This window comes from Streptomyces sp. NPDC048659, assembly GCF_040650575.1.
In the GTDB taxonomy this organism is placed as follows: Bacteria; Actinomycetota; Actinomycetes; order Streptomycetales; family Streptomycetaceae; genus Streptomyces.
Genome location: NZ_JBEZHM010000037.1, coordinates 1 through 54,490, shown reverse-complemented (window position 1 = coordinate 54,490; position 54,490 = coordinate 1). Strand labels below are relative to the sequence as shown.

The window sequence follows — 54,490 nt, the reverse complement described above, 5'->3', positions numbered from 1 at the left end:
CCTTCGTCCTGGAGAAGCCATGCCCGACAGCAAGAACATCAACAACCCCATCGGCCAGGGCGGCGGCCAGCGCAAGCGGCAGTCGCGGGCCGAGCGGGACGCCAACGGGCCGCACCGCAACTTCGACCGCCGGACCGCCGCGGAGAAGAAGGCCGAGCTGGTGCGCAAGATGCGGGAGAAGACGGGCGGGGGCAAGGGGGCCGAGGGTTCCACGGGGGCCGCAGATGCTGCCGGGGCCGCCAACGGTGGCGATGGCGGCGATGCCGGTGACAGCGCGCAGGGCTGAGGTACGGGCGGGCCGCCCGGGCCCGGCGCGCGGGCGGGGTCAGTCCGCGTCCGCCCGCCAGGAGTAGCGCAGCTTCCGCTTCGGGGTCGCGCCCAGGCGGTCGTAGAAGCGGATCGCGCCCTCGTTCCACTCCGGCGTCTGCCATTCGACCCGCGCCAGGCCCAGCGTCCGGGCCTCCGTGGCCACCGCCTCCATCAGGAGGGGGCCCAGGCCGTGGCCCCGGGCCGCTTCGGTGAGGTAGAGGCAGTCCATGTGGAGGTACTCCGCCGCGTCCCACGTGGAGAGTTCGGGGGCGCAGGTCGCGTAGCCCGCGAGGGTCGTGTCGGGGAGTTCGGCGACCAGGCAGCGCAGGCGGGGCGCGGGGGTGCCGAAGAGGAGGCAGTGGAGGCGGTCGGCCAGGCCCGGGGCGGGCGGCGCCGCCTGCTCGTACGCGGCGTGTTCGGCGGCCAGTTCGGCGACGCGCGCCAGGTCCTCCTGGCGGGCGTGCCGGACGCGTGCCGGGTCGCGGGCGAGGTCTGAGGCAGCGGCAGCAGCCGAAGCAGGCTCCGAGGCAGCGGCAGCGGCAGCGGCAGCGGCAGCGGCAGCGGCAGCGGCCGGAACGGTTGTCATGCCGACATCATGCACGGTCCCGCCGTCCCGCCCGCGCGCAGCCAGCTCCGGTACGGGGCGGCGCCCAGGGCGGCCTCCCGGTAGGCGGCGGCCAGTTCGGCGTACGGCCGGTCGAGCGGCACGCCCGGGGCCGCGTACAGCAGCAGGCGGACGCCCAGCGGGTCGCCGCGCAGCGGGCGGACGGCCATGTCCGCGCGCGGGCCCGAGGTCGGCTGGCAGGGCGCGACGGCCTCGCCGAGCGCGATCAGCGAGGCGGCCGTGTGGTAGTCCGCGTGCAGCAGCGGCGGGTCGAGGCCCGCCGCGCGCAGCACCCGGTGCAGACCGTCCCATTCGCCGTCGACGGCCGGGTCGACCGCCCACCGGTCGTGGGCCAGGTCGGCGAGCTCCACCACCTCCCGGCCGGCCGCCGGGTGGTCGGGGGCCATGGAGATGAACTGGGGCTCGCGTTCGACCAGCACGCGGCCCCGCAGCCCGGACGGCACCCGCAGCGGGCAGCCCTCCACCTCGTGGACGAAGGCCAGGTCGAGCCGCCCGGCCGCGACCGTGCCCAGCAGCGCGTGCGCCGAGACGTCCACGCGCAGGGCGATGTCGCCGCCCGGCCGGTACGCGCGCAGCCTCCGCAGCCAGCCGGGCAGCGCGCGGCTCGCGGTGGAGCCGACGCGGAGCGCGGGCCCCTCGGTGCGCGCCGCGGCGGCACGGGTCTCGCTGATCAGCGCGCTCATGCCGTCGACGAGCGGCCGGGCCCGGCCGAGCACCGTGCGGCCCAGCGGGGTCGGGTGACAGCCGGTGCGGGTGCGGGAGAAGAGCTCGCCGCCCAGGGCGTTCTCGATGCGCCGCAGCTGGGTGGTCAGCGAGGGCTGGCTCACGCCCAGCCGACGCGCCGCCTTGTGCAGACTCCCGGCCTCCGCGATGGCGCAGAGCGCCCGCAGGTGCCTGACCTCCAGCTCCATGGAGCCGAGGTTAGGGCGGCACCCGGCCACGGCACCAGACGGCGTATCTAGCATCAACTACCGTCAATTGGTAGGGATTTGACAGAACGGTGATGCGTCGAGGCTATCGGCTGCTGACATCATCCCCAGGCGCCCCGGCTCCCCCGACACTCTCCTCAACCCCACAGGAGGAGCCCCCCATGCGACACCCGAAGGTCCTCACCACCCTGCTGACCACCGCTCTCGGTGCCGGCCTCACCCTCTCCCTCGGCGCCGCGCCCGCCACGGCGGTCGCGGCGCCCGCTCCGGGCGCCGGCGTCGTCGGCTACACCGCTTACGCGGGTTCGAGCGCGGAGGCCAAGGCCAACCAGGCGTTCTTCGACGCCGTCGTGAAGTCCGTGGCGAAGAAGCGGGCCGCCGCGCCTGGTGCCGCCGCCGTGACCGTGGTCTACAGCGCCGCCAACGCTCCCAGCTTCCGGACCCAGATATCCCGTTCCGCGCAGATCTGGAACAGCTCCGTCGTCAACGTACGTCTGGTGGAGGGGTCCAACCCCGACTTCAGCTACTACGAGGGCAACGACTCCCGCGGCTCGTACGCGAGCACCGACGGGCACGGCAGCGGCTACATCTTCCTCGACTACCGGCAGAACCAGCAGTACAACTCCACCCGCGTCACCGCCCACGAGACCGGGCACGTGCTCGGCCTGCCCGACCGCTACAGCGGCCCGTGCAGCGAGCTGATGTCCGGCGGCGGGCCCGGCACGTCCTGCCAGAACGCCAACCCGAACGCCACGGAGCGCGCCCGCGTCGACCAGCTGTGGCGGTACGGGCTGGCCTCGGCGTTCAAGACCCCCTGAGCGCCCGCCCCACTGAGCCCCTGACTCTCTGACTCTCTGATCTCTCCGACACCGGGCCCGGGGCCGCGGCGGCCGAGTGCCGTCGCGGCCCCGGGCCCGGGAAGGTCGGGGAAGGCCCGGACAGGTCCGGAGAGGTCCGGGAAAGTCAGACTGCGGCCCGCAGCAGCCTCCGGCCGAACTCCGTGCCGGGCGGCAGCTGGCGGGCCACCCGCGCGAGGGCCTCCTCGAAGTCGGCCCCGGCGAGGCCGGATTCGTAGGCCGCGCCCGCGTAGTGCAGCGTCAGGCCGAGGTCGGCCCGCTCGCCGAGCGTCAACAGGCAGCTGAGCGTGGCCTGCCGGGTCGCGCCGTCCGCGACCACGGGGAGCGGGAGGTCCCACTCCAGCACGCATCCGCCGAGGGCCTGCCCGCCCTCGTCCGCGGCCCGCAGCGCGGCGAAGCTCGCGCCCGTGTACTCGATTCCCCTGATCCGGGTGGCCACATGGCCCCCGTCGGCCGCGATCACGATCGCTTCCGCCCCGAGGCGGTCCCGGTACCAACCGGTCCAGACTTCTGTCGACTCCGATGACATGCGCGGACTGTAGCGGTATGACCGGCTCCGGCGCTCGGCCGGTCACCCTGTGGCCGGACTTCTCCCGGTCTCGCCGCTCTCGCCGTTCTTGCCGGTCAGATGCGCGCTCGCGGCTTCCGCTCCGACCACTCGGCGCCCGGCCGCCTGCCTTCAGGGGGCGTCGCCGGGCGGCTCGTACCGCTCGCAGCGCGGGTTCCGGCACGGCCCCACCGCCCACTCGGGCACCCAGGCGCCCAGCACCTTGTGCCGCCGGGCATGGACCTCACGCGGCTCCCCGCAGGCCGCGCAGCGCCGCTCGGCCCGGGGGTCCCGCGTGGTGTGCGGTGCCGCCTCGGTCATGTCTCCAGCGTAGGACGACCAGCCCGGCACCGCTTCCCGCCGTCACCGCTTCCTGGCGTACGCGCGCACGACGACCCCGTTGCCGAAGCTCCGTACGTCCTGGAGCTCGAAGTCGCGGACGCCGAAGCCGGTGGCGAACATCGGCATTCCGGAGCCGTAGACCTGCGGGTACGACTTGATGACGAGCTCGTCGATCTCGTCGGCCAGCTCCCCCGCGACCTGCGCGCCGCCGCAGAGCCAGATGCCGAGCCCGCCGTCCTCGGCCTTGAGCGCGCGGACGCGGCCGACGAGGTCGCCGGCGACCAGCTCGACGTTCGGATCGGGCGACTCCGCGAGCGAGCGGCTCGCGACGATCTCCCGCAGATGGGCGTACGGGCTGGTCACACCCGCGTCCAGGGCCAGGCGGTACGAGCCGAGGCCCTGGATGACGGTGTCGAAGCGCTTGTTGGGCACGCCCGCGAGCCCGAAGGCGTCGCGGAACGCGGTGGGGATCGTGTCCGGGTACTCGGCGTTCATGAAGGCGGCGTACTCCTCGTCCATGAACTGGAACATGGTCGAGGCGTCGCCGTGGGGGTCGCCGATGAAGCCGTCGAGGGTGCAGGCGACGTAGTACGTGAGCTTGCGCAAGCCGGGGTCTCTTTCCTCAGGGAGCATGGCCGGTCTGACCACTTCGCCCATAGTGCTTTACCCGTAGTGGTTACGCAAGCCCTTTCGTACGGCCTTTCGTACGGCCTTTCTCCTCGCCCGTCCCCGTCAGCGGTTCCTGCGGGTCACGAACTCCGCGAGCGCCAGCAGGTCGCCCGCCGCCGACAGGTCCGGCACCGCCCGGGACAGCTGCTCCACCGCGCGGGCCATCCGCTCGGCCGCCTGCGCCTGCGCCCAGTCCCGGGCCCCGGCCCGCTCGACCGCGTCCGCCGCCGCCCGCACCGCCGCGGGGTCCAGCACCGGGCGCGCGTACAGCTCGGCCAGCTCCTCGCCCGCCGGGGTGCCGGAGCCGAGCGCGGCCACGACGGGCAGCGACTTCTTGCGGGCGACGAGGTCGGCCCCGGCGGGCTTGCCCGTGCGCCCCGGGTCGCCCCAGATGCCGATGAGGTCGTCGATCAGCTGGAAGGCGAGCCCGGCCTCGCGGCCGAACGCGTCCATCGCCGCGACCTCCTCCTCGCCCGCCCCCGCGTACAGCGCGCCCACCGCGCAGGCGCAGCCGAGCAGGGCGCCGGTCTTGGCGGTGGCCATCGCCACCACCTCGTCCAGGCCCACCTCGCGCGGCCCGCGCCGCTCGAAGGCGCAGTCGGCCTGCTGTCCCGCGCAGAGCTCGATGACGCAGGCGGCGAGCCGGGCCGCGGCGGCGGTCGAGGCCGGGTGCGGGTCCTCGGCGAGCAGCCGCAGCGCCAGCGCGGACATCGCGTCGCCCGCCATGAGCGCGTCGGGGATGCCGAACACCGTCCAGGCCGTGGGGCGGTGCCGGCGGGTCGGGTCCTCGTCGACGATGTCGTCGTGGAGCAGCGTGAAGTTGTGCGCGAGCTCCACCGCGGCGGCGGCCTTCACCGCCGGGGCGGGGTCCGCGCCGAACGCGCGGGTCGCCGCGAGCACCAGGGCCGGGCGGATCGCCTTGCCCCCGGCGCCCTCCGCGGGGGTCCCGTCGGCGTGCTCCCAGCCGAAGTGGTACATCGCCACCCGCCGTATCGAGCCGGGCAACGACTCGACGGTGCTGCGTAGTTGGGGGTCGACGACGCTGCGCGTCCGGTCCAGGAGCAGCACGGCACCCTGTCCCCCGGTCGTGGTGTCGGCACTGATCGTGGTCATGGTCCTCGTCGTCGCTTTCTCCGCCGAACCGGCTAACCCGGCCGGGTCGGCCGCCTCGGCTGTCTCGTCTGCTGTCTCGTCGGCCGTGCCCTCGGCCGTCCGGTGGGCCGTGTCCGGCTCCGTCGTCCCGGTGGCTCTCCGAGCCGTCCTGGTCCTCATCGCGTCCTCGCCGCGCCCGCCGCTCAGTGCCGGCGGCCGATCTCCACGTTCTCCAGCACGCCCAGGGCGTCGGGAACGAGGACGGCGGCCGAGTAGTAGGCGGTGACCAGGTAGGACACGATCGCCTGGGCGTCGATGCCCATGAAGCGGGTGGAGAGCCCCGGCTGGATCTCGTCCGGCAGGCCGGTCTGGTGCAGGCCGATCACGCCCTGGTCGGACTCGCCCGTACGCATGCAGAGGATCGAGGTCGTGCGCTCGGGCGAGACCGGGATCTTGTCGCACGGGAGGATCGGCACCCCGCGCCAGGCCGGCGTCCGGGTGCCCGCCACGTCGACGCTGTCGGGCACCAGGCCCCGGCGGTTGAGCTCGCGGCCGAAGGCGGCGATGGCCTGCGGGTGGGCGAGGAAGAGCTTGGCGTCGCGGCTGCGGGAGAGCAGCTCGTCCAGGTCGTCCGGGCTCGGGGCGCCGTCGTGGGGCTGGATCCGCTGCCCGTAGTCGCAGTTGGCGAGGAGGCCGAACTCCCGGTTATTGACCAGCTCGTGCTCCTGGCGCTCGCGCAGCGCCTCGACCGTGAGCCGCAGCTGCTGCTCGGTCTGGTCCATCGGGTGGTTGTAGAGGTCGGCCACGCGCGAGTGCACCCGCAGGACGGTCTGGGCGACGCTCAGCTCGTACTCGCGCGGGGCGGCCTCGTAGTCCACGTAGGTGTGCGGCAGGACGGCCTCGCCGACGTGGCCCGCGGAGAGGTCGATGGCGGCCTCGCCGAAGGAGTTGGTGCGCTGCTCGGGCAGGGCGGTGACCCCCGCGAGCTGCGCGGCGAGCGAGCCGGCCCGCTCGGCGAGGGCGAGCACGTCGGCGCGGGTGAGCTCCAGGACCGTGCAGGCGGTGGCCGCGCGGGCGGTCCACTCCCAGGCCGCCTCGCCGTCGACGAGGGCGTCCTCGCCGAGGTACGAGCCGTCGGCGAGGACGCCGAGCACGGTCTCGTCCCCGTACGGCCCGGCGCCGATCCGCTCGACCCTGCCGTGCGCGAGGAGGAGCACCCGGTCGGCGGGCTCGCCGCGCGCGGCGAGGACCTCGCCCGCCGCGAGCTCCCGCTGCCGGCAGCGGGCGGCCAGCTCGGCGAGGACGTCCGGGTCCTCGTAACCGCGCAGGGCGGGGAGCTCGCCGAGCTCGGCCGGGATGACGGCGACCCGCCCCCCGGTCTGCACGAAGGTGACGCGGCCGTCGCCCACGGAGTAACTGAGCCTCCGGTTCACCCGGTAGGTGCCGCCCTTGACCTCCACCCACGGCAGCGTGCGCAGCAGCCAGCGGGAGGAGATCTCCTCCATCTGCGGGGCCGACTTGGTGGTGGACGCGAGGTTCCGCGCGGCGGCCGTGCCGAGACTCTGCTGCGGCGGCGTCTGCTCCGCGCGGGCCTCGTCCTCAACCGAACCAACGGACATGGAACTCCCTCTCGTATGACAGATCTGCGAGAGGAAGCCTTTCAGCACGGAGAGTGCCACCGCCATTACACAAAAGAGTGGGACTCGGCGAGCCTCAAACGGGCATGGGACGCGATTTCCACTCGAACAGTGCACGCCGGTGGGCGCTGTTTCGCGCCCCTTCACTCCCCCGTGTCCGGATCTGCTCGCACACGGTCCGAACGGATGGCAGCGGAGGGCGTCGCTCCGGTACCCCGGAACGACCGGTGATCCCCCTGTGATCGCCCTGCTGGAAGGAGCCGGTCATGTCCTCACCCATGTCCGCCAACCGCTTCCTCGACGCGCTGCGCGGCGAGGGCCTCGATGTCGTCGAGGTCGGCGACTGGCGCACCCACAACCGCAACCAGAAGGGCCCCTGGGGCCCCGTGTACGGCGTGATGATCCACCACACCGTCACCCGGGGCACCGACAACACCGTCCGCATCTGCCGGGACGGCTACGAGTCCCTGCCGGGGCCGCTCTGCCACGGCGTCATCGCCAAGGACGGCAGCGTCCACCTGGTCGGCTACGGCCGGGCCAACCACGCCGGTCTCGGCGACGCCGAGGTGCTGCGCGCGGTCATCGCCGAGAAGGGCCTGCCGCCGGACCGGGAGGCCACCACCGACGGCAACCGGCACTTCTACGGCTTCGAGTGCGAGAACCTCGGCGACGGCGTGGACCCGTGGCCCAAGGTCCAGCTCGACGCCATCGCCAAGGCCGCGGCGGCGGTCTGCCGGGTGCACGGCTGGACCCAGCGCTCGGTGATCGGGCACCTGGAGTGGCAGCCGGGCAAGGTCGATCCGCGCGGCTTCACGATGGCGTCCATGCGCGAGCGGATCGCCGAGCAGCTGCGCTGACCCGCGCGGGGCCTCAGGCGGCGTCCCCCGCGCGGGGGACGCCGCCCGCCCGGGCGACCGCCCGTCCCCGGAGGGCCGCCCCTCCTGGGAGAGCCGCCCGTCCGGGAGAATGACCGGGTGAACGCGCCCGACCTCGCCCGCCTGCGCCCCCGGCTCCCTTCCCCCCTGGAGCCGGTCGAGGACGAGCGCTTCACCCGGCACGGCCTGCGGCTGCTGCTCAAGCGCGACGACCTGATCCACCCCGACCTGCCCGGCAACAAGTGGCGCAAGCTGGCGCCCAACCTGCGCGCGGCGGCCGGGCGCCCCGTGCTCACCTTCGGCGGGGCCTACTCCAACCACCTGCGCGCGACGGCCGCCGCGGGCCGCCTGCTCGGCTTCCGCACCATCGGCGTCGTGCGCGGCGACGAGCTGGCCGGCCGGCCGCTGAACCCCTCGCTCGCGCGGTGCGCGGCGGACGGGATGCGGCTGCTGTTCGTCGACCGCGCCACGTACCGCGCCAAGCACGAGCCCGCCGTCCTCGGCCGGATCCTGGGCGAGGCGCCCGAGGACGTGTACGTCGTCCCCGAGGGCGGCAGCAACGCGCGCGCGGCCGAGGGCTGCTCCGGGCTCGGGCGCGAGCTGGCGGGCTGGGCCGACGTGGCCGCCGTCGCCTGCGGGACGGGCGGCACCCTGGCCGGGCTGGCCGCCGGGTTCCCGGGCCCCGTCCTCGGCGTCCCGGTGCTCAGGGGCGGCTTCCTCGGCGACGAGGTCAGGGCCCTCCAGGAGGCCGCTTTCGGCGGCCCGCGCGGGGAGTGGCGGCTGGACGAGCGCTTCCATTGCGGCGGTTACGCCCGTACCACCCCGGAGCTCGACGCCTTCGCGGCCGATTTCGGGGCGCGGCATGGACTCGCCATCGAGCGGCTGTATGTGGCCAAAATGCTCCATGGGCTCGTGACGCTCGCCGAGGAGGGCGCCTTCGCCCCCGGCACCCGGATCGCGGCCGTGGTCACGGGTGCCCCGGAGCCTCAGTCGGACTCCTCCCGGTAGGCCGCGGCCTCCTCCAGGTCGAGCCGGCGCAGCAGGGTGCGCATCATCTCGTCGTCGATCCGGCGCGCGTCGCGCAGTTGTACGAAGACCTCGCGTTCGGCGTCGATCATCTCGCGGGCCAGCCGCCGGTACGTTTCGTCGGCGGTCTCGCCGGTGACCTCGTTGACGGCGCCGAGCCGCTCCCAGACGGCGTTGCGGCGGCGCTCCAGGACGGTGCGGAGCCGGTCGGCGAGCGGCGGCGGGAGGGCGTTGCGCTCGTCGGCGAGCAGTGCGTCGAGGCGGGCCTCGGCGGCCCCCGACGCCTCGCTCTGGGCCTGCGCCTCGGCGAGGGTCTCCTGGTAGCGGTCGCGGCCGGGCAGCTTCAGGGCCCGGATGAGCGGCGGCAGGGTGAGGCCCTGGACCACGAGGGTGCCGATGACGGTGGTGAAGGTGAGGAAGAGGACCAGGTTGCGGGCCGGGAACTCGGTCCCGTCGACGACGACGGGGATGGAGAAGGCGATGGCGAGCGAGACGACCCCGCGCATCCCGGCCCAGCCGACGACCAGCGGCGCCCGCCAGTCCACCTCGGGTTCGCGCGCGCGGATGCGCGCGGAGAGACGGCGGGGCAGGAAGGTGGCGGGGTAGACCCAGACGAAGCGGACGACGACCACGGCCACGAAGACCCCGGCCGCGTACCAGGCCGCCTCCCCGATCCCGTACCGGCCGAGGCCCTGGACGACGTACGGGAGCTGGAGGCCGATCAGCGCGAAGACGGCGGACTCCAGGACGAAGGCCACCATCTTCCAGACCGCCTCCTCCTGGAGCCGGGTGGCGAAGTCGACCTGCCAGTTCTTGTGCCCGAGGAAGAGGCCGACGACCACGACGGCGAGCACGCCGGAGGCGCCGACCTCCTCGGCGGCGGCGTAGGCGACGAAGGGGATGAGCAGCGAGAGGGTGTTCTGGAGCAGCGCCTCGCGCAGATGGGTGCGGAGCCAGTGGATGGGCACCATGAGGATCAGGCCGACGCCGATGCCGCCGAGCGAGGCGAGGGCGAACTCGCCGAGGCCGCCGGCCCAGCTGATGCCCTCCCCCACGGCGGCGGCGAGCGCCACCTTGTACGCGGTGATGGCGGTGGCGTCGTTCACCAGGGACTCGCCCTGGAGGATGGTCGTGATCCTGTTCGGCAGGCCGAGCTTGCGGGCGATGGCGGTGGCGGCGACGGCGTCCGGCGGGGCGACGACCGCGCCGAGCACGAGCGCCGCCGTCAGCGGCAGGTCGGGCACGAGGACGTACGCGAGCCAGCCGACCGCGACCGTCGCGAAGAGCACGTAGCCGACGGAGAGCAGGGCGACGGGCCGGATGTTGGCGCGCAGGTCGAGGTACGAGGAGTCGACGGCGGCCGTGTAGAGCAGCGGGGGCAGGATCAGCGGCAGCACGATGTGCGGGTCGAGGGTGTAGTCCGGCACGCCCGGCAGATAGGCGGCGATCAGGCCGACGGTCACCAGGAGCAGCGGCGCGGGGACCGGGGTGCGGCGGGCGAAGCCCGCCACCGCGGCGCTCGCCGCGACCAGTCCCACCAGCTGAAGTGCGTCCATGCCCGTCCCGTCCGTAACGTCCGTGGGCTTGCGTCACTCCCGCTACGCGAGTCCCGGCACAACGTAACCTGGCCATCATGAGCGAGTGCCCGCACGTTGCCGAAATGCCGCGCCCCGAACCGGCGCCGCTGAACGACACCTGTCCGGAGTGCCTGGCCGACGGCACCCACCCCGTCCAGCTGCGGCTCTGTCTCAGCTGCGGGCACGTGGGCTGCTGCGACTCCTCGCTGGGGCGGCACGCGACGGCGCACTTCACGGCGACGGGTCATCCGGTGATGCGGACCTTCGAGCCGAACGAGCGCTGGCGCTGGTGCTTCGTGGACGGTTCGATCGTCTGACGGCTGGGTACGTCACCCCTCCGCGGGTTCTCCGCGGCCGCCGGGCGGGGGCCGGTCCTCAGGGCCCCCGGCGACACGGCGGGACGGATCGCGATAGCGTCTCGGCGGATCGCGCAACCCACTGCGTTCCGCCCGGTTCGGGGGGTTCTTCCCCGGACCCCGAAAGAGCTTGTGCCACCTTGGAGGTGAGGGTGTCCCAGATCGCAGGCGAGCCCGGGACCCAGGACTTCGTGGAAGTCCGGCTGCCCGCTGCGGGTGCCTACCTGTCCGTGCTGCGTACGGCCACGGCCGGTCTCGCGGCGCGTTTGGACTTCACCCTCGACGAGATCGAGGACTTGCGCATCGCCGTCGACGAGGCGTGCGCGATCCTGCTCCAGCAGGCCGTGCCGGGATCGGTGCTGAGCTGCGTCTTCCGGCTGGTCGACGACTCGCTCGACGTCACGGTGTCGGCCCCGACGACGGACGGCCGGGCCCCCGAGCGGGACACCTTCGCGTGGACGGTGCTGTCGGCACTGGCCGGCAAGGTGGAGTCGTCCGTGGCGGCCGACCGTACGGTCTCCATCAGCCTGTACAAACAGCGCGGCGCGGGGCCAGGCCCGGCGTGAGGCGCGGGGACGCGACGGCCGGCATCCCTGAGCAGCAGGCACGGCCGCATCCGGACGCCGAGGCCGGGTCGGCCCCGGTCGGGACGGGAGTCGAGGTCGCTACGGATCACGCGGAGCAGGCGGACCAGATGAGCGAGCAGGACCAGCACAACGAGGTTCCGGGTACCCCAGGGGCCTCAGGGCCCCCAGGGGCCCCTAAGGGCGAAGAGGCCGCGGAGGCTCCGGGGGCCGCCGGGGCGTCCGGTGAGACCGCCGGGCCCCCCGCCGATGCCGCGGGCGAGGCCCCCGAGCCCGCCCCGGCCGCCCCGGCCGCCCACGACCCGCACGACCGCAGTGGCGCGCGGGCGCTCTTCATCGAGCTGCGGGCGCTGCCGGAGGGGTCGGCGGAGAAGGCCGCGCTGCGCGACCGGCTGGTGCGGATGCACCTGCCGCTGGTGGAGCACCTGGCCCGCCGCTTCCGCAACCGGGGCGAGCCGCTCGACGACCTGACCCAGGTGGCGACGATCGGCCTGATCAAGTCGGTGGACCGGTTCGACCCTGACCGGGGCGTGGAGTTCTCCACGTACGCGACCCCCACGGTGGTCGGCGAGATCAAGCGCCACTTCCGGGACAAGGGCTGGGCGGTCCGGGTCCCCCGGCGCCTCCAGGAGCTGCGGCTCTCGCTGACCACGGCGACGGCGGAGCTCTCGCAGCAGCACGGACGGTCACCGACCGTGCACGAGCTGGCGGAGCGGCTGGGGATCTCGGAGGAGGAGGTCCTGGAGGGCCTGGAGTCGGCGAACGCCTACTCGACGCTCTCCCTGGACGTGCCGGACACCGACGACGAGTCCCCCGCGGTCGCGGACACGCTGGGCGCGGAGGACGAGGCGCTGGAGGGGGTCGAGTACCGGGAGTCGCTCAAGCCGCTCCTGGAGGACCTGCCGCCGCGCGAGAAGCGGATCCTGCTGCTGCGCTTCTTCGGGAACATGACCCAGTCGCAGATCGCGCAGGAGGTCGGGATCTCGCAGATGCACGTCTCCCGGCTGCTCGCGCGCACGCTGGCGCAGCTGCGGGAGAAGCTGCTCGTGGAGGAGTAGGCCCCCGGGACTACCGGGGCGCGTCCTGGCCCTGGCCGGGGCGCCGGATGCCGAGTGCCTCGGTCGTGGACGGGCTCGCCAGCAGGACGAGCCCGGTCACGGCGAGCACTGCGAGGGCGATGCCGGCCGGGATCATGACGCTGTTCGCCTGGAGCAGCTGCCAGGCGACCGGCAGGGCGAGGATCTGGGTGATGACCGCGGGGCCGCGGGCCCAGGAGCGGCGCAGCCACAGGCCGCGGGCGGCGGCGAGCGGGATCAGGCCGAGGGCGACCAGGGTCGCGGCGCCCATGACGGCCGAGGTCAGGTCGTCGGGCCCGTCGCCGAGGACGGTCACCAGCATGTAGAGGCCGCCGGCCAGGAGGGCGAGGCCCTCGACGCCGGCCACCGCGGCGGCGGCCGTGAGGCGCCCGGGCCGCGGGCTCCGCTCCGTACTGCTGCTCATGTCTGCACCCTCGGCGCTGTCGGCACTGCTCATGTCCTGCAGGGTAGCCGGGGCGGCCGGGGAGCCGGGGGCACGGGCCGGGCTGGGCCCCGGTACCGCCGGGTAGGTACCCTGGCGACCATGCGCGCGCTTCTCGTGGTCAACCCGGCAGCCACCACCACCAGTGCCCGCACCCGTGACGTGTTGATCCACGCGCTGGCCAGCGAGATGAAGCTGGACGCGATCACCACCGAGTACCGCGGGCACGCCCGTGACCTGGGCCGCAGGGCCGCCGACTCGGACGACATCGACCTGGTCGTGGCGCTGGGCGGCGACGGCACGGTGAACGAGGTGGTCAACGGGCTGCTGCACGCGGGGCCCGATCCGGACCGGCTGCCGGGGCTCGCGGTGGTGCCGGGCGGCTCGACCAACGTGTTCGCCCGCGCGCTGGGGCTGCCGAACGACGCCGTGGAGGCGACCGGGGCGCTGCTCGACGCGCTGCGTGAGCGGCGGGCACGGACGGTGAGCCTGGGGCTGGCGTCCGGGACGCCGGGCACGGAGGACGAGGCCGTTCCGGAACGGTGGTTCACGTTCTGTGCCGGCTTCGGATTCGACGCGAGCGTGATCGGCCGGGTCGAACAGCAGCGGGAGCGCGGAAAGCGTTCGACGCACGCGCTCTATCTGCGCCAGGTGGTGCGCCAGTTCCTGGGCGAGCAGAACCGGCGGCACGGGACGATCACGCTGGAGCGCCCGGGTGAGGATCCTGTGGAGGATCTGGTCCTCTCCATAATCTGCAACACCTCCCCCTGGACCTACCTGGGGAATCGCCCGGTGTACGCGTCCCCGGAGGCGTCCTTCGAAACGGCGCTGGACGTGCTCGGACTGAGCCGGCTCTCGGCTCCTTCGGTGGCCCGCTATGCCACTCAGCTGCTCACTTCGACCCCCGAAAAGGGGCCGCACGGCAAGCACGCGAGAACCCTGCACGACCTGACCGACTTCACCTTGCATTCGAAGGTGCCCCTGCCCCTTCAGATGGACGGCGACCATCTGGGGCTGCGTACGAGCGTGACGTTCACAGGCGTACGCCGTGCACTGCGTGTGATTGTGTGACCGGAAGGGTCGAAAGTCCTTCTACTCGAACGTTTAGGCTGCCATCCACCCCCTAGAAGTACGGCTGTGACGGAGCCGACACCGAGGAATCAAAAAAAACTTTCCAGAAGGGGTTGTATCCGCTGCCGAGGTTTGCGAGTCTCTTCTTGGCGATCGGGACGGCCCGCAACACCGGCCTCCACTGAGAGCCAGAACCCCTCCTCAAACTCTGGACCACACCAGTTCACCTGGCAGTCGGCCCTTCCCTTGCGGGGGGATTCGTGAAAGCGTTCACATTCACAAGCAACTTGCACGTAATAACCAAGAGAGGTAGCAGCCATGGACTGGCGTCACAACGCCGTTTGTCGTGAGGAAGACCCCGAGCTGTTCTTCCCCATCGGCAACACCGGTCCTGCGCTGCTGCAGATCGAGGAAGCCAAGGCCGTCTGCCGCCGCTGCCCCGTCATGGAGCAGTGCCTGCAGTGGGCGCTCGAGTCCGGCCAGGACTCCGGCGTCTGGGGTGGCCTCAGCGAGGACGAGCGCCGCGCGATGAAGCGCCGCGCCGCCCGCAACCGGGCGCGCAACGCCAGCGCCTGAGCCACCTGTGACAGCCTGAGGCACGCGGCGCGTACATCGTGTACGCATTCACCGCCCCCGAGCCGCAGCGCGCAGCAGTAGTAACCCACAGCATTCGAGCCCCGGACCGAGTTCCTTTCGGTCCGGGGCTCGCTGCTGTGCGCGGTGCGGGCGCGGCCGGGGCCGAGGCCCAGGAGGGCCCCAACCCCCGCCGTACGGGGGCTACTTCTGCGGCTGCACGGGGATGTCGAGGACGACCCGGGTGCCGCGCTCGTCGCCCGGCTGCATGTCGAAGGCGCCGCCGAGCTCGCCCTCGACCAGGGTCCGTACGATCTGGAGCCCCAGGTTGCCCGCGCGCTGCGGGTCGAAGCCCTCGGGCAGTCCGCGCCCGTCGTCCTTGACCGTGATCAGCAGCCGGGCGTCCGCGCGGGGTTCGCCGCGGACGGCGGTGACCTCGACCGTGCCCCGCTCCCCCGGCGCGAAGGCGTGCTCCAGGGCGTTCTGCAGGATCTCGGTGAGGACCATGGAGAGCGGCGTGGCGACCTCGGCGTCCAGGATGCCGAAGCGCCCGTTGCGCCGGCAGGTGACCTTGCCCGGGGAGATCTCGGCGACCATCGCGATCACGCGGTCCGCGATCTCGTCGAACTCGACCCGCTCGTCCAGGTTCTGGGACAGCGTCTCATGGACGATGGCGATCGAACCGACGCGCCGCACGGCCTCGTTGAGGGCCTCGCGCCCGCCCTCGGAGTCCATCCGGCGGGCCTGGAGGCGCAACAGGGCGGCCACCGTCTGGAGGTTGTTCTTCACCCGGTGGTGGATCTCCCGGATGGTGGCGTCCTTGGTGATCAACTCGCGCTCGCGGCGGCGCAGTTCGGTGACGTCCCGGAGCAGCACCAGCGAACCGATGCGGGTGCCCTTGGGCTTGAGCGGGATCGCGCGGAGCTGGATCACGCCGCCGTTGCCCTCGACCTCGAACTCGCGCGGGGCGTAGCCGGAGGCCATCGTGGCCAGGGCCTCGTCGACCGGGCCTCGGGAGGGGGCCAGTTCGGCGGTGATCTGGCCGAGGTGCTGGCCGGTGAGGTCGGCGGCGAGGCCGAGCCGGTGGTACGCGGAGAGGGCGTTGGGCGAGGCGTACTGCACGATGCCGTCGGCGTCGAGCCGCATCAGCCCGTCGCCCGCGCGGGGCGAGGAGTCCATGTCCACCTGCTCGCCGGGGAACGGGAAGGTGCCCGCGGCGATCATCTGGGCCAGGTCGGAGGCGGACTGGAGGTAGGTGAGCTCCAGGCGCGAGGGGGTCCGGACGGTGAGCAGGTTGGTGTTGCGGGCGATGACGCCGAGGACGCGGCCCTCGCGGCGCACGGGGATGGACTCGACCCGGACCGGGACCTCCTCGCGCCACTCCGGGTCGCCCTCGCGGACGATCCGGCCCTCGTCGAGGGCGGCGTCCAGGAGCGGGCGCCGGCCGCGCGGGACCAGATGGCCGACCATGTCGTCCTGGTAGGACGTGGGGCCCGTGTTGGGCCGCATCTGGGCGACGGAGACGTACCGGGTGCCGTCCAGGGTGGGGACCCACAGGACGAGGTCGGCGAAGGAGAGGTCGGAGAGCAGCTGCCACTCCGACACCAGCGTGTGGAGCCAGTCGAGGTCGGACTCGCTCAGGGCGGTGTGCTGGCGGACGAGGTCGTTCATGGAGGGCACGTGTGCGAGCGTACCCGCGGAATTACGGGGCGGTGAACCTGGATCTCCGGGGCTCCGTGTTGGAGGATGGGCCCGGAAGGACCCGGCTCCTATGGATGGACAGACGAGAATGGTCTAGTCCACAATGCTTCCCAAGGAGCCTCCACTCTCCCCGCACAGGAGGGTGGACGAGGTACCCGGCGCTCTCTGCCCTGACTGCGCCGAGACCTCCCCAACGGCCGAGGGCACCGCACACCCACGGCCGAGCAACTCCGGGCTGCGGTGCCGGACGGGTTGAGGGTCCCGTCAGGCGCCGCGGCCCGCGGGTGTCCACTACGGGGCCGATTCGGCCTCCCGCGCGCCGTCGGCCGGCGGCCAGGCGCGCATCGCGGTCTCCGCCAGCGCCTCCAGCTCCTCCCGTCCCGCCCCGTCGCGGGCCTGCTGGGACATGCCCTGAAGGACGGCGCCGCCGAACCGGGCGAGGGCCCGGACGTCGGTGTCCGGGGGCAGCTCGCCGCTCTCCACGTCCCGGCGGATCCGCTCCTCGAACGCGGCCGCATCGGCCTCCCGGCGCCCGCGCAGGGCCTCCTGGACCTCGGGGGTCGAGCAGTTGACCGCGGCCGAGATCACCAGGCAGCCCCGCGGGTGGGCCGGGTCCGTGTACGCCTTGGCCGCCTCCCTGAGCGTCCGGCCCATCGCGGCGCGGGCGGTCGGCTCCTCCGCGAAGGCGCGCCCGCCGAAGGCGCCGTACGAGCGCGCGTACCCCTCCACGACCTCCTCGAAGAGGGTCCTCTTGTCGCCGAAGGCCGCGTAGAGGCTGGGCGCGCTGATGCCCATCGCGCGGGTGAGGTCGGAGACGGAGGTCGTCTCGTACCCGTGCTCCCAGAAGGCCGTCATGGCCTGCTCCAGCGCCGTCGGGCGGTCGAAGGAGCGGGGCCGGCCGCGCTGTTTCGAGGTCATGGAGAAATTCTATAGCGCCCGCTACGAAAGGGCGGGCGCGGTCCCCGAGTGGCTGACGGGGCGGGGGCGGCCGACGATGGGTGAGGTGGGCCGAGGGCGGACACCCCGGGCCCGCCGGCGGGCCGGAAGGGGCCGGAAGGACCCGGAACGACATGGGCGGACGGCCTCGGCTCTGCTAGATTTGGGCTTTGATTGGTCTATACCACCAGGCTCCTCTCCAGCCCCTCACCAGATCGGCAGGCACAGCGTGGAAGTTGTCATCGTCAAGGACGCCAAGGCGGGCGGCGAGCTCATCGCGGACGGCATCGCCGACCTCCTGCGCCGCAAGCCGGACGCGCTGCTCGGCGTGGCCACCGGATCGACCCCGCTGCCCATCTACGACGCCCTGACGGCCATGGTCGCGGCCGGTTCCGTGGACGCCTCCCGGGCCCGCATCGCCCAGCTGGACGAGTACGTGGGGCTGCCCGCCGGGCACCCCGAGTCCTACCGGTCCACGGTGCTGCGCCAGGTCGTCGAGCCGCTCGGCCTCTCCCAGGACGCCTTCATGGGCCCGGACGGCTCCGCCGAGGACGTCCAGGCGGCCTGTGTGGCCTACGACCGGGCGCTCGGCGAGGCCGGCGGCGTGGACCTCCAGATCCTCGGCATCGGCACCGACGGGCACATCGGCTTCAACGAGCCCTGCTCCTCGCTCGCCTCCCGCACCCGGATCAAGACGCTCACCGAGCAGACCCTCGTGGACAACGCGCGCTTCTTCGACAACGACATCGAGCAGGTGCCGCACCACGTCATCACCCAGGGCATCGGCACCATCCTGGAGGCCCGCCACCTGGTGCTGCTCGCCACCGGCGAGGGCAAGGCCGAGGCCGTGGCGCAGACGGTCGAGGGCCCGGTCTCGGCGCTCGTGCCCGCCTCCGCGCTCCAGCTGCACCAGCACGCGACCGTGGTCGTGGACGAGGCCGCCGCCTCCAAGCTGAAGCTGGCCGACTACTTCCGCCACACCTTCGCGAACAAGCCCGCCTGGCAGGGCATCTAGCCGTTCCGGCGGCCCGCTCACGGGCGCACGTCACGCGAAGGGGCCCGGCACCTGGATCAGGTGCCGGGCCCCTTGCGTACGGGCGGAGCGGGACTAGCGGCCCACGACGGCCTCCGCCGCGGCGCGGCCGCAGACGCGGGCGGCGCCGTGGGTCGCGATGTGCAGGGCCCCGCGGGGCTCCGACTCGTTGAGGCCCATCTCGACCACCACGGTGTCCGGGCGGGCGGCGAGCAGGTCGTCCAGGGCCTTCGCCATCCACGGGTGCCGGTGGGCGTCCCGTACGACCGCGACCACGCGCCGGTCGCCGGCCGCCGCGAGCAGCTCGTCCGGCGCGGCGTCGGCGCCGTAGTTGCCGGTCGCGGTGCCCGGGAGCAGCCGCGCCAGCTCGGCGGCGACGCCCCAGGGGGTCTCGTCGCCGACCGCGAAGTTGGCGACGGGGGTGAAGGAGGCCACGTAGGGCGCCTCGGTGACCGGCTGGTACGGGTGCTCGCCCGGGGTCAGCCGCAGGGCCCGGCGGGCCGCGACGAGGCCCACGTCGGTGCCGGGCGCGGTCCCCTCCTGCACTGCCGCGCCCGGCCCCGAACCAGCCCCCCTCGCCCGGTGCGCCTGGGTCCAGGCCGCCAGGGCGCGCACGCGCGCCGCGGCGTCGGCCAGCCGCTCCTCGGGCAGTTCACCGGCCCGTACCGCGTTCACCAGCGCGTCGCGCAGGCGCAGTACGGTGTCCTCGTCGGCGAGCCCGCCGCCGACGCAGATGGCGTCGGCGCCCGCGGCGATCGCGAGGACGGATCCGCGCTCGATGCCGTACGTCGACGAGATGGCCTGCATCTCCATGCCGTCCGTGACGATGAGCCCCTCGAAGCCCAGCTCCCGGCGCAGCAGACCGGTGAGGATCTGCGGGCTCAGGGTGGCGGGGCGGTTCGGGTCGAGCGCGGAGAGCAGGATATGCGCGCTCATGACGGCTTTGGTACCGGCGGCGATGGCCGCGCGGAAAGGTACCAGCTCACGGGCGTGCAGTGTGTCCAGGTCCACATCGATGCGGGGCAGCGCGTGGTGCGAGTCCACATTGGTGTCGCCGTGCCCCGGGAAGTGCTTGGTGCAGGCGGCGACACCGACGGCCTGGAGGCCGTCGACGTAGGCCACGGTGTGCCGGGCGACCAGCTCGGGGTCGGCGCCGAAGGAGCGCACCCCGATGACCGGGTTGTCGGCGTTGGAGTTCACGTCGGCGGAGGGCGCCCAGTTGAGGTCGACCCCGCAGGCGGCGAGCCGGCTGCCGAGCTCGCGGGCCACGGCCCGGGTGAGCTCGACGTCGTCGACGCTGCCCAGCGCGTAGTTGCCCGGGAAGGAGGAGCCCTGCTTGACCTCCAGGCGGGTCACGTCGCCGCCCTCCTCGTCGATGGCGACGAGGACGTCGTCCCGCTCGGCGCGCAGCCGCGCGGTGAGCGCGGCGAGCTGCTCCGGGGTGTCGATGTTGCGTCCGAACAGGCCGACCGAGGAGAGTCCCTCGCCGATCCGGCGCAGCAGCCAGTCGGGGGCGGTGGTGCCCACGAAGCCGGGCTGGAGGACGGTGAGGGCGTCCCGGGTCAGGGTGTCCGAGGCGCTTTCGAGAATGGTCATGGGGAGGACGTCATCCCTTCACGGCGCCGGCCGTCAGGCCAGCGGCCATCTTGCGCTGGACGAGGAGGAAGAGGATCACGATGGGGACGGCCATCATGGTGGAGCCGGCCATCATCGCGGAGTACTCGGTGCCGTTCTTGGTGATGAAGTTGGAGAGCCAGACGGTGGCCGTCTGGTTCTGCTGGCTCATCAGCATCAGGGCGTAGAGGTACTCGTTCCATGCCTGGATGAAGCCGTAGACCGAGGTGGCGACCATGCCGGGGGCGAGCAGCGGGAAGACGACCCGCAGGAACGCGCCGGTGGGGGTGCAGCCGTCGACCTGCGCGGCCTCCTCCAGCTCCTTGGGGATGTTCACGATGAAGCCGCGGAGGGTCCACACCGTGAAGGGGAGGATGAAGGTCAGGTACGTGATGATCAGGCCGCTGATCTTGTCGTACTGGCCCAGGTCGTTGAGCATCAGGAAGACCGGGATGATCATCGCGACCAGCGGGACCATCTGGACCGCGAGGATGCCGACGATGACGACCTTGCGGCCGCGGAAGGCGAAGCGGGAGATCGCGAGGGCGGCGAGCAGGCCGACCACGATGCCGATCACGACCACGATGGACGAGACGAGGAGGCTGCGGGTGACCGGGCCCCAGAAGTCCGCGATGTCCAGCGCACGCTTGAAGTTGTCGAGCGTGAAGGTGGTCGGGAAGAACTTCGGGTTGGGGTCGATGGCGTCCCGGTCGGGCTTGAACGCGGTGTTCAGCATCCAGTAGACGGGGAAGCCGGCGGTGACGAAGACGAGCAGACCGAGCAGGTTCCAGCCGAGCTTCGACTTGCGCGGGCGGCGCGGGGCCGCGCCGACCTTGGCGGTGGCCTTGGCGGTGCTCACTCCACATCTCCGATCTTGAGCATCTGGCGCATGTACACCGCGACGACGCCGAGCAGCAGCAGGACCGTGACGAGCGCGATCGCGGAGCCGGTGCCGTAGTCGTTGACGACGAACGCCCGGTCGAACGAGTACGTGGTGAGGAGCTGGAACTCGGCCTCGGGGTGGCCGTTGCGCATCACGTAGACCTGCGGGAAGACACCCATGTCCCAGATCACCGAGAGCGTCGTCAGCATGACGATGATGGGCTTGAGGATCGGCAGCGTGACGTAGCGGAAGACCTTCCAGGCGCCGGCGCCGTCGAGGCGGGCGGCCTCTTCGAGCTCCTTGGGCACCTGGGTGAGACCGGCGCTGAGGGTGATCACGACGAAGGGGACGGCGCCCCAGACCACCAGGAGCATGATCACGGCGAGGCCCTGGGGGCCGCTGGCGAACCAGTTGTGGCCGATCATGTCGACACCCGGCAGGCGGCTCAGCAGCCAGTTGAGGACGCCGTAGTCGGTGTCGAAGATCCACTTGAAGATGGCGGTGGCGACGATGATCGGCATGCCCCAGCTCGCCACGAGGACGATGTTGATGAGGAGCTTGACCCAGCCGGAGACGCGCTGGAGGAGCAGCGCGATCGCCATGCCGAGGACCATCGTGACGATGACCGCGCCGCCCGCGAAGATCACGGTGCGCAGGACCACGGACCAGAACTCGCTGTCGCCGAGGATCCGGGTGAAGTTGTCCAGGCCGGCCGAGGTGGCCGACTCGAAGCCCCACAGCTGCGGCTGGCCGTAGTTCTGGAACGAGAGCGCGACCAGGCGGATCAGCGGATAGCCGAGCACCAGGACGAGCACGAGCAGACATGGCGCGAGGAGCAGCCATGGGACCCCGGCTCTGCCTATGGACTTCCCGCGCGGGGCGGGGGCACCGGCCGTGGAGCCGGATGGTGGCGATTGCCGCACCGGCGGCACCTTCGCGGTGGTTGTGTCTGCGGCACTCATCCCGTGCTCCTCAGCGATCCCTCTCGTGGTACGGGCGGCAGGGCCCCGCCGTGGCGACGGGGCCCTGCCATAGGTCACTTGGTGTTGATGACCTTGTCGATCGCGGCGTCGGCGTCCTTGGCCGCCTGCTCGACCGACTTCTTGCCGTTGGCGATCTCGATGAGCATCGTCTTGAGGGTCTGGGCCTTCTCGACCTGGCCCCAGCCGGGGGCGGTCGGGACGAACCAGCTCGACTCGGCCGCGGTCGCCGGGACGGCGGTGGCCGGGTCGTTCTTCAGCGGGGCGAGGTCCGCCTTGTTGTTGGGCAGGTTGCCCTTGGCGATCAGGCCCTTCTGGCCCTCGGGGCCGGTGAAGGCGGCGATCCACTCGGCCGCGACGTCCTGCGCCTTGGACTTGACCGGGATGGCCAGGTCCGAGCCGCCGAGGAAGACGGGGAGGTTCTTGCCGGACGGGCCGGGCATCACGAAGTTCTCGAGCTTGTCCTTCAGCCCGCCGACCTTGTCGGACTTCGGGTCGGCGGCGGTGGCGCCCTCCCAGCCGGCGGCGAAGATCGTCGCGGAGTTGCCCTGGCCGAAGACGACGGGACGGTCGGACTCGTCCTTCGTCTTGTCGCCGTGCATGTACTTGTCGACGATGTTCTTGTACTCGGTGAGGCCCTTGACGGACTCGGGCGAGGAGAGGTTCGCCTTCCAGGTCTCGCCGTCCTGCTTGGCGATCGAGCCGCCCGCCTCGTAGACGAAGGACATCGCGGCGTACCAGTCCGGCGACGGCTGGTACCAGGCGCTGAACTTGTCGCCCTTCTTCTTCTGGATGGCGTCGAGCGCGGCGGTCAGCTCGGCCCACGTCTTCGGCGCGGCCTTGACACCGGCCTCGGCGGCGATGTCCTTGCGCCAGGTGCCCACGCGGCCACCGGCGTAGTAGGGGACACCGTAGGTCTTGCCGTTGTAGGTGACCGAGTCCTTCAGCGCGTCGAGCCACTTGTCGGAGTTGTCGAACTTCGACGGGTCGACCGGGGCGAAGGCGCCCTTGGCCATGTAGCTGATCATCTCGGAGTTGCCCATCTCGACAACGTCCGGGGCCTTGTCCGTGGCGAGCACCGCGTCGAGCTTGGTGTTCTTGTCCGGCCAGCCGTAGTACTCGTGCTTGATCTTGATGCCGGGGTGCTTCTTGGTGACCGCGTCATCGGCGGCCTTGACCAGCTCCGGCCAGTTGTTCTGGGCGTCGACCGTCAGCCAGACGGTGAGCTCCTTGGCGTCGCCGCCGGCCTTCGCACCGCCCTTGTCGTCCGAGCCACCACACGCGGCAATGCTGACCATCATGCCCGCGACGCCGATCGCCGCGATGAGCTTGCGCTTCACGCCACCCTCCTCAGGGATGCTGCAACCCCTGCCCACCGCGCGAAGACATACAGACATACGTCGAGTAATGCTCGTGGGGCTGGGACCTGGTCTTTAATGGTGTAGACCAGTACCCGGAGCTTGGCCTAGACCTTTAGGGGTGTCAAGGGTGTATAAGAAGGGCAGTCGCGTCCGTTATCGGACCGACACCTGAGGGAGGGCGACGACCCGTGACCGGTCCGTGCCACCATGTGAGCCGCGACAGACGGAGGAGCCGGTGACGGCAGCAGCACAGGAGTCGGGAAGGCAGGCCATGGCCACGGACGCGGGCAGCACGGAGACTGAGGGCGGGACCGCCGCCACTCGCACCGCGCGCGTGCCCAAGTACTACCGACTGAAGCGGCACTTGCTCGACATGACGGACACCCTGCCGCCCGGCACCCCGGTCCCGCCCGAGCGCACCCTGGCCGCCGAGTTCGACACCTCGCGCACCACCGTGCGCCAGGCCCTCCAGGAACTGGTCGTCGAGGGACGGCTGGAGCGGATCCAGGGCAAGGGCACCTTCGTGGCCAAGCCCAAGGTCTCCCAGGCCCTCCAGCTCACCTCGTACACCGAGGACATGCGCGCGCAGGGCCTGGAGCCCACCTCGCAGCTGCTCGACATCGGGTACGTGACGGCCGACGACACCCTCGCCGGGCTGCTCGACATCACGGCCGGCGGGCGGGTGCTGCGGATCGAGCGGCTGCGCCTGGCGAGCGGCGAGCCGATGGCCATCGAGACCACCCACCTGTCCGCCAAGCGCTTCCCCGCGCTGCGGCGTTCGCTGGTCAAGTACACCTCCCTGTACACGGCGCTGGCCGAGGTCTACGACGTGCACCTGGCCGAGGCCGAGGAGACCATCGAGACCTCGCTGGCCACCCCGCGCGAGGCCGGACTGCTCGGCACGGACGTGGGCCTGCCGATGCTGATGCTCTCCCGGCACTCCCTGGACGCCCAGGGCGAACCGGTCGAATGGGTGCGTTCCGTCTACCGCGGCGACCGCTACAAGTTCGTCGCCCGACTGCAGCGCCCCAACGGCTGAACCGGGCCCGTCCGGTATCGATCTGACGTAGACCTGACAGTCTTGATCCGTTATACGGACAGGGGTTCCTAACAGCGGGACCGTCCCCTAGATTTCCCCGTCTCACGAGGTGATCAGCGAGGGGACGGTTTCGCCATGTCAGAAGCGGCACAAGGGAAACAACCGGTCATCACACCGGTCAGGGTGGTGATCGGGCTCTGCCTGTTCGCGCCGTTCGTCGCGATGCTGTGGGTCGGCTCGTACGCGAAGGTGGAGCCCACCGTCGCCGGCATCCCGTTCTTCTACTGGTACCAGATGCTCTGGGTGGTCGTCTCGACCGCGCTCACCATGATCGCGTACCAGCTCTGGAAGCGTGACCAGCGCGCCCGCAAGGGGGGTGACGCGCGATGAACGACGGCGTGAACGGCGTCGCGCTCGGCGTCTTCGTCTTCTTCTTCCTGGCCGTCACGGTCATGGGCTTCCTGGCCGCCAAGTGGCGCAAGGCCGAGAACGAGAACAGCCTCGACGAATGGGGCCTCGGCGGGCGCTCGTTCGGCACCTGGGTCACCTGGTTCCTGCTCGGCGGCGACCTCTACACCGCGTACACCTTCGTCGCCGTCCCGGCGGCCATCTACGCGGCGGGCGCGGCCGGCTTCTTCGCCGTGCCGTACACGATCCTGGTCTACCCGCTGATCTTCACCTTCCTGCCCCGCCTGTGGTCGGTCTCGCACAAGCACGGCTACGTGACGACCTCCGACTTCGTCCGCGGCCGCTTCGGCTCCAAGGGCCTGTCGCTGGCGGTCGCCGTCACCGGCATCCTCGCCACCATGCCGTACATCGCCCTGCAACTCGTCGGCATCCAGGCCGTCCTGGACGTGATGGGCGTCGGCGGCGGCGAGGACACCCACTGGTTCGTCAAGGACCTGCCGCTGCTCATCGCCTTCGGCGTGCTCGCGGCCTACACGTACTCCTCCGGGCTGCGCGCCCCGGCGCTCATCGCCTTCGTCAAGGACACCCTGATCTACCTCGTCATCGCGGTGGCGATCATCTACATCCCGATCAAGCTGGGCGGCTTCGACGAGATCTTCGCCTCGGCCGACGCCAAGTTCACCGCCGCCAAGGCCGGCGGGCTCGTACCGGCCGAGGCCGGCCAGTGGACGTACGCGACCCTCGCGCTCGGCTCGGCGCTGGCGCTCTTCATGTACCCGCACTCCATCACGGCGACCCTGTCGTCCCGGAGCCGCGAGGTGATCCGCCGCAACACCACGATCCTGCCGCTGTACTCGCTGATGCTGGGCCTGCTCGCGCTGCTCGGCTTCATGGCCATCGCCGCCGGGGTCAAGGTCAGCAACGGGCAGCTCGCCATCCCGCAGCTCTTCGAGGACATGTTCCCGGCCTGGTTCGCCGGGGTGGCCTTCGCGGCCATCGGCATCGGCGCCCTGGTCCCGGCCGCGATCATGTCGATCGCCGCGGCCAACCTGTTCACCCGGAACATCTACAAGGACTTCCTCAAGCCGGACGCGACCCCCGAGCAGGAGACCAAGATCTCCAAGCTGGTCTCGCTGCTGGTGAAGGTCGGCGCGCTGGTCTTCGTCCTCACCATGGACAAGACCGTCGCCATCAACTTCCAGCTCCTCGGCGGCATCTGGATCCTGCAGACCTTCCCCGCCCTCGTCGGCGGCCTGTTCACCCGCTGGTTCCACCGCTGGGCGCTGCTCGCCGGCTGGGCTGTCGGCATGGTCTACGGCACGATCGCCGCGTACAACGTGAGCACGCCCAAGCAGGCGCACTTCGGCGGCTCCTCGGCCGCGATCCCCGGCATCGGCGAGATCGGCTACATCGGCCTCACCGCCTTCGTGCTCAACCTGGTCGTCACCGTGGTCCTCACCTTCGTCCTGAAGGCGCTCAAGGCGCCCGACGGCGTCGACGAGACCGCGCCCGGCGACTACACGGCGGACGCCGGCGACAAGGGCGTCGCCACCGAGCTCCCGAAGGTCGGCACCGCCGGGCACTGAGCCCCGCCGACCGCCCCGCGCGCCCCGCGCTCCGCCCGCCCCGGGACACCCGGCGGCGGGCGGAGCCGTGCCCGGGGGTCCCCGAGGCGGTCGGAGCCGTGCCGGGGGTCCCGGCGGCGGCCGGAGCCGCGCCCCGGGGCAGACTCCCTGGCATGGACTTCACGATCAGGGCGGTACGGCCCGAGGAGTACGAGGCGCTCGGCGAGGTCACCGCGCGGGCCTACCTCGACGACGGCTTCCTCACGTTCGGCGAGGACGACGACTATCTGCACCGGCTGCGGGACACCGCCCGGCGGGACGCCGAGGCCGAGGTGCTGGTGGCCGTCGACGCGGCGGCCGACGCGGCCGGGGCCGTCCTCGGCGGCGTGACCTTCGCGCTCGGCGGCGAGGAGTGGGCCGACATCGCGGGCCCCGGCGAGGCCGAGTTCCGGATGCTGGCCGTCGCGCACGCGGCGCGCGGCCGGGGCGTCGGGGAGGCCCTCGTGCGGGCCTGCGTGGACCGGGCGCGGGCCGCCGAGGGGTGCGCCCGGATCGTGCTGTCCACCCAGCGGAGCATGACCACCGCCCACCGGATCTATGAGCGACTGGGCTTCGTCCGCTCCCCCGAACGCGACTGGAAGCCGGTTCCGGGCCTGGACTTCACCCTGTTCACCTACGTTCTGGAGCTCTGACCGCCGCCGGACAGGCTCCAGGCCGACACAACATGTGGGGGGTGCCGCGAGCGGTGCCCCCCACATGTATGCTCGTCCTCGCTGTCGCCGCAGGGGAATCCGGTGGAAATCCGGAACTGTCCCGCAACGGTGTGTTTTGTGCGCGTTCGCGCCAAGGTGAGTCCGAGGACCTGCCGACAGCGCACCCGGTCCGTCCGTTCCGGGTGCCGACAGACGTCCGGGCCTCGCGGAGTGGGCCGGTGGACGCGGCGCAGCCGTGCGTACGGCCGTCCCGTTCCCGCCCCCCGCCCTGGCACCGAGCCGAGCGAGGGAGAGCCCCCACGTGACCATCGCGCCCGCCGATCCGGCCGCAGCGATCGAGACCGACGGCCCCGGCACCGTGCTGCTGCGGACCCTGACCGATCTCACCGCCGACCTCCCGGACACCGACCCCGGCAAGGTCGCCGCCGCCGCCCTGCGCGGCCGCAGCGCCTCCTCGGACGAGGCGGAGCTGCGCGAACTGGCCACCGAGGCCGCCGCCGGACTGATCGCCGAGGACCCGGCGTACTCCCGGCTCGCCGCCCGGCTGCTCACCCTCACCATCGCCGACGAGGCCGCGGGCCAGGGCGCCGTCGCCTTCTCGGCCTCCGTCGCCGTCGGGCACCGCGAGGGCCTGATCGCCGACCGCACGGCCGCGTTCGTCGCCGCGCACGCCGGCTACCTCGACGCCCTGATCGACCCGGCGGGCGACGACCGCTTCGGCTACTTCGGCCTGCGCACCCTGTACTCCCGCTACCTGCTGCGCCACCCGATCACCCGCCAGGTCATCGAGACCCCGCAGCACTTCATGCTGCGCGTGGCGAGCGGCCTCGCCGAGGACGACAGCGACCGCGCCGTGGACGAGGTGGCGGCGCTGTACGGGCTGATGAGCCGGCTCGACTACCTGCCCTCCTCCCCCACCCTCTTCAACTCCGGCACCCGCCACCCGCAGATGTCCTCCTGCTACCTGCTGGACTCCCCGCAGGACGAGCTGGACTCCATCTACGACCGCTACCACCAGGTCGCGCGGCTGTCGAAGCACGCGGGCGGCATCGGCCTCTCGTACTCCCGCATCCGCGCCCGCGGCTCGCTGATCCGCGGCACCAACGGGCACTCCAACGGCATCGTGCCGTTCCTGAAGACGCTGGACGCCTCCGTCGCCGCCGTCAACCAGGGCGGGCGCCGCAAGGGTGCCGCCGCCGTCTACCTGGAGACCTGGCACGCGGACATCGAGGAGTTCCTGGAGCTCCGCGACAACACCGGCGAGGACGCCCGCCGCACCCACAACCTGAACCTGGCGCACTGGATCCCGGACGAGTTCATGCGCCGGGTCAACGCGGACGCCCCCTGGTCGCTGTTCTCCCCCGCCGACGTGCCCGAGCTGGTCGACCTGTACGGCGAGGAGTTCGACGCGGCGTACCGCGAGGCCGAGGCGGCGGGCCTGGCCAAGAAGACGATGCCGGCCCGGGACCTGTACGGCCGGATGATGCGCACCCTCGCGCAGACCGGCAACGGCTGGATGACCTTCAAGGACGCCTCCAACCGCACCGCGAACCAGACCGCCGAGCCCGGCTCCGTCGTCCACTCCTCGAACCTCTGCACCGAGATCATCGAGGTCACCGACGACGGCGAGACGGCCGTCTGCAACCTCGGCTCGGTCAACCTGGGCGCCTTCGTGGCCGGCGGCGGCATCGACTGGGAGCGCCTCGACGAGACCGTGCGCACCGCGGTCACGTTCCTCGACCGGGTCGTCGACATCAACTTCTACCCGACCGAGCAGGCGGGCCGCTCCAACGCCCGCTGGCGCCCGGTGGGCCTGGGCGCGATGGGCCTCCAGGACGTCTTCTTCAAGCTGCGGATGCCCTTCGACTCGCCCGAGGCCCGCGCGCTGTCCACCCGGATCGCCGAGCGGATCATGCTGGCCGCGTACGAGGCGTCCGCCGACCTCGCCGAGCGCAACGGGCCGCTGCCCGCCTGGGACAAGACCCGCACCGCGCGCGGCGTGCTGCACCCGGACCACTTCGATGTCCAGCTGAACTGGCCGGAGCGCTGGGCCGCGCTGCGCGAGCGGATCGCCGCCGTCGGGATGCGCAACAGCCTGCTGCTGGCCATCGCGCCGACGGCGACGATCGCCTCGATCGCCGGTGTCTACGAGTGCATCGAGCCGCAGGTCTCCAACCTGTTCAAGCGCGAGACGCTGTCCGGCGAGTTCCTCCAGGTCAACTCGTACCTGGTGGACGAGCTGAAGGCGCTGGGCGTGTGGGACCCGCAGACCCGCGAGGCGCTGCGCGAGGCCAACGGCTCGATCGCCGGCTTCGGCTGGGTGCCGGCCGAGGTGCGCGAGCTGTACCGCACGGCGTGGGAGATCCCGCAGCGCGGCCTGATCGACATGGCCGCCGCCCGCACGCCGTTCCTGGACCAGGCGCAGTCGCTGAACCTGTTCATGGAGACGCCGACCATCGGCAAGCTGTCGTCGATGTACGCGTACGCCTGGAAGCAGGGCCTGAAGACCACGTACTACCTGCGCTCGCGCCCGGCGACCCGGATCGCCCGCGCCGCCCAGGCGTCCGCCGCGACCGCCGCCCCCATCCCCGTCCAGCAGGCCGCCGACCCCGACGCGGTCGCCTGCTCCCTTGAGAACCCCGAGTCCTGCGAGGCATGCCAGTAATGAGCACCACCGAGAACAAGAACCTCCTGGACCCGGGCTTCGAGCTGACCCTCCGTCCGATGCGCTACCCGGACTTCTACGAGCGCTACCGCGACGCGATCAAGAACACCTGGACCGTGGAGGAGGTCGACCTCCACTCGGACGTCGCCGACCTCGCCAAACTCACCCCCGGTGAGCAGCACATGATCGGCCGGCTGGTCGCGTTCTTCGCGACGGGCGACTCGATCGTCTCGAACAACCTGGTCCTGACCCTCTACAAGCACATCAACTCCCCCGAGGCGCGCCTGTACCTCTCGCGCCAGCTCTTCGAGGAGGCCGTGCACGTCCAGTTCTACCTGACGCTCCTGGACACGTACCTCCCCGACCCGGACGACCGGGCGGCGGCGTTCGACGCGGTCGAGGAGATCCCCTCCATCCGCGAGAAGGCGCAGTTCTGCTTCAAGTGGATGGACTCGGTCGAGAAGATCGAGAAGCTGGAGACGGCCGCCGACCGCCGCCGCTTCCTCCTCAACCTGATCTGCTTCGCCGCGTGCATCGAGGGCCTGTTCTTCTACGGCGCCTTCGCGTACGTGTACTGGTTCCGGTCCCGCGGCCTGCTGCACGGCCTGGCGACCGGCACCAACTGGGTGTTCCGCGACGAGACGATGCACATGAACTTCGCCTTCGAGGTCGTGGACACCGTCCGCAAGGAGGAGCCCGAGCTCTTCGACGACGCGCTCCAGCAGCAGGTCACCGACATGCTGCGCGAGGCCGTCGAGGCGGAGCTCCAGTTCGGCCGCGACCTGTGCGGCGACGGCCTGCCGGGCATGAACACCGAGTCGATGCGCGAGTACCTCCAGTGCGTCGCCGACCAGCGCCTGGTCCGCCTGGGCTTCGCCCCGGTGTACGGCTCGGAGAACCCGTTCGCGTTCATGGAACTCCAGGGCGTCCAGGAGCTCACCAACTTCTTCGAACGCCGCCCGTCCGCTTACCAGGTGGCGGTGGAGGGGTCGGTGGACCTGGACGAGGACTTCTAGTCCGGTCCTCGGGATACGGAGAGGGGCCCCGCACTCGACGAGTGCGGGGCCCCTCTCCGTACGACGGCCAAGACCGGCCGTCTGATCACCGCCCGCCCCCTCGACGCGTAGGCTCCCCCGCATGGGTGATCTCGGGCGGACGCGGATACTGGCCGGGGCCGCGGCCCTGGTGGCGGTCGGGGCGGGGCTGGGGGTCCGGGCCCTGGGGGGCGGTGACGTCGGCAAGTACGCGGGGGACGCGCTCTACACCGTGCTGGTCGTGGCGCTCGTGGTGCTGGTCGTGCCCCGGGTGCGGCCGGTGGTGGCGGCGGGGGTCGGGCTCGGGTTCAGCTGGGGGGTCGAGTTCTTTCAGCTGACCGGGGGGCCGGCCGCCATGGCCGCGCACAGCGGCCTGGCGCGGCTGGTGTTCGGGACGACGTTCAACGCGCCGGATCTCTTCTGGTACGCGGTCGGCGCGGTGGCCGGCTGGGCCGGGCACCGCGCCGTGCGTGCGAAGGGGCGGGGTCAGTCGTTGGCGACGACCGGGTAGCGCGGAGTGCCCTCTTCCATCTGGCGCAGGGCGTCCTTGCGGTCGCGCTTGGAGAGGCGGTCGATGTACAGGTACCCGTACAGGTGGTCCGTCTCGTGCTGGATGCAGCGGGCGAAGTAGCCGGTGCCCCGCAGCTTGATCGGGTTGCCCTTCTCGTCCTGGCCGGTGACCTCGGCGTAGTCCGGGCGGGCCAGCTCCGCGTACGCGGTCGGCACCGAGAGGCAGCCCTCGTTGGACTCGTCCAGGACGCGGCGGTCGGCCGGCAGCTCCTGGAGGACCGGGTTGCAGACGACGCCCACGTGGCGGGTGCCCTCGTCGTCCATGCAGTCGTAGACGAAGACCTTCAGGTCCACGCCGATCTGGTTGGCGGCGAGGCCGACGCCCTGGGCGGTGCGCTGGCTGGCGAACATGTCGTCGACCAGCCTCGCCAGCTCGTCGTCGAACGCCGTGACGTCCTTGCACTCCTTGTGGAGCACGGGGTTGCCGACCACGGTGATCGGGCGGGAGGTGCCGCGCTCGCGGTACGCGGTCTCGCGCTCCTCGGTGTCCTCCGTGTCGATGACGTAGCCCTCGTCGTCGACGGGGAGCACGCCGTTCCCGCCCTGCTCTGTGTCCTGAGCCATGTCCGCCGTACGCCTTCCTCAAAACCCTGTGATGTCGGCGTACAGCCTACGGGCCCCGGACACCCCGCTCAGCAGACCTCTTCGAGATCGCGCCACTCGCGGCTGTCCGGGCTGTCCGCGACCCAGCCGTCGAGCAGCCCGCGGACCAGGCCCGCGGGGGCCGCGATGCCGCACTCGCGCTCCGGCACCCACAGCTCGCCGGGCGAGCGGTGGCCGAGCGGCCCGGGGTGGCCCGGCTCGCTGTGGTCGTGCGGGTCCAGGTGCTCGCCCTCGCCCTCGGCGCTGGGCATGGTCGACTCGGAGCAGGCCCGGCACAGCAGCCGGACGGAGGAGGACCAGTCCTCGGCGGCGAAGCCCGCCTCGGCGGCGAGGTGTTCCAGCGCGTCCCGGTCGGCCTCGGTGGCGGCCTCCAGGAGGACCACCCAGGTCGGCACCGGGGAGGGCGCCCACAGCTCGATCTCGTCGAAGACGGGGTACGCGGGGCCCGCGCTGGTGGTCCGCTCGCCGTTCGGCACGCCGTCGTGCAGCACGACCTCGCCCCAGCGGCGGCCGGAGGACGGCAGCGGGATGGACAGCACCTCGATCCGGGCCGGGTCGAGCCGCCGGCCCCACACGACCTCGGCCTCGCCCTCCGGGGAGAGCCGCACGGCCGCGCTGCCCAGCTCCATGCCGGCCGGCTCGCCGGTGCCCGCGGCGGCGCCGGGGACCTTCAGCCCGTACGCCTGCCAGGCGCGGCGGGCCAGCGGCCAGTCCTGGAGCGCGGTGGCGGCGATGCCGACGTTCCACCAGTCGGGGGCGCCGGTCTCCTTGTCGAGCAGGGCGACCGCGCGCAGCCCGGCGGTCCTGGCCTGCTCCCAGTCGTGCCGGAACTTGTGCAGCAGGGCCAGGTTGAACCAGGACTCGGAGAGCCAGGGCTCCAGGTCCGCCGCACGCGTCAGCAGCGCGCCCGCGTCCTCGTACCGGCCGTCGCCGATCAGCGTGAACGCGCGGTCGGTGGCCTGCCGCCACGAGGCGGAGGGCCGATGCCGTACCTTCCCGAAGATCCTCACGATTCCCGCCTGCCGGTCGCTTCACCCTCTTGTTCGCATCCAACCATGCCCGGTCGGACGCGCGCTCATTACCCATGGGTTACCCCGGGGGGACCGGAGCGACGCCCCTGGTGGCGCCGCCCCTGGCGAGCACCCGGGCCAGGGATTCCACGACGTCGGGGTGGTAGTCCCGGGCGGTGCCGAGGCGCAGCCGCTCCAAGGCGCCCAGGCCGCCGCCGGGGGTGGTGGCGGCGAGGTCGTCGTAGGCGTTCACGGTGCGCACGATCCGGGCGGTGAGCGGCTGGTCACGGTACGGGTCGGCCTGCCGCTCCACGACGACGGCGACGGCCGCGGCGACCCCGGTCTGGCGGACCACGGCCCCGCCGAGCAGGGCGATCCTGCGCTGTTCCGGGGCCGGGAGGAGGGCGGTGGCGCCGCACTCGACGGGGTCGACCAGGGAGAGCTGTCCGATGTCGTGCATGAGCGCCGCGTATTCGAGGACGGTCAGCTCGGCGCCGGACAGGCCCAGCTCGCGGCCGACGGCCCGGCTGAGGTCGGCGACCCGGCGGGCGTGGCCCGGCGGGGTGCAGCCGGCGATCTCGGTGGCGCGGGCGAGGGAGGCGATGGTCTGCCGGTTGACCGTGCGCACGGCCGCGTACCGCCGGTAGGAGACCTGGGTGAGCAGCAGCGGCACGGCGAAGACGGGGAGCGCCCAGAGCCCGGCGACGGCGACGCCGAGGGCCATGACGGTGCCGGTGGCGCAGACGGCGGAGCCGATGCCGGGCAGCGCCCGGAGCTGTTCGCGCAGCAGCGGGCCGTAGGGGTGGCCGGTGCGGGCGCGGTGCAGCAGGGCGGCGAGGACGGCGTCGCAGAGCGCGGTGAGGAGCAGCAGCAGGAGCAGGAAGAGGGCGTACGAGGGGCCGTGGCCGAGGCGGGCGGTGAGGGTGCCCGCGTTGAAGAGCGGCTGGAAGCACAGGGCGGCGAAGCCGACGGTGAGGACCCGGCGGGCGAGCTGGTCGGCGCCGGGGCCGTGGCCGCGGGCCACGTGCGGGACGATCCCGGCGAGGGCGCCCGCGACGGCGACGGCAAGGGTCTGCGGGGCGCCGTGGGCGCTGCTGTGGCCGGCGTTCTCGCCGAGCAGGGCGTACGCGAGGGAGCCGGCGGCGGCGAGCGGGGCGGGTTCGCGCTCGCCGGGTCCGGCGCCCCAGCGGGCGAGCTCGCCGAGGGCGATGAGGGCGCCGAAGGCGAGGGCGGTGCCGGGTTCGGCGAGGCCGTGCCAGAGGGTGGCGGCGATCCCGGCGAGGGCCGCCAGCAGGGCGAGGGCGTGCACGGCGCCGACGGTGGCGCGCCCGGCGCTCACGCGTGCTCCTCGGCGGTCCGGTTGCGGGTCCCGGCCGGGGCCCCGGCGGGGGGCGGGGTGCGCGGGGCGGGCAGCGGGCCGGGCGGCGGGCCGGCGGTCTCGTCGGCGGTGACCTCGCTCTGCCAGCCCTCGCGGGCCAGCGCCCGGCCGAGGGCGTCCACCATCCGCGGGTCGAACTGGGTGCCCGCGCACCGCGCCAGCTCGGCCAGGGCGGTCCCGACGGGCCGGGCGCGGCTGTAGGAGCGGGTGGAGGTCATGGCGTCGAAGGCGTCGGCGACGGCGACCACCCGGGCGTACTCGGGGATCTGGCGGCCCTTCAGCCCGTACGGGTAGCCGCTACCGTCCATGCGTTCGTGGTGGTGGAGGATCGCGGTGCGGGCCTCGCCGAGGAAGCCGATGCCGCGGACCATCTCGTGCCCGTACTCGGGGTGGAGCTCGATGATCCGGCGCTCCTCGGGGGTGAGCGGGCCGTCCTTGCGGAGCACCCGGGTGGGGACGCCGAGTTTGCCGACGTCGTGGAGGATGCCGGCGAAGCGGACGACCTCCAGGCGCTCCTCGGCCATGCCGAGCTCCCGGGCGATCAGGACGGAGGCGCGGCCGACGCGTTCGCTGTGGCCGCGGGTGTAGCGGTCCTTGAGGTCGACGGCCTGGACGAGGGCCCGGATGGTGGCCTGGTGGGCGGCGCGCTCGCGGTGGTACTGCGCGAAGACCCAGCAGGAGATGTACATGGGCAGCAGCACGAAGAGGGCGGCGACCGGCCCGTACGGGCTGCGCCACAGGACGCCCATCATGAGTCCGGCGAGGCCGTGCACGGCGTGCGGGGCGAGGGAGCGGCCGAGCAGTCCGCGCCAGGCGGCCTTGGGCGGGAGCTGTTCGACGGTGGCGCGGATGCCGCCGTCGAGGGCGGTGAGCGCGAGGCAGAGGGCGAGCGCGGCGGCGCTCGCGGGGAGCAGCGCGTACGGGAAGTCGGGGGTGTCGGGACCGAGTCCGAGGGCGGCGCGGCAGTGGAAGAGCCGGGCGGCGTGGGCGGCGGCCCAGACGCCGAGGGCGAGCCGGGCGGCCCGCCAGACGCGGCGGGGCCCGCCGGGTGGCCGGTCCACCCGGGCGAGCAGGGCGCCGGGCAGGGCGGCGAGCGCGGCGGCGGAGGGCGGCAGGAGCAGCGCGGCGGCGATGAGGACCGGGAAGAAGGAGCCGGCGGTGAGCGGGAGGGGGTTCAGGTCCCGGCCGGTGAGCGGGCAGCGGGCGGGCAGCTCGCAGAGCGCGTAGAGGACGGCGAGGAGCAGGACGGTCCGCCAGGGGGTGGCGGCGCCGGCGCGTAACGCGGGCAGGACCGCCGCGGTGGCGGCGAGCAGGGCGCAGCCGATGTACACGCGTGCCGTTCGCGGAATGACCTCGACGCCCATCATCCCCGCCACGCTAGCGATTCGGCGGGCCGGGAACGGGCCGCCGGGGGCGATTCGCACCATCGGGTGATACAAGCCGATGGACACACGGAAGGCCGGGCGAACCGCGCTCGCCCGGCCCGTGTGGGACGGAGGGGGTGTCACCGCCCCGGTGCCTACCGCTCCTGGGGCTGCTCCTGCGGCTGCTCCTGGGGCGCGGCGGTGACGTCCTGTTCGGGCACGGTGTGGCCCGAGCGGATGAGGTCGATCCGGCCGAGCACCTTGGCCCGCAGGTCGACCGGCACGTCATCGCTGCCGCAGCAGCGCTTGACGAGCTTCTTCACCGCCTGTTCGAGTCCGTACTTCTCCAGGCAGGGGGAGCACTCCTCGAAGTGCACCTCGAACTTGGTGCAGTCGGTGTCGGGCATCTCTCTGTCGAGGAACTCGTAGAGATGGTCCAGGACCTCTGAGCAGTCCGTCTCGTGCGGATCTCCGCAGCTCATGAGCCCGAGCCTTTCAGATCGTGCGACTCTCCGGCGCCCGCGGGGACCAGCCCGCGGTCTCGGGCGTAGTCCTCGAGCATCCCGCGCAGCTGGCGGCGGCCCCGGTGCAGCCGGGACATCACCGTGCCGATGGGTGTACCCATGATGTCCGCGATCTCCTTGTAGGCAAAGCCCTCTACATCGGCCAGATAGACGGCGATGCGGAACTCCTCGGGGATCGCCTGGAGCGCTGCCTTCACATCGGAGTCCGGGAGGTGGTCGAGCGCCTGCGACTCGGCGGAGCGCAGCCCCGTCGACATGTGGGACTCCGCGCGGGCGAGCTGCCAGTCCTCGATCTCCTCGGCGGCGGAGCGCTGGGGCTCACGCTGCTTCTTGCGGTACGAGTTGATGAAGGTGTTGGTGAGGATCCGGTACAGCCACGCCTTGAGGTTGGTGCCCTCGCGGAACTGGTGGAAGGAGCCGTACGCCTTGGCGTAGGTCTCCTGCACCAGGTCCTCGGCGTCCGCCGGGTTGCGCGTCATGCGCAGCGCCGCCGAGTACATCTGGTCGAGGTAGCCGAGGGCGTCCCGCTCGAAGCGCGCGTTGCGCTCCTCGGTCGTCTCCTCGGGGCCGTCGTCGGTCCCTGTGTCGGTCCCAGTGACCGGACCCACCTCCTCCAGCGCTGCGGCGAATCCGAACGCGGACCCGCTCGCTTCGGAGGATAGACGAGGAACCACCCCGTCCGCCGCCCGAACAGGGGCGGTCCGCGGCGAAGGCAGGACCGACCAGTCCAGGTCAGCGGCCTGCGCGCGCTCGGGGCAGATGGTCGAACCCATGCGACGGACTCCCTCTTCCTTTGTTCCGGGGCACCGATGTCCCTCACAACAGCGGTCGTGGGCCCGGCATTCCCGGCGTGACCGCCCGGTCACCGAAGTGACGTGATCCACCCGGTGACTTCGCGCACGATCGTCCCGACGGCCTCCTCCTGGGAGAGCGGGGCGCGCTTGGGGACGGCGAAGCCGTGGTCGCCGTAGGGCACCTCGGCGAGGGTGTACGGCCCGTCCGGGAACTCCTCGGGCCTGCCGAAGGGGTCGTTGCCGCCCTGGACGACGAGGGTGGGCAGGCCGGTGCCGAGGAGCTCGTCGGCGCGGGAGCGCTCCGGGCGGCCCGGCGGGTGCAGCGGGAAGCTGAGCGCTAGGACGGCGGTGGCGCCGAGCCCGGCGGCGGTGCGGCAGGCGACCCGGGCGCCGGCGCTGCGCCCGCCGGCGATCACCGGCGGGCCGGCGGCGGCGAGGGCGGGCCACAGGCCGCGCCAGCCGGTGTCGAGGGTCTTCGGCGCGGGCGCGACCTTCTTGCCGGCCACCCGCCAGGGCTGCTCGACGAGGGCCACGGTCACGTCGTGGGCGGGCAGCGCGGCGGCGAGGGCCACGAGGTCGCGGGCCTCGATGCCGCCGCCCGCGCCGTGGCCCAGGGCGAGCACGGCGCGGGGCTTCTTCGCGGCGGCCCAGGTGATGCGGGCGTCCCCGGCGTCGGTCGGAACGATCTCGGTCTTGGTCACGGGCCCATCCTGCCGCCCGCGCGGCACGGACTCCGGAAGCGGAGGGCCCTGGAGGCCGAGCACCTCAGAAAAGCGTGCCCTCCTCCGGACCCGACAGCTCCGTCAGCAGCTCCGGGCCGTTGTTACGCACGTTGCTGACCGCCGTCGCCACCGGATAGGCCCGCATCAGGCCCCCGGGCGGCGGGGCGAGCAGCGCGCGCAGCTCCTCCAGGCCGGTGGGGCGCGGGTCGAGCCAGGCGGCCCAGCGGTCGGGGGTGAGCATCAGCGGCATCCGGGGGTGGATGTCGGCGAGCGAGCGGGGGCCCTCGGCGGGGGCGACGCCCAGCGGGCCGGTCTCGGCCTCGGTGGTCACCACGGAGCAGGTCACCCACCAGGCGGCGGGGTCGGCGTCGGGCAGGGTCCGGTCGCGCCAGAACTCGTAGAGCCCCGCCATCGCGAAGACCGTGCCGTCGGCGGGGGTCACGAAGTACGGCTGCTTGCGGGGCCGCTTCCGCTTCCCCTCGACCTCCAGGTCGCGCTCGTCCGCGCCGGTCACCCACTCGTAATAACCGTCGGCGGGCAGGATGCAGCGGCGGGCGGCGAACGCCTTCTTGAAGGAGGGCTTCTCGTGCAGGGTCTCCGCGCGGGCGTTGATCATCCGGGCGGCGCCCTCCGGGCTCTTCGCCCAGGACGGGACGAGTCCCCATTTCAGCGCGCGCATCTGGCGAACCGGGCGGCGGGATTCCGCGTCTTTGAGAGGGCGCTCCAGAATCGCGTAGACCTCCTTGGTCGGGGCCACGTTCCAGTCGGGGGCCAGGGTCTCCTCCGGCTCCCACTTCTCGACCTCGAAGACGTCCACCAGGTCCTCGGGGCGCCTGCTCGCCGCATACCGTCCGCACATGAGTGCCAGACTGCCACGGCCCCGCCCCCTACCGAGGAGCCCGTCCACAAGATGACCGAAGTCCTCGGCAGCCAGCCCGCGCCCGCCCAGTGGATCGTGATCGCCACCGCGGTCGTCGCGCTGGCCGCCGTCCTGCCCCGCCCGCTGTGGCGGCTGTCCCGCAACGCGGTCACCATCGCCCACGAGGGCGGCCACGGTCTCGTCGCGCTCGCCACCGGGCGGCGGCTGGAGTCGATCCGGCTGCACTCGGACACCAGCGGCCTCACCGTCACGCGCGGGCGGCCGACCGGCCTCGGCATGATCCTGACGGCCGCCGCCGGCTACACCGCCGCCCCGCTGCTCGGCCTCGGCGGCGCCGCCCTGCTCGGCGCCGGCCGGGTCACCCTGCTGCTGTGGCTGGCCACGGCGCTGCTGGTGGCGATGCTGGTGATGGTCCGCAACGCGTACGGGATCTTCACCGTGCTGCTCGCCGGCGGCGCGTTCCTCCTGGTGTCCTGGCTGACCGGCCCGGACGTGCAGGCGGTGTTCGCGTACGCCGTGGTGTGGTTCCTGCTGCTCGGCGGGGTCCGGCCGGCCTTCGAGCTGCAGGCGAAGCGGCGCCACGGCGGCGCCCCCGACTCCGACGCGGACCAGCTCGGGCGGCTCACCCATGTGCACCCCACGGTGTGGCTCCTCTTCTTCCACGCCGTCTCGATCTGCGCCCTGATCGGCGGAGGACGCTGGCTCCTCGGTGTGTAGTCCCCCCGTAAAGTGAGGGCATGACCGAAAGCTCCGCGCCCACCGATCCGCTCACCGGCCTCTGGCCCGCCCCGTACGCCGGCGGCGCCGTCGACGCCACCGTCACCGTGCCCGGATCGAAGTCGGTCACCAACCGCGCCCTCGTGCTCGCCGCGCTCGCCTCGGAGCCCGGCTGGGTGCGCCGCCCGCTGCGCTCGCGTGACTCCCTGCTGATGGCCGAGGCGCTGCGCACCCTGGGTGTGAAGATCGACGAGGGCGTGGGCCCGGACGGCTCCGGCGAGGCGTGGCGGGTCATCCCGGCCGGGCTGCGCGGCCCGGCGGCCGTGGACGTCGGCAACGCGGGCACGGTCATGCGCTTCCTGCCGCCGGTCGCGGCCCTCGCCGAGGGGCCGGTCCGCTTCGACGGCGACCCGCGCTCGCACGAGCGGCCGCTGCACGGGGTCATCGACGCGCTGCGCGCGCTCGGCGCCCGGATCGACGACGACGGGCGCGGCGCGCTGCCGATGACCGTGCACGGCGGCGGCTCCCTGGAGGGCGGTGTCGTGGAGATCGACGCCTCCTCGTCCTCCCAGTTCGTCAGCGCGCTGCTGCTGTCGGGCGCGCGCTTCAACCAGGGTGTGGAGGTGCGGCACGTCGGCGGGCGACTGCCCTCGCTGCCGCACATCCGGATGACCGTCGAGATGCTGCGGGCGGTCGGCGCGCAGGTCGACGAGCCGGAGCACGGCGGGCGGCCCGACGTGTGGCGGGTGGCCCCGTCCGCGCTGCTGGGGCGGGACCTGGTGGTCGAGCCGGACCTGTCGAACGCGCAGCCGTTCCTGGCCGCCGCGCTGGTCACCGGCGGCCGGGTGACCGTGCCGGACTGGCCGGCGCGCACCACGCAGCCCGGTGACGCGCTGCGGGAGATCTTCACCGCGATGGGCGGTTCCTGCGAGCTGACCGAGCGGGGCCTGACCTTCACCGGCACCGGCCGGATCCACGGCATCGACGTGGACCTGGGCGAGGTCGGCGAGCTGACCCCCGGCATCGCGGCGGTCGCCGCCCTCGCCGACTCCCCCTCCACCCTGCGCGGCGTGGCCCATCTGCGGCTGCACGAGACGGACCGGCTGGCGGCGCTGACCCGGGAGATCAACGGGCTCGGCGGCGACGTCACCGAGACGGAGGACGGGCTGCGCATCCGCCCGCGCCCGCTGCGCGGCGGCGTCTTCCACACGTACCACGACCACCGGATGGCGACCGCGGGCGCGATCATCGGCCTGGCCGTCGAGGGTGTGGAGATCGAGAACGTGGCGACGACGGAGAAGACCTTGCCCGACTTCCCGAGGATGTGGACCGAAATGCTCGGGGTCTGAGCCATGCGGCGTTACGGGAAGCACACCGACGAGGACGACATCCGCCAGCGGCCCAACCGCAAGGGCAACCGTCCCCGCACCACCATCCGCCCCAAGCACGAGGACGCCGTCGAGGGCATGGTCCTCACCGTGGACCGGGGCCGGCTGACCTGCCTGGTCGAGGACCGGGTCGTGATGGCGATGAAGGCCCGCGAGCTGGGCCGCAAGGCCGCCGTGGTGGGCGACCGGGTCTCCCTGGTGGGCGATCTGTCGGGCGAGAAGGACACCCTGGCGCGGATCGTGCGGATCGGCGAGCGGAGCTCGGTGCTGCGCCGCACGGCCGACGACGACGACCCGTTCGAGCGGGTGGTGGTGGCCAACGCCGACCAGCTCGCGATCGTGACCGCGCTAGCCGACCCGGAGCCGCGCCCGCGGCTGATCGACCGCTGCCTGGTGGCCGCGTACGACGGCGGGCTGTCCCCCTTCCTGGTGCTGACCAAGTCGGACCTGGCGCCGCCGTCGGCCCTGCTGGAGCTCTACGGCGACCTGGACATCCCGTACGTGGTGGTCAACCGCGAGGAGCTGTACGACGGCGGGGCCGCCGACCGGGTGCGCGAGCACCTGGGCGACCGGGTGACGGCCTTCGTCGGGCACTCGGGTGTCGGCAAGACGACGCTGGTGAACGCGCTGGTGCCGGAGGAGCGGCGGCGGGTCACCGGGCATGTGAACGCGGTGACCGGGCGCGGCCGGCACACCACCACCTCGGCGCTCGCGCTGCCGCTGGACAAGGCGGACGGCTGGGTCATCGACACACCGGGCGTGCGCTCCTTCGGGCTGCACCACGTCGACCCCTCGCGGGTCATCCACGCCTTCCCGGACCTGGAGCCGGGCACGGAGAACTGCCCGCGCGCGTGCAGCCACGACGAGCCGGAGTGCGCGCTGGACGCGTGGGTGGCGGAGGGCCACGCCGATCCGGCGCGGCTGTACTCGCTGCGCCGGCTGCTCGCGACCCGGGAGCGACGCGAGGGCGACTGAGCCGCGCGCGTTTGCGGGCGCCCACGTCTGGTAAGTGCATAATCGCACCAAGTGAGACGAAGCAGTCACCGACCGAAGCAGTCACCGACGGCGTGGGAGGCACTGACGATGGCGTGGCTGCTGGTGGTGGTCGCGGGGATCCTGGAGACGGGCTTCGCGGTCTGCCTGAAGCTCTCGCACGGTTTCACCCGGCTGTGGCCGACGGTCGCCTTCGCGGCCTTCGCGCTCGGCAGCTTCGGCCTGCTGACGCTGGCGCTGCGCAAGCTGGACGTCGGTCCGGCGTACGCGGTGTGGACGGGCATCGGGGCGGCCGGGACGGCGATCTACGGGATGATCTTCCTCGGCGACCTGGTGTCCACGCTCAAGATCGTCTCGATCTCGCTGGTGATCATCGGCGTCATCGGGCTCCAGCTCTCCGGCTCCGCCCACTGACCCTCCGGGACCACCGGGCTCACGGGCTCGGCCACCACCAGGGAGAGCGCGAGCCGCAGCGCGAGCTCACAGGAGCGCAGCGCCCCGGCCGGCCCGCCGCCCTCGCCCTCCGCGGCGCGCGCGAGCAGGGCCGCCGCCGCCCGGTCCCGGGCCTCGCCGAGCAGCTCCCCCGGTGTCGGCACCCCCGCGTCGGCCCGCCGCTGCTCCGGTACGGGGGCGAGCCGGGCCCCGGCGCGCACCGGCCGCGGCACGGGCAGCGGCTCGCCCCAGGCGCCGGTGAGCAGGGCCCGCAGCACGGGCCGGGCGGCGGCGGAGGCGACGGTCCACTCGGCGACGGCCACCAGCCGGCGGGCGGGCTGCCCCGGCTCGGCGAGGACGGCCTCGACACCGCGCAGATAGCGGTCGGCCTCGCGCCGCGCGAGGGCGCGGGCGAGCCCCTCCTTGGAGCCGAACTCGTTGTAGAGGGTCTGCCGGGAGACCCGGGCGCGGGCGGCGAGGTCCACCATCCGCACGGCGGACCAGGGCTGCGCGCCCAGGGCCGCGAGGGCCGCGTCGAGAAGGGTCTGGCGGGCAGTCGGCATCGTCGCCTCCAGCCGGGTCGGTACTGCGCTCAGCGTTGACGCCCGACCACGCACTGTCAAGGGGCGGCGCCGGACCGTCCCGGTCCGGGGGATAGAGTGCGGCCCATGGCCGAATACCACGACGATCTGCGTCTGGCCCATGTCCTCGCGGATGCCGCGGACGCGGCCACGATGGACCGGTTCCAGGCGCTCGACCTCAAGGTCGAGACCAAGCCCGACATGACCCCGGTCAGCGAGGCCGACAAGGCCGCCGAGGAGCTGATCCGCGGTCAGCTCAAGCGCGCCAGGCCGCGTGACGCGATCCTCGGCGAGGAGTACGGCGTCGAGGGCACCGGGCCGCGCCGCTGGGTGATCGACCCGATCGACGGCACCAAGAACTACGTGCGCGGGGTGCCCGTGTGGGCGACCCTGATCGCGCTGATGGAGGCGGGCGAGACCGGGTTCCAGCCGGTCGTCGGCGTCGTGTCGGCGCCCGCCCTGGGCCGCCGCTGGTGGGCGGCGAAGGGGCTCGGCGCGTACACCGGCCGCAGCCTCGCCTCGGCGACCCGGATCGGGGTGTCCAAGGTGGGGCGCCTGGAGGACGCCTCCTTCGCGTACTCCAGCCTGACCGGCTGGGAGGAGCGGGGCCGGCTCGACGACTTCCTCGACCTGAGCCGGGCGGTGTGGCGCACGCGCGCGTACGGCGACTTCTGGCCGTACATGATGGTCGCCGAGGGCTCGGTGGACCTGTGCGCGGAGCCGGAGCTGTCGCTGTGGGACATGGCGGCCACCGCGATCGTGGTCCAGGAGGCCGGCGGCACGTTCACCGGGCTCGACGGCCGCCACGGCCCGCACAGCGGGGACGCGGCGGCGTCGAACGGCCTGCTGCACGGGGAGCTGCTCGGCCACCTCGGCGGCTGAACGGCCCCCCGTACGGGGGCGGTGGGGCGGCCTGGCGTCAGCCCAGCTGCCACCACTGCCCGGCGTCGTTCTGGTCGCAGGCGGCCATGGAGTTGAGGTAGCCGACGCCGTTGCTCTTCAGGCACTGGCCGGTGACCGCGTTCCTGGCCATCCGCCAGCCGTTGCCGCCGTCGGTCAGGCGCCACTTCTGGGCGGGCGCCACGCCACCCCAGGGGCTGTTGAGCCCGTCCCGGGTCGCGGAGCCGAGCTGCGGGATCGCCAGGTCGCCGGTGCCGCCGGCCTCCAGGACCTTGTCGTAGCCGTGGCTGATGGCGCTGGTGCCGTCGCAGTAGCGCCACACCGTCCAGGTCTGCGCGGGCGAGCCGTTGGGCGTGTAGGTGCCGACCCGTTGCCCGTCCGCCTCGTTGTTGTACGGCAGGTCCAGGGCGCCGCCCCGGTAGGTGGCGACCTCGACACGGGTGCTGGTGGGCGGCGGGAGCTGCCCGCAGTCGGTGCTCTGGGCGGCGTGGGCCGCCGGGGCGGTCGCCAGGGCCGCCCCCGCGACGGCCAGGGCGGCGGCGAGGGTGCCGAAGGCACGGCGGGACGACGCGGCTGACATGGATGGCATGGATGACATGGGTGTCCTTTCGTCGGGTGTACGGAGGCGGCGCGTCACGCGCCGACCTGGAAGCCGTGGGCCTTGCCGAGGCGTTCCAGGGTGGTGCGGCCGGGCAGCCCGTCGGCGTCCGCGCCGCCGAAACCGCAGCGGCGCTGCCAGGCGGCGTACGCGGTCACCGTCCTGGTCCCGAAGGAGCCGTCCGCCCACTGGGCGGGCAGCAGCCCCTCGGCGGCCAGGGCGCGCTCCACGGGGAGCACGTCGGCGCGGTGCGCCGCCGCGCCCTGGGCGGCGGCCGGGTCGGTGCGGGCCGCGGCGAGCACCCGGGCGAGGCTCACCACGGACCGCAGGTGGTTCGGGGCGGGCCGCCGCTTCGGCGCGGCCCCGCCGGCGGCGGCGAACAGCGCCGCCGGGTCGATCGCGCCCGGGTCCCAGTGGTCGTTGCCGGGCACGTGGACGTGGCCGAAGTGGCCGCCCCCGCCCCGCCAGTCGGTGCGCGACCGGCCGCGCCCGGCCCACACGTCGGGCACGCCCCAGGAGCGGACGGCCGCCATGAGGGCGCCGAAGCGGGGGCCGGGCTTCCAGTAGCCGGTGAACGGGGTCGCGGCGCGGGCCAGGACCTCGATCTGGACGCAGACCCGGCCGGTGCGGTTGGTGCGGGTGTCGCCGTCGTTGCGCAGCGCGCGGGCGCTGCGGTCCAGCGGCCCGAACTGGCCGAGCCGGTCGGTGGTCGGGTCGTACAGCAGGTGCGGTTCGCTGCCCTGCCGGATCAGGTACGCGCCGACGGCGTCGAAGGCGGCGTCGCCCGCGCCGCTCTCGGTGGTGTGCCAGACCACCCGGGGCGGGAGCTCCGGGCTGTCCATCGGGCCGCCGACCGCGCCGTCGCCGAGGCGTTCGGCGCCGGGGATCCATGCCGTTCCCATCGGGGTCAGCTCCCGAAGGTCTGGACGTAGCGGCCCCAGGTGCCGCGCTGGCGGGGGCTGTAGCCGATGCCGATGGCGCGGTAGCCGGTGCCGAGGATGTTGCCGCGGTGACCGGGGCTGTTCATCCACATCCGCATGGCCTCGGGGACGCTGTTGCCCGGGGTGACGTTCTCCGCGCGGGCGGTGTTGCCCGGGTAGCCGGCGTCGCTGATGCGGCGGCTGAAGTCGGAGCCGTCGGTGCCGTTGTGCTGGGTGAGGTCGTTGGCGGCCATGTCGTTGGCGTGCCGCTGGGCGGCGGCCGAGAGCCGGTCGTCGAGCCGCAGGTCGGGGATGCCGACGCGGCGGCGCTCCTGGTTGACGGCGGCGAGCATCTCGCCGCGGAAGTCACCGCCGCCGCCCGGCTGGGGCTGCGGCTGGGGCTGGGGGCGGCTGCCGCCGCCGGTCTGGCCGCCGGTCTGGCCGGCCGGTACGAGCTGCCAGAGCTGGCCCTGGTTGGCGGGGTCGCGCCGCCACACGCCGAGCGCGGCGCCCTGGCCGTCGGCCGTGAGGTAGGCGGCGCCCTCGTCGCCCCGGGCGCTGCGCAGCAGGACGCGCCCGCCGCCGCCGTCCTCCAGGTGCCAGCGCTGGTTGTCCTGGCCGTGCTCGCGCACCAGGTGGGTGGTGTAGTTGGTGAAGTCGTAGTCCATCACCATGCCCTGGCCGGGGGCGTGGGTGTTGTGGGTGAGCTGGGTCTCCAGGAGCCAGGTGCCGTTCTCCTTGGCCCAGAACACCCAGCCCTGCGCGGCGGTCCCGTTGGGCGCCCAGCCCTGGACGCGGTTGCCGTCGCTCGGCTGGCTGCCGTTGACGTCGGCGGCCCTGCCGTTCGCCGCTACGAGGGTCCAGACCTGCCCGTTCTGAGGCTGCGTCGTCATGTCGAGTCGTCTCCCTGTCGTGTCGTTGACCTGACGGGGCATACGTTCACGGCCGCCGGTAGACAGGTGGTCAACGCGCGTAGCGGAGGGAGTGCCGGCGGTGACGGGGACGGTCCGGCCGGTACGGGGCTCAGCCCTCCGGCAGGGCGTCGAGCAGCGCCCGTACCGCCGCCGCCTCCTCCGCGATGCCGAGGCGTCCGTACACCTCGGCCGCCTCCCGGAGGCAGGCGCGGGCCCGGCGCGGCCGGCCCAGGGAGGCGAGGGAGGCGCCCAGGGTGTGCAGCAGCGCGGCCTCCAGTGCGGCGCTGGTCTTGCGGGCGAGCGGCAGCACCGCCTCGGCGGCCTCCGCGGCGAGCGCGGCGCGGCCCGACTCGGCGTGCAGCCGGGCCGCGAGGTCGCCCGCCGCCGCCTCGAACACGGCGACCTGGAGCCGCCCGAACTCCTCGCGCGCCCCGACGGCGTGCCCCAGGGCCTCCTCCGGGTCGCCGCACAGGCGCAGCACCCGGGCCAGGTAGTAGCGGCCGGTCGCGGCGGACACGGGTCCGGTGCCGCTCATCAGGCGCGCCCCGCGCGCGGCGGCCGTCCGGGCCTCGCCGAGGCGGCCGGTGTGCGCGGCGTTGAAGGCGAACTCCCCGAGCGCGCTGCCCTCGGCCCGCTCGGCGCCGAGCAGCCGGAAGGCGTCGGCCGCGCGGCCCGCGTGCTCGGCGGCCTCGGCGTGCCGGCCGTGGATGCGGGCGTTCCCGGCCAGGGTGAGCAGCGCCTTGGCCCGGACGCGGGCGGTGCCGGTGGTGGGGCCGGTGGTGACACCTGTGCCGGTGCTGGGGCCGGTGACGGTGCCGGTGCCATCGCCGACGCCGCTGCCGTCACCGATGCCGCTGCCGACGCCGGTGCCCTCGCCGCCACCGCCCCCGCCACCGCAGAGCGCGACCGCGCGGGCGATCTCGGCGCGGGACTCCTCGTACCGGTTGAGGTGCCAGAGCATGTTGCCGCGTACGTACCGGGCGAGGGCCTGGGGACCGTGGGCGGCGCGCCGCTCGGCGGCCTCGGCGACCTGGGCGGCGAGCGCGGCGATGACGGCGGTCTGGGCGCGCTCGAAGAGCACCGAGCCCATCTTGTCGACGAGTTCGGCGGCCTGGGCGAGCGGCAGGGCCGGGTCCGCGCAGGCGAGGGCGACGGCGGCGGCGTGTACGGCGGCCTGGTCGCGCATCCAGCGCACGGCGGCGGCGCCGTCGGCGAGGGCGCGCCCGGGGCGGGTCACCGGCGTGTCCAGGAGGCTGAGTTCGGCCGGGTCGGCGGAGCGGGCGGCGGTGTCGGCGCCCCGGGCGGTCGCCAGGCAGAAGTCGAGCAGCCGCCCGGCCGCCGCGGTGCGCCCGGCGGTGGTCTCCTCCTCGGCGGCCCGGTCGCGGGCGTAGGCGCGGACCAGGTCGTGGAAGCCGTAGCGGCCGAAGCCCGGGGACTGGAGCAGGTTGAGGTCCACGAGCCCTTCGAGGAGCTCGTCCGTCTCGTCCTCGGTCCGGCCGAGGAGCGCGGCGGCGCAGGGCAGCGCGATCTCGGGTGTGTCGGGGAGCGCGAGGAGCCGGAAGGCGCGCGCCGCCTCGGGCGCGAGCCGGTGGTACGAGAGCGCGAACGTCGCTTCCACGGCGCGTTCCCCGTCGTCCAGGGCGGCGAGCCGGCGTTCGTCGCGGAGCCCGTCGGCGAGCGCGGCGAGGGTGAGTCCGGGGTCGGTGGCGAGCCGGGAGGCGGCGATGCGGACGGCGAGCGGGAGGCGCCCGCAGGCCGCGACGATCTCCTCGACCCGGCCGGGTTCGGCCGCGACCCGGGCGGCGCCCGCGATCCGGGCGAAGAGCTCGGCGGCCTCGGCGGCGGGCAGCGGGTCGAGCCGCAGGTGGTGGGCGCCGGCCAGGCCGGGCAGCCGGGTGCGGCTGGTGACCAGGACCGCGCAGTCGGCCGAGCCGGGCAGCAGGGGTTCGAGCTGTTCGGGGCCCGCCGCGTTGTCGAGGACGACGAGCACCCGGCGGCCGGTGAGCGCGGAGCGGTAGCAGGCCGAGCGCTCGGCGGTGCCGGGTGGGACCTCCTCGGGGGCGACCCCGAGGGCGCGGAGGAACTCGGCGAGCACGGCGGCCGGTTCGCGCGGGACGCGGTCGGCGCCGCGCAGGTCGGCGAAGAGCTGCCCGTCGGGGAAGCGGGCGGCGGCGCGGCGGGCCGCGTGCACGGCGAGGGCGGTCTTGCCGACGCCACCCATGCCGTCGAGCGCGGACACCACGACGGCCCGGCCGCCGGCGCCCGCGAGCCGCCGCGCGAGGGCGTCCGCGGCGCCGCCGCGCCCGGTGAAGTCGGCCAGGTCGGCGGGGAGCTGTTCGGGCGCGTGCCAGGCGGGCCCGGCCGGCGCGGCGGGCCCGGCCGGCGCGGCGGGCGCGGGCAGCAGGGCCGGGTCGGCGCGCAGGATGCGGAGCTGGAGCCCGGCGGGCGAGTCGGGGCCCCGGTCGCCCGGGGGCAGGTCGCCGCGGGCGTCCTCGTAGACGGCGAGCGCCTCGGCGGTCCGCCCGGCCCGGTGCAGGGCGCGCATGAGGACGGCGACGAGGCGGGGGCGGCCGGGGTGCTCCAGGCAGAGGGCGGCGGCCTCGGCGGTGAGTTCGGCCCGGTCGGCCAGCTCGACGTCGAGCTCAAGGCGCCGTTCCAGCGCCGTCACCCGCTCCGCCGCGAGCCGCACCCGTACGGCCTCGGCGTGGGGCCCGCCGACCCCGGCGAGCGCCTCCCCCGCCCACAGCCCGAGCGCGGTCCGCAGCACTTCGCGTACGGCGTCGGGGGCGGCGGCGTCCCCGGTCCCCGCCGCGTCGAGCAGCCGGCGCCACTCCCCCGTGTCCGTCCACGCCCCCGGCACCCGCAGCGCGTACCCGTCGCCGACGCGGGCGATCGGGGAGTCGGCGAGGTGCGGGCGGAACGCGGAGCGGAGGCGGTAGACGAGGAGTTGGAGCGCCTTGCGCGGGTCGGCGGGGGCGGCGCCCTCGCCCCAGATCCCCTCGGCGAGGACACCGTGGCCGACGGCCCGGCCGCCCGCGTCGAGCAGCACCGCGAGCAGGGCGCGCTGCTGGGGCCGCCCGAGGTCGATCTCCTCGTCCCCATACCAGGCCCGCAGGGGGCCTAGCAAGGTGAACCTCAGCCTTCCTGTGTCCGCCGGAGTCCCTGCGTCCGCTGGAGTCCCCGCGTCCCGCGCGTCTCCTGCCGTCCCCTCGCCGCCAGCGTCCACCGGAATCCCCGTGTCCCGCGCGTCCCTCGTCGTCCCCCCACCGCCTGCGTCCCGCGCGTCCCCCGCCGCCCCCTCGCCGCCCGCGTGCCCCAAGGGTCCCGTGGCCCCCAAGGTCCGTGCGGCCCCCGCGACCCTCTCGGTTCCCTCGGCCCCCACGACCCCCACGAGCCCCTCAGCTCCCCCGGCTCCCGCGCCCCCCGCGACCCCCGCCGCCCGGCCGCCGTCGACTCCCGTCACGTCCCCGTCCCATCCCTGTCGACCTGTGCTGATCCCCCGGAACCGCCCTGCTCGGCGCGACGCGCCGGGGGCTCGCAACCCCGTCGGGGGGCGTGGTCCGGCCGCCTATGATGCGGCACGCGACCTGCGACGGACTCATGGCTTACGGGGGTGTCATGGGACTCGAATTCGCCATTCTCGGCCCGCCCCGCGCGTGGCACGACGGGCACGAGCGCCCGCTCGGACGGCCGCAGCAGCGCGCGCTGTTGTGCGCCCTGCTGCTCACGCCGGGTGAACTCGTTCCCGTACAGCGGCTGATCACCGCACTGTGGGACGAGGACGAGGAGGGCTGGCCCAAGGACCCGGTCGGCCAGATCGGCACGCACGCCCACCGGCTGCGCCGGGCGCTCGACGCGCCCCGGGCGCTGCTCGGCTCCTCGGGCGGCTACCGGCTGGCGGTGGCGCGGGAGGCGGTGGACGTCTTCCGGTACGAGGACGAGGCGGCGCGCGCCGCGGCCCTGCTGCGCGGCGACCCGGCGCGGGCCGGGGAGCTGGCGCTCACGGCGCTGCGCCGGTGGCGCGGGGAGCCGCTCGACGGGGTGCCGGGCCCGCTCGCGCGGCGGACCCGGGACCGGCTGGCGGCCTCGCGGCGCGCGGTGGGCCTGACCCGGTTCACGGCGGAGCTCGCCTTGGGCCGGCACGCGGAGGCGCTGCCCGCGCTGCGCGCGCTGGCGGCGGCGCACCCCGAGGACGAGGAGGCGCACCGGCTCTGCCTGCTGGCGCTGTACCGGTGCGGGCTGCGCGCGGAGGCCCTCGCCCTGTTCGCGGCGCTGCGCGCGCGGCTGGACGCGCGGCTGGGCATCGACCCGGGCGGCGCGGTGACCGCGCTGCACGGGCGGATCCTGCGGGACGACCGCTCGCTGGCGGTGCCCCAAGGACCGCACGGATCCCAAGGACCGCACAGGTCCCAAGGGTCACCAGGGTCACCAGGGCCGACGGGGCCGACCGGGCCGCCGCGCCGCCCGCCGCGGCCCTTCCAGCTGCCGCCGGACATCCCGGACCTGGTGGGGCGCCGGGCGCAGGTGCGGGAGGCGGAGCGGCTGCTGCGGGCCGGGGCGGACGCCGGCAGCCCGGTGGTGGCGCTGTCGGGGGCGTACGGCTCGGGCACCTCGACCCTCGCGGTGCATCTGGCGCACCGGGTGCGGGACGCCTTCCCGGACGGGCAGTTGTACGCGCGGGGCGACGCGCCCGGGGGCGTACGGGAGGTCATGGCCGGTTTTCTGCGCTCGCTCGGGGAGCGCCCGCCGGAGGACGCGTGCGCGGGGGCGCTGGGCGCGCGCTACCGGGCGGCGCTGGCGGGCCGCCGGGTGCTGGTGCTGCTGGACGGGGCGCCGGAGCCGGGGGCGCTGCTGCCGGGGGTGGCGGGGTGCGCGGCGCTGGTGACCGAGACGGGCGGGGAGCTGGCGGCGGAGGTGGCGCGGCTGCGGATCGGGCCGCTGGAGCCGGAGGACGCCTACGAGCTGCTGGCCCGGATCGCGGGCCAGGACCGGATCCACCGGGAGCCGGGGGCCGCGCGGGAGCTGGCGGCGCTGTGCGGGCACGTGCCGGCCCGGCTGCGCTCGGCGGCGGCCCGGCTCGCGGCCCGCCCGCAGTGGTCGGTGGCGGATCTGGTCGGCCGGCTGTCGGCGTGAACGCGCGGCGGCCAGACGCGCGAAGGCCCCGGCCGGAGAGGGGGTCCGGCCGGGGCCGCCCGCGAGGGCGGGCTTCGGTCAGTAGAGGTCGGAGAAGACGATGTCGCGGGTGGTCTGGGGCAGCCCCCGCGCGGTCAGGCCGCTGAAGGTGCCGCACGGGCGGTTGGTGTACCAGATGGACAGGCCCTGCTCGTTGGTGACCTGGAGGCAGGCGTACGCGCTGCCGCCCTTGTACCAGCCGCGCGAGGCGCACTCGCGGACCCCGTCGGCGGCGTAGACGACGAGCCGTCCGTCGGCCCTCATGACCGCCTTGGCGCCGCAGCCGACCGTGTTGGTGGCCCACATGGGGGTGGCGCGGGACCAGTCGCCGGCGTTCGCGGTCCGGTAGAAGACCAGGTTGCCGTCGCCCTGCATGATGAGGCGCGCGTAGTCGGTGCTGACGTGCCAGCCCGGGTAGAGCGGCTCGTCGTTCCAGAGCGTGTGGGTGCCGGGGTCGTACGCGGCCTGGGCGGTGCCCGCGCCCGCGAGCGTCCCGCCCAGGGCGAGCAGCCCCGCCGCCACGGCCCCCGCCGTCCTGCGCAGCGTCTTCTTCACGATGGTCATCCCCGTCGCCTTTCTGTGGTCCGGCTTGCGTGCCGATCCTCAGAGGAGGCGGTAGACAAACGATGAACGTCCGATCAGCGGACACCGGTCAGCGGACGCGGCTCGGCGGAATCCGGACGCGGGACAGAGGGACACCGCGCGCGGCGCACGGCGCGCGTGCTCCCCCGGACGCCACGCGCGCCCCCTTGTTGGGGGCACGGGCCGGTGTCACTCTGAGACTTCCCCCACTTGTGAACTTGTGAAAAAGTTCACTGACAGGAGGTGGCCCCCTCCATGTTCGTCCGTGACGCCATGAGCACGGTGGTCCTCACCATCGGCCCGGCCCATACCCTCCGCCAGGCGGCCCGCCTGATGTCGGCGCGGCGCGTCGGCGCCGCGATCGTCCTCGACACCGACACCTGCGGGCTCGGCATCCTGACCGAGCGCGACATCCTCAACGCGATCGGCCGGGACCGGAACCCCGACCACGAGACGGCGGACGCCCACACCACCCGGGACGTCGTCTTCGCCGCCCCGACCTGGACGCTGACGGAGGCGGCGGAGGCGATGACCCGCGGCGGCTTCCGGCACCTGGTGGTGCTGGACGACCACGGGCCGGTCGGCATCGTCTCCGTACGCGACATCATCCGCTGCTGGATGCCGGCGCGCAGCGCCGCCTGAGCGCGCGGGAGGGCCGGCCCCCCGTACGGATACGGGAATCCGGCCCTCCACTGCCCACGGCAGGCGGTGTCAGCCGCGCAGGGCCTGGACCGCGGCGTCGAGCCGCTTGCCGAAGTCGTCGTCCGCCTTGCGGAAGTTGCCGATCGCGCGCTCGGCGATGTCGTCGCGCGAAACCTTGGCGATGAAGCCCGCGAGGTTCTCCACCAGGCGGCCCTTCTCGTCCTCGGACATCAGCCGGTAGAGGTTGCCCGCCTGCGTGAAGTCGTCGTCCTCGGCGTGCGAGGGCGCGGCGCTCTCGCCGGTGAGCCCGGTGACGGCCGAGCCGGACCACAGCGGGCGGCCGGTCTGCTGGGGGCCGCCGAAGCTGTTGGGCTCGTAGTTCTTCTCGCCGCCGTGCCGGCCGTCGTAGAGGAAGCCGTCGCGGGAGTGGGTGCGCGCCTCGGTGGCGTGCGGGCGGTTCACCGGCAGGTGGTCGGCGTTGATGCCGACGCGGTAGCGGTGGGCGTCGCCGTAGGCGAAGAGGCGGCCCTGGAGCATCTTGTCCGGGGACGGGCCGATGCCGGGCACGAAGTGCGCCGGGGAGAAGATCGACTGCTCGACCTCGGCGAAGACGTTCCGCGGGTTGCGGTTGAGCTCCAGCTTGCCGATCTCGATCGGCGGGTAGTCCTCGTGCGGCCAGACCTTGGTGAGGTCGAAGGGGTTGAAGCGGTAGGTCGCCGCGTCGGCCGCCGGCATGATCTGCACCTGCACGGTCCAGGTCGGGAAGTCGCCGCGCTCGATGGACTCGCGCAGGTCGCGCTGGTGCGAGTCGGGGTCCTCGCCGGCGAGGCGGTTGGCCTCGGCCTGGGTGAGGTTCGCGATCCCCTGGTCGGTCTTGAAGTGGTACTTGACCCAGAAGACCTCGCCGGCCTCGTTGTTCCACTGGAAGGTGTGCGAGCCGTAGCCGTTCATGTGGCGGTACGAGGCGGGGATGCCGCGGTCGCCGAAGAGCCAGGTCACCTGGTGCGTGGACTCGGGGCTCAGCCCCCAGAAGTCCCAGACGTTGTCCGCCTCCTGCGAGCCGGTGTACGGGTCGCGCTTCTGGGTGTGGATGAAGTCGGGGAACTTGATGGCGTCCTTGATGAAGAACACCGGGGTGTTGTTGCCGACGAGGTCGTAGTTGCCCTCCTCGGTGTAGAACTTCAGCGCCCAGCCGCGCGGGTCGCGCACGGCGTCGGCCGCGCCCAGGTTGCCCGCGACGGTCGAGAAGCGCAGGAAGGTCTCGGTCTCCTTGCCTATCTCGGAGAGGAAGGCGGCCCTGGTGTACGCCGTGACGTCGGCGGTCACCGTGAAGGTGCCGTAGGCGCCCGCGCCGCGCGCGTGGACCACGCGCTCCGGGATGCGCTCGCGGTTGAAGTGCGCCAGCTTCTCCATCAGCAGCTGGTCCTGGAGGAGGACCGGACCGCCGATGCCCGCGGTCTCGCTGTTCTGGTTGTCGGCGACCGGCGCCCCGGCCTCGGTGGTGAGCGGTCCCTGCGTCACGTGCGCCTCCTGCGTCGGTTGTGCGGCAAACCTGCGAGCCCTGTCCTGAGCCTCAGCTTGTACTCGACCCTACAATAGACAATGTCTAAGTCAAGCTCACATCCAAAGTCACACCCATTCGGGACTTGCTCCCCTTGACTGTTAGGCTGACCCCCATGAGTGACCTGCTGGAACGACTGCGCGGCCGAGGCTGGCGCATGACCGCGCAGCGACGCGTCGTCGCGGAGGTCCTCGACGGGGACCACATGCACCTGACCGCCGACGAGGTCCACGCCCGCGCCGTCACGAGGCTGCCCGAGATCTCCCGGGCGACCGTGTACAACACCCTGGGCGAGATGGTCACGCTCGGCGAGGTGCTGGAGGTCGCGACCGACGGCCGCGCCAAGCGCTACGACCCGAACGCCCACCGGCCGCACCAGCACCTGGTCTGCGCCCGCTGCGGCGCGATCCGCGACGTGCACCCGGCCGGCGACCCGCTGGCGGACCTGCCGGCCACGGAGCGCTTCGGCTTCACCATCTCGAACGTCGAGGTCACGTACCGGGGCATCTGCCCGAACTGCGCGACGACCGCCTGAACCACACACGAGGAGAGCCCCCGCCGATCCGGCGGGGGCTCTTTCCGTGCACCATCCCGGCCGGAAACGCCGAAGGCCCGGATCCGTTTCCGGATCCGGGCCTTCGGGCTACTGAGTAGCGGGGACAGGATTTGAACCTGCGACCAGATAGGGAGATGGTGGGGTTGGGGAAGAGTGTTTTTATTGGGGTG

55 protein-coding genes and 1 riboswitch are annotated in these 54,490 nt (G+C 73.3%); of the genes, 25 read left to right on the top strand and 30 right to left on the bottom strand.

From position 1 onward, the window contains the following. Window positions 1–19 precede the first annotated feature (19 nt). Complete coding sequence (locus AB0C99_RS25635) at window positions 20–286, top strand: DUF6243 family protein (protein WP_362479341.1); 267 nt, start codon at window positions 20–22, stop codon at window positions 284–286. A 39-nt stretch (window positions 287–325) separates the two neighbouring features. Here AB0C99_RS25635 and AB0C99_RS25630 read toward each other — a convergent pair whose 3' ends face one another. Further along, complete coding sequence (locus AB0C99_RS25630; protein WP_362479339.1) at window positions 326–895, bottom strand: GNAT family N-acetyltransferase; 570 nt, start codon at window positions 893–895, stop codon at window positions 326–328. Then, window positions 892–1,845 carry a LysR family transcriptional regulator gene (locus AB0C99_RS25625; RefSeq protein ID WP_362479337.1) on the bottom strand — a complete coding sequence of 318 codons (954 nt, stop codon included), beginning with the start codon at window positions 1,843–1,845 and terminating at the stop codon, window positions 892–894. The genes AB0C99_RS25630 and AB0C99_RS25625 overlap by 4 nt, the downstream gene beginning before the upstream one ends. A 179-nt stretch (window positions 1,846–2,024) precedes the next feature. Here AB0C99_RS25625 and snpA point away from each other — a divergent pair, with 179 nt between their 5' ends. Continuing rightward, the gene (gene snpA, locus AB0C99_RS25620) at window positions 2,025–2,681 is read left to right on the top strand and encodes a snapalysin (protein ID WP_362479334.1); all 657 of its coding nucleotides are present in this window, start codon (window positions 2,025–2,027) and stop codon (window positions 2,679–2,681) included. A gap of 145 nt (window positions 2,682–2,826) precedes the next feature. On the opposite strand, the gene AB0C99_RS25615 is transcribed toward snpA, so the two are convergent. From AB0C99_RS25615 to AB0C99_RS25595, 5 genes are all read right to left on the bottom strand, one after another. Continuing rightward, window positions 2,827–3,249, bottom strand: coding sequence for a DUF6304 family protein (locus AB0C99_RS25615; protein WP_362479332.1), 423 nt, complete (start codon window positions 3,247–3,249; stop codon window positions 2,827–2,829). A gap of 150 nt (window positions 3,250–3,399) precedes the next feature. Continuing rightward, window positions 3,400–3,588, bottom strand: a complete 189-nt coding sequence (locus AB0C99_RS25610; RefSeq protein WP_362479329.1) for a hypothetical protein — start codon at window positions 3,586–3,588, stop codon at window positions 3,400–3,402. Between the two features lie 42 nt (window positions 3,589–3,630). After that, window positions 3,631–4,215 (bottom strand): dihydrofolate reductase family protein, encoded by a 585-nt coding sequence (locus AB0C99_RS25605; RefSeq protein WP_362479326.1) that lies wholly within the window; start codon window positions 4,213–4,215, stop codon window positions 3,631–3,633. Between the two features lie 126 nt (window positions 4,216–4,341). Further along, window positions 4,342–5,391: a family 2 encapsulin nanocompartment cargo protein polyprenyl transferase gene (locus AB0C99_RS25600; RefSeq protein ID WP_362479323.1), complete on the bottom strand. Its 1,050-nt coding sequence runs from the start codon at window positions 5,389–5,391 to the stop codon at window positions 4,342–4,344. Window positions 5,392–5,573: 182 nt separating this feature from the next. Then, window positions 5,574–6,989, bottom strand: coding sequence for a family 2B encapsulin nanocompartment shell protein (locus AB0C99_RS25595; RefSeq protein ID WP_362479320.1), 1,416 nt, complete (start codon window positions 6,987–6,989; stop codon window positions 5,574–5,576). Between the two features lie 284 nt (window positions 6,990–7,273). Between AB0C99_RS25595 and AB0C99_RS25590 the strand changes: the two genes are divergently transcribed. Next, a complete protein-coding gene (locus AB0C99_RS25590; RefSeq protein WP_362479318.1) occupies window positions 7,274–7,864 on the top strand; it encodes an N-acetylmuramoyl-L-alanine amidase in 591 nt (196 codons plus the stop codon). 117 nt (window positions 7,865–7,981) lie between these two features. Next, the gene (locus tag AB0C99_RS25585; RefSeq protein ID WP_362479315.1) at window positions 7,982–8,890 is read left to right on the top strand and encodes a pyridoxal-phosphate dependent enzyme; all 909 of its coding nucleotides are present in this window, start codon (window positions 7,982–7,984) and stop codon (window positions 8,888–8,890) included. Here the strand turns inward: AB0C99_RS25585 and AB0C99_RS25580 are convergent. After that, window positions 8,869–10,464: a Na+/H+ antiporter gene (locus tag AB0C99_RS25580; protein ID WP_362479312.1), complete on the bottom strand. Its 1,596-nt coding sequence runs from the start codon at window positions 10,462–10,464 to the stop codon at window positions 8,869–8,871. The genes AB0C99_RS25585 and AB0C99_RS25580 overlap by 22 nt on opposite strands. A gap of 77 nt (window positions 10,465–10,541) precedes the next feature. Here AB0C99_RS25580 and AB0C99_RS25575 point away from each other — a divergent pair, with 77 nt between their 5' ends. From AB0C99_RS25575 to AB0C99_RS25565, 3 genes are all read left to right on the top strand, one after another. After that, window positions 10,542–10,802, top strand: a complete 261-nt coding sequence (locus tag AB0C99_RS25575; protein ID WP_362479309.1) for a UBP-type zinc finger domain-containing protein — start codon at window positions 10,542–10,544, stop codon at window positions 10,800–10,802. Between the two features lie 191 nt (window positions 10,803–10,993). After that, window positions 10,994–11,407, top strand: coding sequence for an anti-sigma regulatory factor (locus AB0C99_RS25570; protein ID WP_362479307.1), 414 nt, complete (start codon window positions 10,994–10,996; stop codon window positions 11,405–11,407). Next, the gene (locus AB0C99_RS25565) at window positions 11,404–12,483 is read left to right on the top strand and encodes an RNA polymerase sigma factor SigF (protein ID WP_362479304.1); all 1,080 of its coding nucleotides are present in this window, start codon (window positions 11,404–11,406) and stop codon (window positions 12,481–12,483) included. Before AB0C99_RS25570 ends, AB0C99_RS25565 begins: the two co-directional genes overlap by 4 nt. A gap of 10 nt (window positions 12,484–12,493) precedes the next feature. Here the strand turns inward: AB0C99_RS25565 and AB0C99_RS25560 are convergent, their stop codons facing one another. Continuing rightward, the gene (locus AB0C99_RS25560; RefSeq protein ID WP_362479301.1) at window positions 12,494–12,958 is read right to left on the bottom strand and encodes a hypothetical protein; all 465 of its coding nucleotides are present in this window, start codon (window positions 12,956–12,958) and stop codon (window positions 12,494–12,496) included. A gap of 87 nt (window positions 12,959–13,045) precedes the next feature. On the opposite strand from AB0C99_RS25560, the gene AB0C99_RS25555 reads away from it, so the two are divergent. After that, window positions 13,046–14,014 (top strand): diacylglycerol kinase family protein, encoded by a 969-nt coding sequence (locus AB0C99_RS25555; RefSeq protein WP_362479298.1) that lies wholly within the window; start codon window positions 13,046–13,048, stop codon window positions 14,012–14,014. Window positions 14,015–14,332: 318 nt separating this feature from the next. Next, a complete protein-coding gene (locus AB0C99_RS25550) occupies window positions 14,333–14,590 on the top strand; it encodes a WhiB family transcriptional regulator (RefSeq protein ID WP_003953983.1) in 258 nt (85 codons plus the stop codon). A 201-nt stretch (window positions 14,591–14,791) separates the two neighbouring features. Here the strand turns inward: AB0C99_RS25550 and AB0C99_RS25545 are convergent, their stop codons facing one another. Beyond that, window positions 14,792–16,258 carry a PAS domain-containing sensor histidine kinase gene (locus AB0C99_RS25545; RefSeq protein ID WP_362479410.1) on the bottom strand — a complete coding sequence of 489 codons (1,467 nt, stop codon included), beginning with the start codon at window positions 16,256–16,258 and terminating at the stop codon, window positions 14,792–14,794. A gap of 321 nt (window positions 16,259–16,579) precedes the next feature. Further along, window positions 16,580–17,206, bottom strand: coding sequence for a TetR/AcrR family transcriptional regulator (locus AB0C99_RS25540; RefSeq protein WP_362479295.1), 627 nt, complete (start codon window positions 17,204–17,206; stop codon window positions 16,580–16,582). Window positions 17,207–17,453: 247 nt separating this feature from the next. Between AB0C99_RS25540 and nagB the strand changes: the two genes are divergently transcribed. Next, entirely contained in the window at window positions 17,454–18,239 is a 786-nt protein-coding gene (gene nagB, locus AB0C99_RS25535) for a glucosamine-6-phosphate deaminase (protein WP_362479293.1), read from the top strand. Window positions 18,240–18,332: 93 nt separating this feature from the next. Here the strand turns inward: nagB and AB0C99_RS25530 are convergent, their stop codons facing one another. From AB0C99_RS25530 to AB0C99_RS25515, 4 genes are all read right to left on the bottom strand, one after another. Next, window positions 18,333–19,853, bottom strand: a complete 1,521-nt coding sequence (locus AB0C99_RS25530; protein WP_362479290.1) for a glycoside hydrolase family 3 protein — start codon at window positions 19,851–19,853, stop codon at window positions 18,333–18,335. 10 nt (window positions 19,854–19,863) lie between these two features. Further along, complete coding sequence (locus AB0C99_RS25525; protein WP_362479288.1) at window positions 19,864–20,730, bottom strand: carbohydrate ABC transporter permease; 867 nt, start codon at window positions 20,728–20,730, stop codon at window positions 19,864–19,866. Continuing rightward, complete coding sequence (locus AB0C99_RS25520) at window positions 20,727–21,716, bottom strand: sugar ABC transporter permease (RefSeq protein ID WP_362479286.1); 990 nt, start codon at window positions 21,714–21,716, stop codon at window positions 20,727–20,729. Before AB0C99_RS25520 ends, AB0C99_RS25525 begins: the two co-directional genes overlap by 4 nt. A gap of 74 nt (window positions 21,717–21,790) precedes the next feature. Beyond that, the gene (locus AB0C99_RS25515; RefSeq protein ID WP_362479283.1) at window positions 21,791–23,074 is read right to left on the bottom strand and encodes an extracellular solute-binding protein; all 1,284 of its coding nucleotides are present in this window, start codon (window positions 23,072–23,074) and stop codon (window positions 21,791–21,793) included. Window positions 23,075–23,366: 292 nt separating this feature from the next. Here AB0C99_RS25515 and AB0C99_RS25510 point away from each other — a divergent pair, with 292 nt between their 5' ends. The 7 genes from AB0C99_RS25510 to AB0C99_RS25480 all read left to right on the top strand — a co-directional run bounded on the left by AB0C99_RS25510 (window position 23,367) and on the right by AB0C99_RS25480 (window position 31,030). Then, window positions 23,367–24,134 carry a GntR family transcriptional regulator gene (locus AB0C99_RS25510; protein ID WP_362479407.1) on the top strand — a complete coding sequence of 256 codons (768 nt, stop codon included), beginning with the start codon at window positions 23,367–23,369 and terminating at the stop codon, window positions 24,132–24,134. Between the two features lie 135 nt (window positions 24,135–24,269). After that, window positions 24,270–24,524, top strand: coding sequence for a DUF3311 domain-containing protein (locus tag AB0C99_RS25505; RefSeq protein ID WP_362479280.1), 255 nt, complete (start codon window positions 24,270–24,272; stop codon window positions 24,522–24,524). Beyond that, entirely contained in the window at window positions 24,521–26,128 is a 1,608-nt protein-coding gene (gene mctP, locus AB0C99_RS25500) for a monocarboxylate uptake permease MctP (RefSeq protein ID WP_362479277.1), read from the top strand. Before AB0C99_RS25505 ends, mctP begins: the two co-directional genes overlap by 4 nt. Before the next feature lie 152 nt (window positions 26,129–26,280). Next, on the top strand, window positions 26,281–26,799 hold the full coding sequence (locus tag AB0C99_RS25495) for a GNAT family N-acetyltransferase (RefSeq protein ID WP_362479275.1): 519 nt from the start codon (window positions 26,281–26,283) through the stop codon (window positions 26,797–26,799). Between the two features lie 51 nt (window positions 26,800–26,850). Next, a riboswitch (cobalamin riboswitch) is annotated at window positions 26,851–26,992 on the top strand. A gap of 129 nt (window positions 26,993–27,121) precedes the next feature. Then, window positions 27,122–29,485, top strand: a complete 2,364-nt coding sequence (locus AB0C99_RS25490) for a ribonucleoside-diphosphate reductase subunit alpha (RefSeq protein ID WP_362479272.1) — start codon at window positions 27,122–27,124, stop codon at window positions 29,483–29,485. Next, the gene (locus AB0C99_RS25485) at window positions 29,485–30,501 is read left to right on the top strand and encodes a ribonucleotide-diphosphate reductase subunit beta (protein ID WP_362479269.1); all 1,017 of its coding nucleotides are present in this window, start codon (window positions 29,485–29,487) and stop codon (window positions 30,499–30,501) included. Before AB0C99_RS25490 ends, AB0C99_RS25485 begins: the two co-directional genes overlap by 1 nt. Before the next feature lie 121 nt (window positions 30,502–30,622). Further along, the gene (locus AB0C99_RS25480; RefSeq protein WP_362479266.1) at window positions 30,623–31,030 is read left to right on the top strand and encodes a DUF2809 domain-containing protein; all 408 of its coding nucleotides are present in this window, start codon (window positions 30,623–30,625) and stop codon (window positions 31,028–31,030) included. On the opposite strand, the gene def is transcribed toward AB0C99_RS25480, so the two are convergent. The 8 genes from def to AB0C99_RS25440 form a co-directional block, all read right to left on the bottom strand. Beyond that, on the bottom strand, window positions 31,006–31,653 hold the full coding sequence (gene def, locus AB0C99_RS25475) for a peptide deformylase (RefSeq protein WP_362479264.1): 648 nt from the start codon (window positions 31,651–31,653) through the stop codon (window positions 31,006–31,008). The two genes, AB0C99_RS25480 and def, sit on opposite strands and share 25 nt — an antisense overlap. A 68-nt stretch (window positions 31,654–31,721) precedes the next feature. After that, entirely contained in the window at window positions 31,722–32,702 is a 981-nt protein-coding gene (locus AB0C99_RS25470) for a hypothetical protein (RefSeq protein WP_362479262.1), read from the bottom strand. 79 nt (window positions 32,703–32,781) lie between these two features. Beyond that, window positions 32,782–34,041: a metal-dependent phosphohydrolase gene (locus AB0C99_RS25465; protein WP_362479260.1), complete on the bottom strand. Its 1,260-nt coding sequence runs from the start codon at window positions 34,039–34,041 to the stop codon at window positions 32,782–32,784. Next, window positions 34,038–35,447 carry an HD-GYP domain-containing protein gene (locus AB0C99_RS25460; RefSeq protein ID WP_362479257.1) on the bottom strand — a complete coding sequence of 470 codons (1,410 nt, stop codon included), beginning with the start codon at window positions 35,445–35,447 and terminating at the stop codon, window positions 34,038–34,040. Before AB0C99_RS25460 ends, AB0C99_RS25465 begins: the two co-directional genes overlap by 4 nt. Window positions 35,448–35,599: 152 nt before the next feature. Then, the gene (gene rsrA, locus AB0C99_RS25455) at window positions 35,600–35,926 is read right to left on the bottom strand and encodes a mycothiol system anti-sigma-R factor (protein WP_362479254.1); all 327 of its coding nucleotides are present in this window, start codon (window positions 35,924–35,926) and stop codon (window positions 35,600–35,602) included. Beyond that, window positions 35,923–36,576, bottom strand: coding sequence for a sigma-70 family RNA polymerase sigma factor (locus tag AB0C99_RS25450; RefSeq protein ID WP_207926457.1), 654 nt, complete (start codon window positions 36,574–36,576; stop codon window positions 35,923–35,925). The genes rsrA and AB0C99_RS25450 overlap by 4 nt, the downstream gene beginning before the upstream one ends. A 254-nt stretch (window positions 36,577–36,830) precedes the next feature. After that, window positions 36,831–37,463 (bottom strand): alpha/beta family hydrolase, encoded by a 633-nt coding sequence (locus AB0C99_RS25445; RefSeq protein ID WP_362479252.1) that lies wholly within the window; start codon window positions 37,461–37,463, stop codon window positions 36,831–36,833. 64 nt (window positions 37,464–37,527) lie between these two features. After that, window positions 37,528–38,343 carry an SOS response-associated peptidase gene (locus AB0C99_RS25440; protein WP_362479249.1) on the bottom strand — a complete coding sequence of 272 codons (816 nt, stop codon included), beginning with the start codon at window positions 38,341–38,343 and terminating at the stop codon, window positions 37,528–37,530. A 51-nt stretch (window positions 38,344–38,394) separates the two neighbouring features. Here AB0C99_RS25440 and AB0C99_RS25435 point away from each other — a divergent pair, with 51 nt between their 5' ends. The 4 genes from AB0C99_RS25435 (at window position 38,395) to AB0C99_RS25420 (ending at window position 41,876) form a co-directional block, all read left to right on the top strand. Continuing rightward, window positions 38,395–39,081, top strand: a complete 687-nt coding sequence (locus AB0C99_RS25435) for a M50 family metallopeptidase (protein ID WP_362479246.1) — start codon at window positions 38,395–38,397, stop codon at window positions 39,079–39,081. A 20-nt stretch (window positions 39,082–39,101) separates the two neighbouring features. Further along, window positions 39,102–40,430, top strand: coding sequence for a 3-phosphoshikimate 1-carboxyvinyltransferase (gene aroA, locus AB0C99_RS25430; RefSeq protein ID WP_362479243.1), 1,329 nt, complete (start codon window positions 39,102–39,104; stop codon window positions 40,428–40,430). A 3-nt stretch (window positions 40,431–40,433) separates the two neighbouring features. Then, window positions 40,434–41,444 carry a ribosome small subunit-dependent GTPase A gene (rsgA, locus tag AB0C99_RS25425; protein WP_362479240.1) on the top strand — a complete coding sequence of 337 codons (1,011 nt, stop codon included), beginning with the start codon at window positions 40,434–40,436 and terminating at the stop codon, window positions 41,442–41,444. A 108-nt stretch (window positions 41,445–41,552) separates the two neighbouring features. Continuing rightward, entirely contained in the window at window positions 41,553–41,876 is a 324-nt protein-coding gene (locus AB0C99_RS25420; RefSeq protein WP_362479404.1) for a multidrug efflux SMR transporter, read from the top strand. On the opposite strand, the gene AB0C99_RS25415 is transcribed toward AB0C99_RS25420, so the two are convergent. After that, a complete protein-coding gene (locus AB0C99_RS25415; protein WP_362479237.1) occupies window positions 41,768–42,457 on the bottom strand; it encodes a TetR/AcrR family transcriptional regulator in 690 nt (229 codons plus the stop codon). The genes AB0C99_RS25420 and AB0C99_RS25415 overlap by 109 nt on opposite strands. 105 nt (window positions 42,458–42,562) lie before the next feature. Here AB0C99_RS25415 and hisN point away from each other — a divergent pair, with 105 nt between their 5' ends. Continuing rightward, window positions 42,563–43,357: a histidinol-phosphatase gene (gene hisN / locus AB0C99_RS25410; RefSeq protein WP_362479234.1), complete on the top strand. Its 795-nt coding sequence runs from the start codon at window positions 42,563–42,565 to the stop codon at window positions 43,355–43,357. Window positions 43,358–43,394: 37 nt separating this feature from the next. Here the strand turns inward: hisN and AB0C99_RS25405 are convergent, their stop codons facing one another. The 4 genes from AB0C99_RS25405 to AB0C99_RS25390 all read right to left on the bottom strand — a co-directional run bounded on the left by AB0C99_RS25405 (window position 43,395) and on the right by AB0C99_RS25390 (window position 48,934). Further along, entirely contained in the window at window positions 43,395–43,955 is a 561-nt protein-coding gene (locus tag AB0C99_RS25405; RefSeq protein ID WP_362479232.1) for a ricin-type beta-trefoil lectin domain protein, read from the bottom strand. A 53-nt stretch (window positions 43,956–44,008) separates the two neighbouring features. Further along, window positions 44,009–44,875 carry a peptidoglycan-binding protein LysM gene (locus tag AB0C99_RS25400; RefSeq protein ID WP_362479229.1) on the bottom strand — a complete coding sequence of 289 codons (867 nt, stop codon included), beginning with the start codon at window positions 44,873–44,875 and terminating at the stop codon, window positions 44,009–44,011. A 5-nt stretch (window positions 44,876–44,880) separates the two neighbouring features. Beyond that, window positions 44,881–45,786, bottom strand: a complete 906-nt coding sequence (locus AB0C99_RS25395) for a CAP domain-containing protein (RefSeq protein WP_362479227.1) — start codon at window positions 45,784–45,786, stop codon at window positions 44,881–44,883. A gap of 130 nt (window positions 45,787–45,916) precedes the next feature. After that, window positions 45,917–48,934, bottom strand: coding sequence for a BTAD domain-containing putative transcriptional regulator (locus tag AB0C99_RS25390; protein ID WP_362479224.1), 3,018 nt, complete (start codon window positions 48,932–48,934; stop codon window positions 45,917–45,919). Window positions 48,935–49,425: 491 nt separating this feature from the next. On the opposite strand from AB0C99_RS25390, the gene AB0C99_RS25385 reads away from it, so the two are divergent. Continuing rightward, window positions 49,426–50,940 carry a BTAD domain-containing putative transcriptional regulator gene (locus AB0C99_RS25385; RefSeq protein WP_362479222.1) on the top strand — a complete coding sequence of 505 codons (1,515 nt, stop codon included), beginning with the start codon at window positions 49,426–49,428 and terminating at the stop codon, window positions 50,938–50,940. A gap of 78 nt (window positions 50,941–51,018) precedes the next feature. Here AB0C99_RS25385 and AB0C99_RS25380 read toward each other — a convergent pair whose 3' ends face one another. Beyond that, the gene (locus AB0C99_RS25380) at window positions 51,019–51,543 is read right to left on the bottom strand and encodes a hypothetical protein (RefSeq protein ID WP_362479219.1); all 525 of its coding nucleotides are present in this window, start codon (window positions 51,541–51,543) and stop codon (window positions 51,019–51,021) included. A 273-nt stretch (window positions 51,544–51,816) separates the two neighbouring features. On the opposite strand from AB0C99_RS25380, the gene AB0C99_RS25375 reads away from it, so the two are divergent. Then, window positions 51,817–52,203, top strand: a complete 387-nt coding sequence (locus AB0C99_RS25375) for a CBS domain-containing protein (protein ID WP_362479217.1) — start codon at window positions 51,817–51,819, stop codon at window positions 52,201–52,203. A 69-nt stretch (window positions 52,204–52,272) separates the two neighbouring features. Here AB0C99_RS25375 and AB0C99_RS25370 read toward each other — a convergent pair whose 3' ends face one another. Continuing rightward, window positions 52,273–53,724: a catalase gene (locus AB0C99_RS25370; RefSeq protein WP_362479214.1), complete on the bottom strand. Its 1,452-nt coding sequence runs from the start codon at window positions 53,722–53,724 to the stop codon at window positions 52,273–52,275. A 155-nt stretch (window positions 53,725–53,879) separates the two neighbouring features. Here AB0C99_RS25370 and AB0C99_RS25365 point away from each other — a divergent pair, with 155 nt between their 5' ends. Continuing rightward, the gene (locus AB0C99_RS25365; protein WP_362479211.1) at window positions 53,880–54,299 is read left to right on the top strand and encodes a Fur family transcriptional regulator; all 420 of its coding nucleotides are present in this window, start codon (window positions 53,880–53,882) and stop codon (window positions 54,297–54,299) included. The last annotated feature ends 191 nt before the right edge of the window (window positions 54,300–54,490 follow it).

Excerpts from the sequence above, each read along its gene's own strand:
- AB0C99_RS25635 (WP_362479341.1), top strand. The coding sequence starts at position 20 with ATGCCCGACAGCAAGAACATCAACAACCCCATCGGCCAGGGCGGCGGC.
- AB0C99_RS25630 (WP_362479339.1), bottom strand. The coding sequence starts at position 895 with ATGACAACCGTTCCGGCCGCTGCCGCTGCCGCTGCCGCTGCCGCTGCC.
- AB0C99_RS25625 (WP_362479337.1), bottom strand. The coding sequence starts at position 1,845 with ATGGAGCTGGAGGTCAGGCACCTGCGGGCGCTCTGCGCCATCGCGGAG.
- snpA (WP_362479334.1), top strand. The coding sequence starts at position 2,025 with ATGCGACACCCGAAGGTCCTCACCACCCTGCTGACCACCGCTCTCGGT.
- AB0C99_RS25615 (WP_362479332.1), bottom strand. The coding sequence starts at position 3,249 with ATGTCATCGGAGTCGACAGAAGTCTGGACCGGTTGGTACCGGGACCGC.
- AB0C99_RS25610 (WP_362479329.1), bottom strand. The coding sequence starts at position 3,588 with ATGACCGAGGCGGCACCGCACACCACGCGGGACCCCCGGGCCGAGCGG.
- AB0C99_RS25600 (WP_362479323.1), bottom strand. The coding sequence starts at position 5,391 with ATGACCACGATCAGTGCCGACACCACGACCGGGGGACAGGGTGCCGTG.
- AB0C99_RS25595 (WP_362479320.1), bottom strand. The coding sequence starts at position 6,989 with ATGTCCGTTGGTTCGGTTGAGGACGAGGCCCGCGCGGAGCAGACGCCG.
- AB0C99_RS25590 (WP_362479318.1), top strand. The coding sequence starts at position 7,274 with ATGTCCTCACCCATGTCCGCCAACCGCTTCCTCGACGCGCTGCGCGGC.
- AB0C99_RS25580 (WP_362479312.1), bottom strand. The coding sequence starts at position 10,464 with ATGGACGCACTTCAGCTGGTGGGACTGGTCGCGGCGAGCGCCGCGGTG.
- AB0C99_RS25575 (WP_362479309.1), top strand. The coding sequence starts at position 10,542 with ATGAGCGAGTGCCCGCACGTTGCCGAAATGCCGCGCCCCGAACCGGCG.
- AB0C99_RS25560 (WP_362479301.1), bottom strand. The coding sequence starts at position 12,958 with ATGAGCAGTGCCGACAGCGCCGAGGGTGCAGACATGAGCAGCAGTACG.
- AB0C99_RS25555 (WP_362479298.1), top strand. The coding sequence starts at position 13,046 with ATGCGCGCGCTTCTCGTGGTCAACCCGGCAGCCACCACCACCAGTGCC.
- AB0C99_RS25550 (WP_003953983.1), top strand. The coding sequence starts at position 14,333 with ATGGACTGGCGTCACAACGCCGTTTGTCGTGAGGAAGACCCCGAGCTG.
- AB0C99_RS25545 (WP_362479410.1), bottom strand. The coding sequence starts at position 16,258 with ATGAACGACCTCGTCCGCCAGCACACCGCCCTGAGCGAGTCCGACCTC.
- AB0C99_RS25540 (WP_362479295.1), bottom strand. The coding sequence starts at position 17,206 with ATGACCTCGAAACAGCGCGGCCGGCCCCGCTCCTTCGACCGCCCGACG.
- AB0C99_RS25530 (WP_362479290.1), bottom strand. The coding sequence starts at position 19,853 with ATGACCATTCTCGAAAGCGCCTCGGACACCCTGACCCGGGACGCCCTC.
- AB0C99_RS25520 (WP_362479286.1), bottom strand. The coding sequence starts at position 21,716 with ATGAGTGCCGCAGACACAACCACCGCGAAGGTGCCGCCGGTGCGGCAA.
- AB0C99_RS25510 (WP_362479407.1), top strand. The coding sequence starts at position 23,367 with ATGGCCACGGACGCGGGCAGCACGGAGACTGAGGGCGGGACCGCCGCC.
- AB0C99_RS25505 (WP_362479280.1), top strand. The coding sequence starts at position 24,270 with ATGTCAGAAGCGGCACAAGGGAAACAACCGGTCATCACACCGGTCAGG.
- mctP (WP_362479277.1), top strand. The coding sequence starts at position 24,521 with ATGAACGACGGCGTGAACGGCGTCGCGCTCGGCGTCTTCGTCTTCTTC.
- AB0C99_RS25495 (WP_362479275.1), top strand. The coding sequence starts at position 26,281 with ATGGACTTCACGATCAGGGCGGTACGGCCCGAGGAGTACGAGGCGCTC.
- AB0C99_RS25485 (WP_362479269.1), top strand. The coding sequence starts at position 29,485 with ATGAGCACCACCGAGAACAAGAACCTCCTGGACCCGGGCTTCGAGCTG.
- AB0C99_RS25480 (WP_362479266.1), top strand. The coding sequence starts at position 30,623 with ATGGGTGATCTCGGGCGGACGCGGATACTGGCCGGGGCCGCGGCCCTG.
- def (WP_362479264.1), bottom strand. The coding sequence starts at position 31,653 with ATGGCTCAGGACACAGAGCAGGGCGGGAACGGCGTGCTCCCCGTCGAC.
- AB0C99_RS25460 (WP_362479257.1), bottom strand. The coding sequence starts at position 35,447 with ATGATGGGCGTCGAGGTCATTCCGCGAACGGCACGCGTGTACATCGGC.
- rsrA (WP_362479254.1), bottom strand. The coding sequence starts at position 35,926 with ATGAGCTGCGGAGATCCGCACGAGACGGACTGCTCAGAGGTCCTGGAC.
- AB0C99_RS25440 (WP_362479249.1), bottom strand. The coding sequence starts at position 38,343 with ATGTGCGGACGGTATGCGGCGAGCAGGCGCCCCGAGGACCTGGTGGAC.
- AB0C99_RS25435 (WP_362479246.1), top strand. The coding sequence starts at position 38,395 with ATGACCGAAGTCCTCGGCAGCCAGCCCGCGCCCGCCCAGTGGATCGTG.
- aroA (WP_362479243.1), top strand. The coding sequence starts at position 39,102 with ATGACCGAAAGCTCCGCGCCCACCGATCCGCTCACCGGCCTCTGGCCC.
- rsgA (WP_362479240.1), top strand. The coding sequence starts at position 40,434 with ATGCGGCGTTACGGGAAGCACACCGACGAGGACGACATCCGCCAGCGG.
- AB0C99_RS25420 (WP_362479404.1), top strand. The coding sequence starts at position 41,553 with ATGGCGTGGCTGCTGGTGGTGGTCGCGGGGATCCTGGAGACGGGCTTC.
- AB0C99_RS25415 (WP_362479237.1), bottom strand. The coding sequence starts at position 42,457 with ATGCCGACTGCCCGCCAGACCCTTCTCGACGCGGCCCTCGCGGCCCTG.
- hisN (WP_362479234.1), top strand. The coding sequence starts at position 42,563 with ATGGCCGAATACCACGACGATCTGCGTCTGGCCCATGTCCTCGCGGAT.
- AB0C99_RS25405 (WP_362479232.1), bottom strand. The coding sequence starts at position 43,955 with ATGTCAGCCGCGTCGTCCCGCCGTGCCTTCGGCACCCTCGCCGCCGCC.
- AB0C99_RS25400 (WP_362479229.1), bottom strand. The coding sequence starts at position 44,875 with ATGGGAACGGCATGGATCCCCGGCGCCGAACGCCTCGGCGACGGCGCG.
- AB0C99_RS25395 (WP_362479227.1), bottom strand. The coding sequence starts at position 45,786 with ATGACGACGCAGCCTCAGAACGGGCAGGTCTGGACCCTCGTAGCGGCG.
- AB0C99_RS25385 (WP_362479222.1), top strand. The coding sequence starts at position 49,426 with ATGGGACTCGAATTCGCCATTCTCGGCCCGCCCCGCGCGTGGCACGAC.
- AB0C99_RS25380 (WP_362479219.1), bottom strand. The coding sequence starts at position 51,543 with ATGACCATCGTGAAGAAGACGCTGCGCAGGACGGCGGGGGCCGTGGCG.
- AB0C99_RS25375 (WP_362479217.1), top strand. The coding sequence starts at position 51,817 with ATGTTCGTCCGTGACGCCATGAGCACGGTGGTCCTCACCATCGGCCCG.
- AB0C99_RS25365 (WP_362479211.1), top strand. The coding sequence starts at position 53,880 with ATGAGTGACCTGCTGGAACGACTGCGCGGCCGAGGCTGGCGCATGACC.